The 57,671-nt window shown below is 40.9% G+C and carries 50 protein-coding genes and 8 tRNA genes (1 of these 58 only partly in view); 51 read left to right on the top strand and 7 right to left on the bottom strand.

What is annotated here, in order from left to right:
- The 12 genes from ACAY00_RS09950 to rpoS all read left to right on the top strand — a co-directional run.
- Positions 1 to 1,363 carry the 3' portion of a CTP synthase gene (locus ACAY00_RS09950; RefSeq protein ID WP_371372976.1) on the top strand. The gene continues 275 nt to the left of window position 1, outside the view, so only the last 1,363 of its 1,638 coding nucleotides appear in the window; its start codon lies off the left edge, out of view; it ends in the stop codon at positions 1,361 to 1,363.
- A 362-nt stretch (positions 1,364 to 1,725) separates the two neighbouring features.
- Positions 1,726 to 3,024 (top strand): phosphopyruvate hydratase, encoded by a 1,299-nt coding sequence (gene eno, locus ACAY00_RS09945; protein WP_371372974.1) that lies wholly within the window; start codon positions 1,726 to 1,728, stop codon positions 3,022 to 3,024.
- 182 nt (positions 3,025 to 3,206) lie between these two features.
- A complete protein-coding gene (locus tag ACAY00_RS09940) occupies positions 3,207 to 3,842 on the top strand; it encodes a hypothetical protein (protein ID WP_371372972.1) in 636 nt (211 codons plus the stop codon).
- A gap of 150 nt (positions 3,843 to 3,992) precedes the next feature.
- Complete coding sequence (gene ftsB, locus ACAY00_RS09935) at positions 3,993 to 4,271, top strand: cell division protein FtsB (protein ID WP_371372970.1); 279 nt, start codon at positions 3,993 to 3,995, stop codon at positions 4,269 to 4,271.
- A 68-nt stretch (positions 4,272 to 4,339) separates the two neighbouring features.
- Complete coding sequence (ispD, locus tag ACAY00_RS09930) at positions 4,340 to 4,978, top strand: 2-C-methyl-D-erythritol 4-phosphate cytidylyltransferase (protein ID WP_371379678.1); 639 nt, start codon at positions 4,340 to 4,342, stop codon at positions 4,976 to 4,978.
- 5 nt (positions 4,979 to 4,983) lie between these two features.
- The gene (ispF, locus tag ACAY00_RS09925; protein WP_371372968.1) at positions 4,984 to 5,460 is read left to right on the top strand and encodes a 2-C-methyl-D-erythritol 2,4-cyclodiphosphate synthase; all 477 of its coding nucleotides are present in this window, start codon (positions 4,984 to 4,986) and stop codon (positions 5,458 to 5,460) included.
- Between the two features lie 3 nt (positions 5,461 to 5,463).
- Positions 5,464 to 6,528, top strand: a complete 1,065-nt coding sequence (truD, locus tag ACAY00_RS09920; RefSeq protein WP_371372966.1) for a tRNA pseudouridine(13) synthase TruD — start codon at positions 5,464 to 5,466, stop codon at positions 6,526 to 6,528.
- A gap of 12 nt (positions 6,529 to 6,540) precedes the next feature.
- The gene (surE, locus tag ACAY00_RS09915) at positions 6,541 to 7,293 is read left to right on the top strand and encodes a 5'/3'-nucleotidase SurE (RefSeq protein WP_371372964.1); all 753 of its coding nucleotides are present in this window, start codon (positions 6,541 to 6,543) and stop codon (positions 7,291 to 7,293) included.
- On the top strand, positions 7,290 to 7,949 hold the full coding sequence (locus tag ACAY00_RS09910; RefSeq protein ID WP_371372962.1) for a protein-L-isoaspartate(D-aspartate) O-methyltransferase: 660 nt from the start codon (positions 7,290 to 7,292) through the stop codon (positions 7,947 to 7,949). Before surE ends, ACAY00_RS09910 begins: the two co-directional genes overlap by 4 nt.
- Positions 7,946 to 8,524 (top strand): YqaA family protein, encoded by a 579-nt coding sequence (locus ACAY00_RS09905; protein ID WP_371372960.1) that lies wholly within the window; start codon positions 7,946 to 7,948, stop codon positions 8,522 to 8,524. The genes ACAY00_RS09910 and ACAY00_RS09905 overlap by 4 nt, the downstream gene beginning before the upstream one ends.
- Positions 8,525 to 8,543: 19 nt before the next feature.
- On the top strand, positions 8,544 to 9,395 hold the full coding sequence (locus tag ACAY00_RS09900; protein WP_371372958.1) for a peptidoglycan DD-metalloendopeptidase family protein: 852 nt from the start codon (positions 8,544 to 8,546) through the stop codon (positions 9,393 to 9,395).
- 72 nt (positions 9,396 to 9,467) lie between these two features.
- Positions 9,468 to 10,367 carry an RNA polymerase sigma factor RpoS gene (gene rpoS, locus ACAY00_RS09895; RefSeq protein ID WP_371372956.1) on the top strand — a complete coding sequence of 300 codons (900 nt, stop codon included), beginning with the start codon at positions 9,468 to 9,470 and terminating at the stop codon, positions 10,365 to 10,367.
- 217 nt (positions 10,368 to 10,584) lie between these two features.
- Here the strand turns inward: rpoS and mutS are convergent, their stop codons facing one another.
- Positions 10,585 to 13,149 carry a DNA mismatch repair protein MutS gene (gene mutS / locus ACAY00_RS09890; protein WP_371372954.1) on the bottom strand — a complete coding sequence of 855 codons (2,565 nt, stop codon included), beginning with the start codon at positions 13,147 to 13,149 and terminating at the stop codon, positions 10,585 to 10,587.
- Positions 13,150 to 13,572: 423 nt separating this feature from the next.
- Here mutS and recA point away from each other — a divergent pair, with 423 nt between their 5' ends.
- Entirely contained in the window at positions 13,573 to 14,607 is a 1,035-nt protein-coding gene (gene recA, locus ACAY00_RS09885; protein ID WP_371372952.1) for a recombinase RecA, read from the top strand.
- Between the two features lie 96 nt (positions 14,608 to 14,703).
- Here the strand turns inward: recA and dbpA are convergent, their stop codons facing one another.
- Complete coding sequence (gene dbpA / locus ACAY00_RS09880) at positions 14,704 to 16,086, bottom strand: ATP-dependent RNA helicase DbpA (RefSeq protein ID WP_371372950.1); 1,383 nt, start codon at positions 16,084 to 16,086, stop codon at positions 14,704 to 14,706.
- A 74-nt stretch (positions 16,087 to 16,160) separates the two neighbouring features.
- Between dbpA and ACAY00_RS09875 the strand changes: the two genes are divergently transcribed.
- The gene (locus tag ACAY00_RS09875) at positions 16,161 to 16,634 is read left to right on the top strand and encodes an NYN domain-containing protein (protein WP_371372948.1); all 474 of its coding nucleotides are present in this window, start codon (positions 16,161 to 16,163) and stop codon (positions 16,632 to 16,634) included.
- Here ACAY00_RS09875 and ACAY00_RS09870 read toward each other — a convergent pair.
- The gene (locus ACAY00_RS09870; protein ID WP_371372946.1) at positions 16,626 to 17,879 is read right to left on the bottom strand and encodes an MFS transporter; all 1,254 of its coding nucleotides are present in this window, start codon (positions 17,877 to 17,879) and stop codon (positions 16,626 to 16,628) included. The two genes, ACAY00_RS09875 and ACAY00_RS09870, sit on opposite strands and share 9 nt — an antisense overlap.
- A gap of 257 nt (positions 17,880 to 18,136) precedes the next feature.
- Between ACAY00_RS09870 and metA the strand changes: the two genes are divergently transcribed.
- From metA to ACAY00_RS09775, 19 genes are all read left to right on the top strand, one after another.
- Positions 18,137 to 19,048 carry a homoserine O-succinyltransferase gene (gene metA / locus ACAY00_RS09865; protein WP_371372944.1) on the top strand — a complete coding sequence of 304 codons (912 nt, stop codon included), beginning with the start codon at positions 18,137 to 18,139 and terminating at the stop codon, positions 19,046 to 19,048.
- A gap of 23 nt (positions 19,049 to 19,071) precedes the next feature.
- Positions 19,072 to 22,758 (top strand): methionine synthase, encoded by a 3,687-nt coding sequence (metH, locus tag ACAY00_RS09860; RefSeq protein ID WP_371372942.1) that lies wholly within the window; start codon positions 19,072 to 19,074, stop codon positions 22,756 to 22,758.
- 208 nt (positions 22,759 to 22,966) lie between these two features.
- Entirely contained in the window at positions 22,967 to 23,431 is a 465-nt protein-coding gene (locus tag ACAY00_RS09855) for a regulatory protein RecX (protein ID WP_371372940.1), read from the top strand.
- Positions 23,432 to 23,499: 68 nt separating this feature from the next.
- A complete protein-coding gene (alaS, locus tag ACAY00_RS09850; protein WP_371379675.1) occupies positions 23,500 to 26,097 on the top strand; it encodes an alanine--tRNA ligase in 2,598 nt (865 codons plus the stop codon).
- 23 nt (positions 26,098 to 26,120) lie between these two features.
- Positions 26,121 to 27,329, top strand: coding sequence for an aspartate kinase (locus ACAY00_RS09845; RefSeq protein WP_371372938.1), 1,209 nt, complete (start codon positions 26,121 to 26,123; stop codon positions 27,327 to 27,329).
- A 190-nt stretch (positions 27,330 to 27,519) separates the two neighbouring features.
- Positions 27,520 to 27,714, top strand: a complete 195-nt coding sequence (gene csrA / locus ACAY00_RS09840) for a carbon storage regulator CsrA (protein WP_371372936.1) — start codon at positions 27,520 to 27,522, stop codon at positions 27,712 to 27,714.
- A gap of 128 nt (positions 27,715 to 27,842) precedes the next feature.
- A tRNA-Ser gene (locus tag ACAY00_RS09835) sits at positions 27,843 to 27,934 on the top strand.
- 44 nt (positions 27,935 to 27,978) lie between these two features.
- Positions 27,979 to 28,055 (top strand) — tRNA-Arg (locus tag ACAY00_RS09830).
- A gap of 58 nt (positions 28,056 to 28,113) precedes the next feature.
- Positions 28,114 to 28,190 (top strand) — tRNA-Arg (locus ACAY00_RS09825).
- A gap of 113 nt (positions 28,191 to 28,303) precedes the next feature.
- A tRNA-Arg gene (locus ACAY00_RS09820) sits at positions 28,304 to 28,380 on the top strand.
- 82 nt (positions 28,381 to 28,462) lie between these two features.
- A tRNA-Arg gene (locus ACAY00_RS09815) sits at positions 28,463 to 28,539 on the top strand.
- A gap of 349 nt (positions 28,540 to 28,888) precedes the next feature.
- Positions 28,889 to 28,965 (top strand) — tRNA-Arg (locus tag ACAY00_RS09810).
- 215 nt (positions 28,966 to 29,180) lie between these two features.
- Positions 29,181 to 29,257 (top strand) — tRNA-Arg (locus ACAY00_RS09805).
- Between the two features lie 312 nt (positions 29,258 to 29,569).
- Positions 29,570 to 29,661, top strand: a tRNA-Ser gene (locus ACAY00_RS09800).
- A gap of 420 nt (positions 29,662 to 30,081) precedes the next feature.
- Complete coding sequence (locus tag ACAY00_RS09795) at positions 30,082 to 30,342, top strand: OadG family protein (RefSeq protein ID WP_371372934.1); 261 nt, start codon at positions 30,082 to 30,084, stop codon at positions 30,340 to 30,342.
- Between the two features lie 3 nt (positions 30,343 to 30,345).
- Positions 30,346 to 32,118, top strand: coding sequence for a sodium-extruding oxaloacetate decarboxylase subunit alpha (gene oadA, locus ACAY00_RS09790; RefSeq protein WP_371372932.1), 1,773 nt, complete (start codon positions 30,346 to 30,348; stop codon positions 32,116 to 32,118).
- 11 nt (positions 32,119 to 32,129) lie between these two features.
- On the top strand, positions 32,130 to 33,260 hold the full coding sequence (locus ACAY00_RS09785; RefSeq protein WP_371372930.1) for a sodium ion-translocating decarboxylase subunit beta: 1,131 nt from the start codon (positions 32,130 to 32,132) through the stop codon (positions 33,258 to 33,260).
- Positions 33,261 to 33,468: 208 nt separating this feature from the next.
- A complete protein-coding gene (locus tag ACAY00_RS09780; protein ID WP_371372927.1) occupies positions 33,469 to 34,083 on the top strand; it encodes a class I SAM-dependent methyltransferase in 615 nt (204 codons plus the stop codon).
- Positions 34,084 to 34,363: 280 nt separating this feature from the next.
- Positions 34,364 to 35,092 carry a hypothetical protein gene (locus tag ACAY00_RS09775; RefSeq protein WP_371372925.1) on the top strand — a complete coding sequence of 243 codons (729 nt, stop codon included), beginning with the start codon at positions 34,364 to 34,366 and terminating at the stop codon, positions 35,090 to 35,092.
- Positions 35,093 to 35,191: 99 nt separating this feature from the next.
- Here the strand turns inward: ACAY00_RS09775 and suhB are convergent, their stop codons facing one another.
- Positions 35,192 to 35,995: an inositol-1-monophosphatase gene (suhB, locus tag ACAY00_RS09770; RefSeq protein WP_371372923.1), complete on the bottom strand. Its 804-nt coding sequence runs from the start codon at positions 35,993 to 35,995 to the stop codon at positions 35,192 to 35,194.
- A 378-nt stretch (positions 35,996 to 36,373) separates the two neighbouring features.
- Here suhB and trmJ point away from each other — a divergent pair, with 378 nt between their 5' ends.
- The 11 genes from trmJ to ACAY00_RS09715 all read left to right on the top strand — a co-directional run bounded on the left by trmJ (position 36,374) and on the right by ACAY00_RS09715 (position 46,360).
- Complete coding sequence (gene trmJ / locus ACAY00_RS09765) at positions 36,374 to 37,111, top strand: tRNA (cytosine(32)/uridine(32)-2'-O)-methyltransferase TrmJ (protein ID WP_371372921.1); 738 nt, start codon at positions 36,374 to 36,376, stop codon at positions 37,109 to 37,111.
- A 22-nt stretch (positions 37,112 to 37,133) separates the two neighbouring features.
- Entirely contained in the window at positions 37,134 to 37,937 is an 804-nt protein-coding gene (cysE, locus tag ACAY00_RS09760; RefSeq protein WP_371372919.1) for a serine O-acetyltransferase, read from the top strand.
- 189 nt (positions 37,938 to 38,126) lie between these two features.
- Complete coding sequence (iscR, locus tag ACAY00_RS09755; protein WP_371372917.1) at positions 38,127 to 38,633, top strand: Fe-S cluster assembly transcriptional regulator IscR; 507 nt, start codon at positions 38,127 to 38,129, stop codon at positions 38,631 to 38,633.
- Between the two features lie 26 nt (positions 38,634 to 38,659).
- Positions 38,660 to 39,874 (top strand): IscS subfamily cysteine desulfurase, encoded by a 1,215-nt coding sequence (locus tag ACAY00_RS09750; RefSeq protein ID WP_371372915.1) that lies wholly within the window; start codon positions 38,660 to 38,662, stop codon positions 39,872 to 39,874.
- A 75-nt stretch (positions 39,875 to 39,949) separates the two neighbouring features.
- Positions 39,950 to 40,333 (top strand): Fe-S cluster assembly scaffold IscU, encoded by a 384-nt coding sequence (iscU, locus tag ACAY00_RS09745; protein ID WP_371372913.1) that lies wholly within the window; start codon positions 39,950 to 39,952, stop codon positions 40,331 to 40,333.
- A 24-nt stretch (positions 40,334 to 40,357) separates the two neighbouring features.
- Positions 40,358 to 40,681 carry an iron-sulfur cluster assembly protein IscA gene (gene iscA, locus ACAY00_RS09740; protein ID WP_371372911.1) on the top strand — a complete coding sequence of 108 codons (324 nt, stop codon included), beginning with the start codon at positions 40,358 to 40,360 and terminating at the stop codon, positions 40,679 to 40,681.
- A gap of 46 nt (positions 40,682 to 40,727) precedes the next feature.
- Positions 40,728 to 41,255 (top strand): co-chaperone HscB, encoded by a 528-nt coding sequence (hscB, locus tag ACAY00_RS09735; RefSeq protein WP_371372909.1) that lies wholly within the window; start codon positions 40,728 to 40,730, stop codon positions 41,253 to 41,255.
- A gap of 32 nt (positions 41,256 to 41,287) precedes the next feature.
- Entirely contained in the window at positions 41,288 to 43,153 is a 1,866-nt protein-coding gene (hscA, locus tag ACAY00_RS09730; RefSeq protein WP_371372907.1) for a Fe-S protein assembly chaperone HscA, read from the top strand.
- 2 nt (positions 43,154 to 43,155) lie between these two features.
- Positions 43,156 to 43,494, top strand: coding sequence for an ISC system 2Fe-2S type ferredoxin (gene fdx / locus ACAY00_RS09725; RefSeq protein WP_371372905.1), 339 nt, complete (start codon positions 43,156 to 43,158; stop codon positions 43,492 to 43,494).
- A gap of 325 nt (positions 43,495 to 43,819) precedes the next feature.
- Positions 43,820 to 44,413 (top strand): LemA family protein, encoded by a 594-nt coding sequence (locus ACAY00_RS09720; protein WP_371372903.1) that lies wholly within the window; start codon positions 43,820 to 43,822, stop codon positions 44,411 to 44,413.
- Positions 44,414 to 44,437: 24 nt separating this feature from the next.
- Positions 44,438 to 46,360: a M48 family metallopeptidase gene (locus tag ACAY00_RS09715; protein WP_371372901.1), complete on the top strand. Its 1,923-nt coding sequence runs from the start codon at positions 44,438 to 44,440 to the stop codon at positions 46,358 to 46,360.
- Positions 46,361 to 46,409: 49 nt separating this feature from the next.
- Here ACAY00_RS09715 and ACAY00_RS09710 read toward each other — a convergent pair whose 3' ends face one another.
- From ACAY00_RS09710 to ACAY00_RS09700, 3 genes are read right to left on the bottom strand one after another with little or no spacing between them, the layout of a single operon-like run.
- A complete protein-coding gene (locus ACAY00_RS09710) occupies positions 46,410 to 47,438 on the bottom strand; it encodes a helix-turn-helix domain-containing protein (protein ID WP_371372899.1) in 1,029 nt (342 codons plus the stop codon).
- A 22-nt stretch (positions 47,439 to 47,460) separates the two neighbouring features.
- Complete coding sequence (locus ACAY00_RS09705; protein WP_371372897.1) at positions 47,461 to 48,480, bottom strand: NHL repeat-containing protein; 1,020 nt, start codon at positions 48,478 to 48,480, stop codon at positions 47,461 to 47,463.
- A gap of 33 nt (positions 48,481 to 48,513) precedes the next feature.
- A complete protein-coding gene (locus ACAY00_RS09700) occupies positions 48,514 to 50,127 on the bottom strand; it encodes an SLC13 family permease (RefSeq protein WP_371372895.1) in 1,614 nt (537 codons plus the stop codon).
- 316 nt (positions 50,128 to 50,443) lie between these two features.
- Between ACAY00_RS09700 and ACAY00_RS09695 the strand changes: the two genes are divergently transcribed.
- The 7 genes from ACAY00_RS09695 (at position 50,444) to ACAY00_RS09665 (ending at position 57,546) form a co-directional block, all read left to right on the top strand.
- The gene (locus ACAY00_RS09695; protein ID WP_371372893.1) at positions 50,444 to 51,079 is read left to right on the top strand and encodes a hypothetical protein; all 636 of its coding nucleotides are present in this window, start codon (positions 50,444 to 50,446) and stop codon (positions 51,077 to 51,079) included.
- A gap of 27 nt (positions 51,080 to 51,106) precedes the next feature.
- Positions 51,107 to 51,577 carry a CYTH domain-containing protein gene (locus ACAY00_RS09690; RefSeq protein WP_371372891.1) on the top strand — a complete coding sequence of 157 codons (471 nt, stop codon included), beginning with the start codon at positions 51,107 to 51,109 and terminating at the stop codon, positions 51,575 to 51,577.
- Between the two features lie 121 nt (positions 51,578 to 51,698).
- On the top strand, positions 51,699 to 51,806 hold the full coding sequence (locus ACAY00_RS09685) for a cytochrome c oxidase subunit 2A (RefSeq protein WP_371372889.1): 108 nt from the start codon (positions 51,699 to 51,701) through the stop codon (positions 51,804 to 51,806).
- Between the two features lie 278 nt (positions 51,807 to 52,084).
- Positions 52,085 to 53,446 (top strand): OprO/OprP family phosphate-selective porin, encoded by a 1,362-nt coding sequence (locus tag ACAY00_RS09680; protein ID WP_371372887.1) that lies wholly within the window; start codon positions 52,085 to 52,087, stop codon positions 53,444 to 53,446.
- Between the two features lie 346 nt (positions 53,447 to 53,792).
- The gene (locus ACAY00_RS09675; protein ID WP_371372885.1) at positions 53,793 to 54,461 is read left to right on the top strand and encodes a DUF47 domain-containing protein; all 669 of its coding nucleotides are present in this window, start codon (positions 53,793 to 53,795) and stop codon (positions 54,459 to 54,461) included.
- An 11-nt stretch (positions 54,462 to 54,472) separates the two neighbouring features.
- Entirely contained in the window at positions 54,473 to 55,516 is a 1,044-nt protein-coding gene (locus tag ACAY00_RS09670; RefSeq protein WP_371372883.1) for an inorganic phosphate transporter, read from the top strand.
- A 377-nt stretch (positions 55,517 to 55,893) separates the two neighbouring features.
- Entirely contained in the window at positions 55,894 to 57,546 is a 1,653-nt protein-coding gene (locus tag ACAY00_RS09665) for an AMP-binding protein (protein ID WP_371372881.1), read from the top strand.
- Positions 57,547 to 57,671 lie beyond the last annotated feature (125 nt).

Raw genomic sequence — 57,671 nt, 5'->3', positions numbered from 1 at the left:
TGGTCGTATTTATCAAGATATTCTTGCTCGCGAACGTAAAGGTGAGTTTTTAGGTGCCACTATTCAGGTTATTCCACATATTACCAATGACATTAAACGTCGTGTTATCGAAGGAGCCGAAGGCTACGATGTTGCGATGGTTGAAGTTGGTGGTACGGTGGGTGATATCGAATCACAGCCATTTTTAGAAGCAATTCGCCAGTTAGGTGTTGAGCTAGGTCGTGAACGCGCTATGTTTATGCACCTAACCCTAGTGCCTTACTTAGCCGCATCGGGTGAGATTAAAACCAAACCTACTCAGCACTCGGTAAAAGAATTACGCTCAATTGGTATTTTCCCAGATATTCTTGTCTGTCGAAGTGAAGTGCCTATTCCGGCAACTGAACGCGCAAAAATCGCCCTATTTTGTAATGTCGAAGAAAGAGCCGTGGTTGCAATGCGTGATGTCGACAGCATCTATAAAATTCCATCGATGCTTATGGCCCAAGGAACTGATGAAATTGTTTGTAAGCGTTTTGGTATTGATGCACCGGTTGCCGACCTTCACGAGTGGGAGCAAGTTTTATATCGCGAAGCCAATCCAAAAGGTGAAGTGACCATTGGTATGGTGGGTAAATATATTGAGCTTCCTGATGCTTATAAATCGGTAAACGAAGCCTTAAAGCACGCCGGTTTACAAAATCAATTAACCGTAAATATTAAATACATCGACTCGCAATCTGTTGAAGCAAAAGGCGAAGAAGAACTTGAAGGTGTTGACGCATTCTTAGTTCCTGGTGGGTTTGGTGAGCGTGGTGTAGAAGGTAAAATCTTTACCGCGAAATACGCTCGTGAAAACAACATCCCATACTTTGGTATTTGTTTAGGTATGCAAGTGGCGTTAATTGAGTTTGCTCGTAATGTCGCTAAGTTAGAAAACGCGCACTCAACCGAGTTCGACGAAAAAACGGAACACCCAGTTGTTGGTTTGATTGAAGAATGGTTAGATGAAGACGGTAAGGTTGAACTGCGTAGCAGTAATTCCGACTTAGGCGGAACCATGCGTCTAGGTTCACAACAGTGTCACTTGATTGCAGGCACTAAAGCGGCGGAAATTTATGGCGCGAAAAGTATTTTCGAACGTCATCGTCACCGTTATGAAGTAAACAATAACTACCGCCAACAATTAAGTGATGCAGGTTTGGTTTTCTCAGGCTTATCTGCGGATAAAAAACTGGTTGAAATTATCGAACTACCAAATCACCCATGGTTTGTAGCCGGACAATTTCATCCTGAATTTAATTCAACTCCTCGAGATGGTCATCCTTTGTTCGAAAGTTTCATTGCAGCGGCATTTGAACACCAAAAAGAGTCAAATCAGTAAACATTTATTGACTTGCCTCAGTGTTTTTGTGGTATTTTGTAGTAATATTATTTCAAAATGCCACATATGACCAAGATATGTCATATTGATTTAGTATTTTAATACCATAATTAGGTATTAGATTCAGGGAATAGTACTAGGTGTTAATACCAGTCTGTCCCCTAAATTCTTGGATTTAAACTATACTTTCACAGAATTTTGTTTAGATGTTGACGTACTAAAAACAAAAGGTATAGCTGATAAACATTGATAAGCGTTATCAGATCCGACAAAAAGTGGTAACAAAAATATTTAGAGGTGGCTGTTGGGTAAAGAATGGTCACTAAAGCAGATTTATATTTTATTTAAAAATTGAGGTTGAAATGTCTGAAATAGTTAAAATAATTGCTCGTGAAATCATGGATTCTCGTGGTAACCCTACGGTTGAAGCTGATGTACGTCTAGCATCTGGTGCGTTTGGTCGTGCAACGGCTCCTTCAGGTGCATCTACAGGTTCACGTGAAGCTCTAGAATTACGTGATGGCGATAAAGCTCGCTACTTAGGTAAAGGTGTTTTAAAAGCTGTAGCTGCGGTAAATGATCACATTGCTCCAGCATTAATGGGTAAAGACGCATTTAATCAAGCTGAAATTGATCAAATCATGATCGACCTTGACGGTACTGAAAACAAAGAAAAGTTCGGCGCAAATGCAATCTTAGCGGTTTCTTTAGCCGTGGCAAAAGCTGCAGCTGCTGAAAAAGGTGTTGAGTTATATGAGCACATCGCTGATTTAAACGGCACCCCAGGTGTTTACAGCTTACCAGTGCCAATGATGAATATCATTAACGGTGGTGAGCACGCGGATAACAACGTTGATATCCAAGAGTTCATGATCCAACCTGTAGGCGCTCCAAACTTTAAAGAAGCATTACGTATGGGTGCTGAAGTTTTCCACGCACTTAAGAAAGTATTATCAGCCAAAGGTATGAACACCGCTGTTGGTGATGAAGGTGGTTTTGCTCCTAACCTAGAATCAAACGCTGATGCATTAGCGGTTATTAAAGAAGCGGTTGCTGCAGCTGGCTATGAACTAGACAAAGACATCACATTAGCGATGGACTGTGCAGCTTCTGAGTTCTACGATGCAGACAAAAACATCTACGACCTTAAAGGTGAAGGTAAGCAATTTACTTCAAACGAGTTCTCGGACTTCTTAGGTGAATTATGTAAGCAATACCCAATCGTTTCTATCGAAGACGGTTTAGACGAGTCAGATTGGGATGGTTTCGCATACCAAACTAAACTTTTAGGTGATAAGGTTCAAATCGTTGGTGACGATTTATTCGTAACAAACACTAAGATCCTTAAGCGTGGTATCGACAATGGTATCGCTAACTCTATCCTAATTAAATTTAACCAAATTGGTTCTTTAACAGAAACGTTAAATGCAATCCGTATGGCTAAAGAAGCAGGCTACACAGCTGTAATCTCTCACCGTTCAGGTGAAACTGAAGATGCAACCATCGCTGACTTAGCGGTAGGTACTGCGGCTGGCCAAATTAAAACCGGTTCTTTATGTCGTTCAGACCGTGTTTCTAAGTACAACCAATTACTACGTATTGAAGAGTTCTTAGGTGACAAAGCCGTTTACAATGGCCGTAGCGAAATCAAAGGTCAGTAATTTTAATTATTGATATTTTATTTTGAAAATAAGAAGCCACTCGTTTGAGTGGCTTTTTTTTGCTAAGCTAAAAAAGGTGAGGGATTTTTCATCGATTTAAGCGTTTAATCTAAACAACAAACTTTAATAACTCACTCACAAAACCAATAGCAGATAATAAAAACCAACAGAGCAAGATTGGCATGGCCCACGACTTACTTTCAGATACATCGCTGCAGACGACTCAGTTTTTAGAGTTGTGTAATGCTATGTACGAACGCGAGCTTGGGGTTCTAGCTGAGAACGAATTTTCCTCAACAAAACACATTCAAAGTCGATTGCAAAGTTTACCTCATTATATCCGACGCACCGCTGGATCTATGTTGAAGGTGAATGGCCCATTAGCATTAGACTTACAAAATGCCAGTTGGTCTGTAAAACAAGCGCGTTCAATTCCAATAAAAGAGCAATCAGATGAGCAGGTTTTAGCATGGTATCAGAAAAACCCCGTGTCTCTGGGTTTGATTGTGCCGGTATTATTGCAAGAACAACAAAAGCAACGCATTATTCTTGATTGTGTTGACCGGGTGCTACTCGAGCAAGAAAAATTTCGTACCAATCAGTGCGGTTGGTTTTATTATCACTCAAGCCCTGCGCATGCAGAAAAACATATTCGTTTATTAAAACCAAACCTTAAAGTCTTAGCTGCCGCATGCAGTGGGCATCAATGGCTTGGTGAACAACGTACCAACCCTACGCCTTTATCACTGCGCGAATTATTACTGTCATGTCAAATTAATTGGCCCAATTTAAAAAAGCCATTACCAGCTAAAGCCTAAGGGTTTGGTTAAAATAATACGCATCGAATCCCGGTAATTGGCTATTTATCAGCTCAATCGAGCAAAATTAAGATATTTCTATTTACACTTTATAGGCGAGACTTATAATGTGTAGTATTAAAACTAAAAATATTGGTCGCCATTTTTCATATGCGTTTGTTTACCATAATCTTATTCATCTTTGCCTTACTGTTACAACACCGAATTTGGTTTGGCAAACACAACGTGTCTGATTACTTAACGCTCAAAGAAAATGTGGCCAGACAGCAAGTTCAGAATGAAAAGTTACAACAACGCAATAAATTAATATACGCAGATATCGACGACTTAAAAAATGGCATGCAGGCCATAGAAGAAAGAGCTCGAAATGAGCTTGGTATGATTAAAGAGGGTGAAACCTTTATCCGCGTTGTGCCTAAAGAGAATTAACATTGAAAACACACGCCGTTTCAAAACAACTGACCGTAGTGGTACCCGCTGCGGGAGTTGGTAAACGCATGGGCAGCGACTGCCCAAAACAATATTTAAAAATAGCTAATAAAACCATTTTAGAATATACCCTAGAACGTTTGCTGTCACACCCTGACGTGGCCAAGGTTGTAGTGTCGGTTTCATCTGAAGATCAATATTTCAACGAACTTAAAATAGCCGAACATCCTGATGTGGTTCGTGTCGATGGTGGCAAAGAGCGCAGTGATTCGGTATTAAACGGGCTTAAAACCTTAACCGATGAATATTGGGTTTTAGTTCATGACGCCGCCAGACCGTGTGTTACACACGCCGATATTTCCGCCCTTATTGAACGATGTTATAAAACCGATGAAGGTGCGATATTAGCAACCCCGGTACGCGATACAATGAAACGTACCGACAGTCATGGCAATATTGAGCGCACAGAGGATCGTAACAATTTATGGCATGCACAAACGCCACAAATGTTTAAATTGTCAGAGCTAACAAATGCTCTAATCAGCGCTGAGTCGGCAGGGGTAGCGATTACCGATGAAGCATCTGCTCTTGAGTATATGAAATTACCTTCGCAAGTGGTTAGCGCTCGTGAAGATAATATTAAAGTGACCCGGCCATCAGATTTAAATTTGGCCACTTTTATTTTACAGCAGCAACAGGAGCAATAGTTCGGATGCGAATTGGACATGGATTCGATGTACATAAGTTTGCCGGTGATGGGCCAATAACTCTAGCGGGTGTAAAAATTGAACATGAGCATGGTTTTCTGGCTCACTCTGATGGTGATGTTGCGATCCACGCCTTATGTGATGCGATATTAGGTGCTCTGTGTTTAGGCGATATTGGTAACCACTTTCCAGATACCGATGCTGAGTTTGAAAACATCGACAGTAGGATTTTACTGCGACATGTGGTTGGCTTAATGGAAGACAAGGGATATCAAATTGGAAATGTTGATATAACCATCGTCGCTCAAGCCCCTAAGATGGCGCCTCATTTGCTGTCGATGCGTCAGATCTTAGCGCAGGATCTTAACACTGCAGTGGATAATATTAATGTGAAAGCGACCACCACCGAAAAGCTGGGCTTTGAGGGCCGTAAAGAAGGGATTTCAGTGCATGCGGTTACCTTGTTACAAACCAAGGGGTAAAAAATGAGCGAAGACCAATTAATCTCACTACCACAGTTACCTTACTTACTTGGTACCCCGAAATCTTGCGGCGACTTAAGAACCCGTCCTGAAGATTTTAAAGTGTTTGAGCAACTGCCTTTTGCGTTAACAGGCGAAGGTGAACACTTATTTATTCATATTCGTAAAACCGGAACCAATACCCTATATGTAGCAAGACAATTAGCGCGCTATTTTAAAGTTAAAGAAGCGTTAGTGTCATACGCTGGGTTAAAAGACCGGCACGCGGTAACTGAACAATATTTTGGCGTTCACCTACCTGGTAAAGCCAACTATGATTTATCTGATTTGGCCATCGATGGAGTCGAGGTCTTAAGCTATCAACGTCATAATAAAAAATTAAAAAACGGTGCATTATCGGGTAATAACTTTGAGATCACCCTGCGTAATGTAACCGATATTGAAGATGTTCTAACTCGTTGGCAAAGTATTTTAATGTTTGGTGTTCCCAATTATTTTGGTGAACAACGATTTGGGATCAATGGCCAAAATCTAGAAGCTGCAACGACGATGATGCAAGGCAAAAAGGTTAAGGATAAAAAGAAGCGTGGCTTTTATTTATCAGCCGCTCGTTCATTAGTCTTTAACTCCATTGTTGCAAAGCGCATTGAACAGGGGCATTTTCTACAGCCCTTAGATGGTGATGTTTTTATGTTATCGGGCTCTCGCTCGGTCTTTCTAGAACCTAAAGTCAGCGCTGAAATAATTGAACGCCTAAAACAGCGAGACCTCAACATAACCGCAGCTATGTGGGGAAGTGGTGAATTAATGACCACAGAAAGAGCAAAAGAAATAGAACTTACCCAAGCCCAACAATACCCGGTTTTGACAGCGGGGCTTGGCAAGTTTGGGTTAAAACAAGAGCGACGAAGTATTCGATTAACCATCGACGATGCCGATATTACCGATGAAGGCAGCACCGTGAGTGTTAAATTTTTTCTCCCAGCTGGCAGTTTTGCCACCACGGTTTTACGCGAATTAATCGATTATCAGGATCTTTCGCAACAGTCGCAAATTACAGAATCTTAAGGTTCGAGTAGAATGAAAATTTTAGTTAGTAACGATGATGGGGTGAATGCACCAGGCATTAAAATTCTCAACGATGAATTATCAACCTTTGCCGATACTGTGGTCATTGGCCCAGATCGTAATTGCAGTGGTGCCAGTAACTCATTAACCTTAATGAACCCATTACGCGCAGAAACTTTGCCTAATGGCTATATCAGTGTCAATGGCACACCGACAGATTGTGTCCATTTAGGCATTAGCCAGTTATGTAATGGCCAACCAGATTTAGTGGTTGCAGGCATTAATCGTGGCGCCAATCTTGGTGATGATGTCCTGTATTCTGGTACCGTCGCCGCAGCGACCGAAGGTCGGCATATGGGCTTACCTGCGGTTGCGGTTTCGTTAGTTGGTAATGAAGAAAAGCATTATCAAACAGCCGCTATTGTGGTGGCAAAGTTTATCAAACGATTAAAACTACATCCTCTGCCTAGCGATCAAATTATTAATATTAATGTACCTGATCTGCCAATTGAGCAGCTTAAAGGGATAAAAGTAACGCGCTTGGGGAACCGACATAAAGCCGAAACCATGCAAAAAATGCGCGACCCTTGGCAGCGCGAAATATACTGGTATGGTACCTTAGGGAGTGAACTTGATTGTGGTGAAGGCACCGATTTTCATGCCATCGCCAATGGGTATGCGTCAATCACCCCGTTAACCGTCGATATGACGGCATACAAAAGTATGGACAGAATAAATCAATGGATAAGTGAATTGAGATTATGATTTTAGGAAAAAATATTAGCGGTAAATCTCAACGAAGTGGAGAACTTTTAGCGCAACAGTTAGTTGCCGCAGGGATCAAAAATCCACGAGTGTTGTCAGCCATAGCCAACACCCCACGACACGCTTTCGTGCCTGAAATACTGGCGCATAAAGCCTACGATAATACGGCGTTACCAATAGGGCAGGGGCAAACAATTTCGCAACCTTATATTGTCGCTAAAATGACTGAGTTGTTACTGAGCGATCATGCAGGCAATGACAATGTGTTGGAAATAGGAACGGGATCGGGATATCAAACTTCTATTTTGGCTCAATTATTTAACCGAGTTTATACCGTTGAAAGAATTAAGTCGTTGCAATGGCAAGCTAAACGTCGTCTTCAAAGCATTGATTTACATAATATCTCAATGAAACATGGTGATGGCTGGAAAGGGTGGGCAAATAAAGGCCCATACCAAGCAATTATTGTAACAGCAGCTGCCAGCGCTGTCCCTAAGGCTCTATTAGAGCAGTTAGTGGATGGCGGTAAATTAATCATTCCAGTTGGTGAGCAACACCAAACATTACAACTTATTACCCGTCAAGGTGATGACTTTAAATCTGAGAAAATCGAAGCAGTACGATTCGTGCCTTTGGTTCCAGGGGACTTATTATGAAAATTTTTTCTGCTTTATATGATTGGACCATGCGTTGGGCTGAACACAAGTTTGCGCCAGCAGCATTAGCATTTTTAACGTTTTGTGAATCGGTATTTTTTCCAATCCCGCCTGATGTATTGCTTGCCCCTATGGTATTAAGTGATCGTGCTCGCGCATGGCGATTAGCGACACTTACAACCGTTTCATCGGTGATTGGCGGTGTGGTTGGATATTTACTAGGTTATCTGATGTTTGAACCGCTGATCCAGCCAATTTTAATTGAATCAGGCTATATGCCAAAGTTTGAAATGGCAATGGATTGGTTTAACAAATATGGTGTTTGGGTTGTGTTCTTAGCCGGCTTTTCGCCAATCCCATACAAGGTGTTTACGCTAAGCGCTGGTTTTTTACAAATGATGTTTGTGCCATTTTTAATTGCTTCTGCTATCGGTCGTGGTATGCGCTTTTTCCTTGTCGCGGGTTTAATTCGCTGGGGCGGTGAAAAAATGGAAGCGAGAATAAGAGACAGTATTGATGTCATTGGTTGGGCTGTTGTTGTACTGGCGGTTATCTTGTACTTTATATTTAGGTAACTAAAAACACGTATAAACAATGTATTATAAAGCAGACAAGAAACAACTCTCCCTTCGAAATGGCCTTCTATTGGCTTTACTTTGTCTGCTTTTTAGTTGTAGTACTAATCATCGTCCAGCCCCTGTTGTTGTACTTGAAGGCAGTAACTCAAAACCAAGCTATAAAAAACCTAAAACAACTATGGGTATTCACTCATCAACGTACAAGGTGAAAAAAGGGGAAACCTTATACTCCATAGCTTGGCGTTCAGGTAAAGACGTTAAAACCTTAGCGCAACTGAATAATCTTTCACCGCCTTTTAATATTTACCCTGATCAAATTTTACGATTAACGGCAAAATCAGGTAAATCAAAGGTTCGAACAAATAACAACACCAAAACTGTGAAAAAAGTGTTAACAACCTCTGAGAAAGTTGTTGCAAATCAAACTTTGCAGGAGTATGGTGAATCAAGTGGTGAAAAATTCGACAATGTTGAAGTTCCATCACTGAAGCAGAAAGTGGATTCTTGGGGGTGGCCTGTCAAGGGCAAAATCATCAAAAAGTTTTCATCTTCTGCTATCGGTAATAAAGGTATTAACATTGCAGGTCGACATGGCCAACCAGTTAAGGCGGCTGCAGCAGGGTTAATCGTTTATGCCGGTAATGCGTTACGTGGCTACGGTAATCTAATAATAATAAAACATAATGATGACTACCTGAGTGCTTATGCCCACAATGATCAATTGTTGGTAAAAGAGCAACAGCAAGTCAAACGAGGCCAAGTAATCGCCAAAATGGGTAACACAGGTTCTGACAAAACCATGTTGCACTTTGAAATTAGATTTAGGGGTAAATCGGTAAATCCATTACGGTATTTGCCGAAAAAATAACAATAATAAGCAGTAAAAAAGAGGCGTTAAGTGAGTACAAAATAATATCCAGGTGAGTAATGGGAGACTTAAATGGGCAAAGTAAAAGATGCAACTGAAGCCGTAGCAGAAGCGGCAACTGTGGAAGAAACTTCATCTAATTTAGATGCAACTCAAATGTATTTAAGCGAAATAGGCTTTTCTCCGTTGTTAACAGCAGAAGAAGAAGTCTATTTCTCCCGCAAAGCCCTCCGCGGATGCGAAGCATCTCGAGGACGGATGATTGAAAGTAATTTGAGGTTGGTGGTTAAAATTGCCAGGCGCTACAACAACCGAGGCTTACCTCTGCTTGATCTTATCGAAGAAGGCAATCTAGGCTTGATCAGGGCTGTTGAGAAGTTTGACCCCGAACGCGGTTTTCGTTTTTCCACCTATGCAACCTGGTGGATTCGACAAACCATTGAGCGTGCCATTATGAACCAAACCCGCACCATCCGTCTTCCTATTCACGTGGTTAAAGAACTTAATGTGTATTTAAGAGCCGCTCGCGAATTGATTCAAAAATTGGATCATGAACCAACGGCTGAAGAAATTGCGCAAAAATTGGATGTACCGGTTGCTGATGTGAGCAAAATGCTCAAATTAAATGAGCGTATCACTTCAGTGGATACACCATTTGCTGGAGACTCAGAAAAAGCGTTGTTAGATGTTATTGCTGATGAAAAAAATAAAGGCCCAGAGTCTGATTTACAAAACACCGACATTAAGCAAAACATCGTTCACTGGCTCAATGAACTGAACTCAAAACAGCGAGAAGTTTTAGCACGACGCTTCGGTCTGCTTGGCTATGAGCCTGCTACTTTAGAAGATGTTGGTACCGAAATCGGTCTTACCCGTGAGCGGGTTAGGCAAATTCAGGTTGAAGCGCTTAAACGATTACGAGATATATTATCTTCGCATGATTTATCCATTGAAGCTTTATTTCAAAGTTAATTCAGCGCAATAAAGCCAACATTTTAAAGGGATCTCTCGATCCCTTTTTTGTCGCTGTAATTTTTTTAAGGGCGAGTGTTAAAGGTTTTTTATTCTGCCTTATTGATTTTGACAAAGGTCTCACTAGAGTCTGCCATTAAACCCTAATCAAAAATATTTAATCTTTACCTTTTCACATTTTTGCTGAGTGGGCAAAACCTAGTAAAATTGTATACGCCTAGATTAGTTTCTTTAATTCAAAAATTAAATCCAATGCTTGCTTTGCCGTTAAATCATTTTCATCAATTGCTTTTAACGAGCTCACAACGGCATGCTCTTCGTGTAAAAAGTCTAATTGCGTAGCAGGCTGTGAAGTATCGACTATGGTTGCAGCTTGATGTTTTTCGAGCTCAGATAAGCGTTGTTTTGCTCGCATAATAACCGGTTTGGGCACCCCCGCTAATTGTGCTACTTGCAAACCAAAGCTTTTACTTGCTGCCCCTTCTTGTACCGCATGCATAAAGACAATCGAATCATCATGTTCAATTGCATCAAGGTGAACGTTAGCTAAACCATCAAGCTGTTCAGCAAGCTCGGTAAGTTCAAAATAATGGCTGGCAAATAAGGTATATGCTTTGGTTTTACTGGCCAAAAACTCGGCACAAGCCCAAGCTAGAGATAAACCATCATACGTACTGGTGCCACGACCAATTTCATCGAGTAAAACCAGTGATTGCTCCGTCGCATTATGCAGTATATTAGCGGTCTCGGTCATCTCGACCATAAACGTTGAACGGCCACTGGCCAAATCATCAGAAGCACCGATGCGAGTAAAAATACGATCAACGATGCCAATTTTTGCCGAATCAGCAGGTACAAAACAGCCAACATGTGCCATTAATACGATTAACGCCGTTTGACGCATATAGGTTGATTTACCGCCCATGTTGGGACCTGTGATGATCAACATTCGGCGCTTGTCTGATAACTCAACTGGGTTGGCAATAAAGGCACCTTCCGTAACTTGCTCAACCACCGGATGTCGACCAGCATTGATTTGAATACCACTTTTAAGACTGAATTCTGGGCGCTGATAATTTAAACTCAATGCTCGTTCAGCAAAACAGTTAAGCACATCTAGGCTCGAAATAGCTTCAGAGCATGCTTGTAACTGTGTAATGTAAGGTGATAAGTGATCAAATAACTCATCATACAAACGTTTTTCTAAAGCCAAAAAGCGTCCTTGAGCAGACAGCACTTTTTCTTCATGTTGTTTTAATTCTTCGGTAATAAAACGCTCATTATTTTTTAGCGTTTGACGTCGGATATACTCTGTCGGCACTGTATCAGATGCGTTTCGACTGATTTCAATATAAAAGCCATGGACCTTGTTGTAACCAACTTTTAGGGTCGAAATACCCGTGCGTTCACGCTCTCGTTGTTCCAATTCATTTAAGAAATGAGTCGCGCCTTGGCTAAGATTTCTAAGTTCATCTAATTCTTCATGATAACCTGGTGCAATAACGCCGCCGTCACGAATAAGCACCGGAGGGTTGTCAATAATGGCTTTTGTTAATAAGGTGGCAAGATCGTCAATTGGGCGACAAAGCTTAGCCAATTGTACAATGTATTCTTGCTCGGTTTCATTCAGTAAATGATGCAATGCTGGCAGTTGTTGTAAAGCATTTCGTAAGCGCGCAAAGTCCCTTGGTCGAGCGCTGCGAAGAGCGATGCGCGCAATGATCCGTTCTATGTCACCAATGGCTTTAATAATTTGGTGTAACTCGTCGTTAATATCGTCATCGATAATGGCGCTGATCGCATTTTGACGATTGGTTAATGCTTTAACATCTCTTAAAGGAAAATGTAACCACCGCTTTAAGAGCCTCGAGCCCATCGCTGATGCCGTCTTATCTAATACCGAAGCTAACGTGTTCTCAATGCCACCCGTTAAATTTTGCGTTAACTCTAAATTTCTTCGGGTTGCGGCATCTAAGATAACGCCATTGGCATAATGCTCACATTTAATGCTTCGAATGTGAGGTAAGGCGGTACGTTGGGTATCTTGTACATATTGTATTAAGCAACCGGCTGCACAAATCCCCTGATATTGGTCGGTAATACCAAACCCCTTTAGCTCTTTGGTATTAAATTGTTTGGTTAATATTGAGTGGGCACTTGAATATTCAAACTCCCAATCAGGTCGACGTCGTGTGCCTTTATATGCTTGGGTTAGATGCTGGTATTCAAACGACTCTGGGTATAATAATTCGGCAGGGTTTAAGCGTTGTAATTCAGCTTGGACTTGCTCTTCGGTGTTAGGCTCACAAATGACAAAGCGACCACTGCTCATGTCTAAGTAAGCAATACCAAATTTATCTTTTTGATGGTACAACGCAACCAATAGATTATCTTGTTTATCTTCTAATAACGCTTCATCTGAAACGGTACCAGGGGTTACTATTCGAACGACTTTTCGCTCTACCGGCCCCTTGCTGGTTGCGGGATCGCCAATTTGTTCACATATTGCAACGGATTCGCCCATTTGTACTAGGCGAGCTAAGTAATTTTCAACGGCATGATAAGGAACGCCAGCCATTGGAATTGCGTTGCCACCCGATTTCCCCCGTGCGGTTAATGATATATCGAGTAAATCAGCGGCTTTTTTCGCATCATCATAGAATAACTCATAAAAATCTCCCATCCGATAAAACAGTAAGATGTGTTTAAATTCGGCCTTTATTTTTAGATATTGGCGCATCATCGGCGTATGGTTGGTCTGTGAATACGGATCCGTGCTCATGCTATTTTTTATGTCTCTATTGTCATTATTGGGACTGAAAATGGTTAAGGTATTCTTATTGTTGAATAATTACCGCTTTTTTTTAATGATTTTTAGCGAATAAAAATTGCCATTGCCCAAGGTTATTTTAATGGTAAAATGATAACATCATTGACCAGTAAATTGTTAGTATAACCTTTTCTAATTACGATAAAGCATGGCTGTTTTACAAAACTTTAAATACTGTTCAAAGTACTGGTTAAAACAATCAAATCAGACTATGGAAAACAAAATAAAAAATAAATATTGGTTATAAAACAATGGTTTAAATTGGTTTTTTTAACTTGATTTTATTATCCAGCAAAAAAACAGTTGATACTGTACGATTATACAGTATACTGGCCTTATTAACACGACATCAGATCAAATTTTTTGGAGTTTTTAATGGACGCAAATAAAGAAAAAGCGTTATCAGCAGCCTTAGGACAAATTGAGCGCCAATTTGGTAAAGGTTCAATTATGAAGTTAGGTGATAACCGCAGCATGGACGTTGAAACCATCTCTACCGGTTCTTTAGCTCTTGACGTAGCACTTGGAGCAGGTGGCTTACCTATGGGTCGTGTTGTTGAAATCTACGGTCCTGAGTCAAGTGGTAAAACAACCTTAACACTTGAAGTTATTGCAGAAGCACAACGCAACGGTAAGGTATGTGCGTTTGTTGATGCTGAGCATGCTCTAGACCCTATCTACGCCGAAAAGCTTGGTGTAGATATTAACGAATTATTGGTTTCTCAACCTGATACTGGGGAACAAGCACTTGAAATCGTAGATATGTTAAGTCGCTCGGGTGCGGTTGACGTGATTGTGGTTGACTCTGTTGCAGCACTTACCCCAAAAGCTGAAATTGAAGGTGACATGGGGGATAGCCACATGGGTCTACAAGCCCGTATGCTGTCTCAAGCAATGCGTAAATTGACCGCTAATTTAAAACAAACCAATACCATGCTTATTTTCATCAACCAAATTCGTATGAAAATTGGTGTGATGTTTGGTAACCCTGAGACAACCACGGGTGGTAATGCACTTAAATTCTACGCCTCAGTTCGCCTTGATATTCGTCGTATTGGCGCCGTTAAAGAAGGCGATGAAATTACGGGTAACGAAACTCGAGTGAAAGTGGTTAAAAATAAAATCGCACCACCATTTAAACAAGCCGAATTTCAAATTCTATATGGCACTGGCATTAACAGCTTAGGTGAATTAATTGACCTAGGTGTGAAGCATAAGATGGTTGAAAAAGCCGGTGCATGGTATAGCTGTAATGGTGAACGTATAGGCCAAGGTAAAGCGAATGCGACTAAATACCTTGCAGAACATCCTGACATGGTGAAAGACCTTGATGGTAAATTGCGTTCTTTGTTATTAACCACTGCCAAGGTTGAAGCTGAAGCAGAACAAGCACCTGTTGATGTAGAATAGTTTTTAAATCACATTAATAGATAAAAAAACAGACGCTATTGCGTCTGTTTTTGTTTACCCGATTAACGATAAATCGCCTAGAGATTAGTTACTGGGTTAAATTGCTCTAATGCGAAAGTTCTTACCTTTGAGTTTACCTTCACTGACTTTTCTTAATGCGGTTTTAACCACCTTGCTCTCAACCGCGACATAGGCTTTCATATCAAAAACGTGGATCTTACCAATTTGAGTGCCATTAATGCCGTTGTTGCCGGTTAATGCGCCAACGATATCGCCAGGGCGTACTTTTTGCTTTTTACCACCGTCAATCTGTAATGTTGTCATTTTAGGTTTAAGCGGTTGTTGACTTAAGATCGATTGCTCGGGGACTTGCTGAGGTTCGACTACCATATTCTGGTAGCTTTCTATGCGACCCAAGCGACCATAGTCTTGATCGGTAAAAATGGAACAGGCGATGCCGTTTGCGCCAGCGCGACCCGTGCGACCAATACGGTGCACATGAACTTCGGGATCTGGGGTTATATCAAAGTTAATGACGGCATCTAATTCGTCAATATCTAGACCTCTTGCCGCCACATCGGTTGCGACCAAAATCAACGAGCTGTTATTGGTAAACTTGACTAAAACTTCATTACGTTCACGCTGATCCAAATCGCCATGTAAGGCCAAAGAGCTAAAGCCGGCGGCTAAAAGTTTGTCATTGACCGCTTGCACAGCGCGTTTAGTATTACAAAACACGATGGTTGAGGTCGGGGCAAAAGACAATAGTAACCTATGCAGGGCATCTTGGCGGTGCGCTTCATCATTGACATGATAAAAGCTTTGCGCGATCGCGCTTTCTTGATGTATCGAAGTGACTTTTACATGCTGTGGATTTTTTAAAATGCTCGCACTGATTTTGTTTATTTGCTCTGGAAACGTAGCACTAAATAACAAGGTTTGGCGAGAGTCTGGACAATGATGAACAATAGCATCAAGGGCATCCATAAAACCCATTTCTAGCATTCGATCTGCTTCATCTAACACTAAAGTATTAAGATGTTGCAAATCTAATCGACCTTTACTTAAGTGATCTTCAATTCTTCCTGGGGTGCCAACAATAATATGGGCACCGTGTTCAAGCGAGCCAATTTGAGGGCCAACAGGTACGCCACCACAAAGGGTTAATACTTTTATGTTGTGAATACCTCGCGCTAAATTTCGGATCTCTTTAGCCACTTGATCAGCAAGTTCACGAGTTGGACATAAGACTAACGATTGAATACGAAATTTTTTAACGTCAAGGTGGTGCAATAAGCCCAAGCCAAAAGCTGCGGTCTTACCGGAACCCGTTTTCCCTTGGGCAATGAGATCTTTGCCTTCGAGGATCAGTGGCAAGCTCTTTGCCTGTATGTCTGTCATGGCGTCAAAGCCGAGGGTTTTTAGGTTATCTGCAAGAGCTTTTTTAAGGGCAAGTGAAGAAAAGTCGTGTGAAGGCAATGTAATGACCTGAATTAATAAGTATGATGAAGGCTTATTGTAGCAGTTAATAGAAATGGGATATAGACAAGTGTATGGCTTTAGTGGCAATTTTGGTCGATGTACAAAACATCTACTACACAACAAGAGATGCTTATGGGCGAGCGTTTAATTATCGTCGCTTCTGGCAATACATGATAAATCAACATGAAGTAGTGATTGCCAACGCGTATGCGATTGCCAGTGCAAATGATGGGCAGCATAAGTTTCAGCAAGCCTTAAAGCACATCGGCTTTGAGGTGAAATTAAAACCCTATATTCAACGTCAAGATGGCAGTGCCAAGGGCGATTGGGATGTTGGGATCACCATTGATGCGATTGAAGCGAGCGCCAAAGTAGATAAAGTCATTTTACTCTCAGGTGATGGCGATTTTGATTGTTTAATGCATCACTTACGCGATAACAAGGGGATCACCACCCAGGTCTTTTCGGTTGCAACGTTAACGGCAGCGTCGTTAATTGCATCGGTAGATGAATACCAGCCGATAGGGCCTGATTTATTACTCTAAAGCCACTTGCCCACGCGAAAGTGTTTCTAAAATGCTGTACAAATACATAACTAATAAGGTCAGTGCAGCAACAATGGAAAATAACCAAGTACCAGATAAAAGATCAAGAATAATGCCCCCACCAAGCGGGGCTAAAGCATAGCCAAATTCATAAAAAGAGGCCGCACCAAAATACGCACCGCGCAAATGATTCGGGGCAATTCTGTCGATATGAACATTCATCGTAGGAAACAATATGGCTTCTGCTAGGCTCATCACCACAATTGCACCGATAAATCCCCAAAACCAAGTAAGTGGGTTAAATGCCAACCAAAGCTGAGAAATAAATAATAATATTAGGCCGATTTGAATACGATTGGTCAGCGTCATCTTTGACATTAAACGCAGCAGTACAAATTGACTGCTGATAATCACCAGCGCATTGGTAAAAATCATTGATGAAATTAAGGTCAATAATTCAGGCACTTTGGCACGACTTAAATATTGCACCAAAGATGTGTCCATTTGTGCATAGATAAACATGCATAGGATGTTTGCTAGGATCAAGCATTGTAACAACCGATCTTGTAAAAGTACCGTCATGGTCGTCTTGATGGTGCTATTTTGCAAAGCGCTCTCGCATGGTTCACGGTGATTTGTGTTCTTCTTTGCTTCCAGTATGGGCTGGGTTTTAAATCCCCAATGCAAAAAAAACAGCAACAGAGCAAAGGCGACAGCGGTAATGTAAAAGCCCTCTTGCTTGGCGGTAATACCAAGCCACACACCAATAATAGGACCAATTGCGCAACCGGCATTAATAATAAAATATAAGGCCTGCATCGCTAATTCACGAGTTTGTGGTTGCTCAATAATATCGCCAATAAGAGCTGAAATTAGCGGCCGCCATAATGAGGTGGCTATTGAACAAAGAGTAATAACAATGGCATAGGATAATATGGTATCGGCCTTGGCCAGCAGACAAAACGATACTATGTACAAAATACCACTAAAATAAATTAACTTGCGACGACCAATTCTATCTGACAAGGCGCTTCCTAAGAAGCTAACTACAACCGAGACCAAAGCGGCGTTGGTTAAAATCAAGCCAACTTCGGTCGCTGACAGAGCAAATTTTTGGTATAGAATTACGGCTAAGAAAGGCCAAACCATGTAATAACTACCACGGGTAAAGAAAGACCCCAATAATACAACCCACATCAAGCGAGGAAATTGTTTGAGCCGATTTAGGCTAGCGTCGCTTTGCATTATTTTTCTCTTTCCTTAAGGTTTAATTGACACGTAGCTTCTGCGGGGAGCGTAGCCGAGTCCATTGCGGCCAATTTTTTGGCTTAGTCGAGATGATTATTTGAACTAGCATAACCAAAAGCTTTGATTCTGTAAATTGCGATATTGCTACCAAACATCGTAATGAATTAAAACATCTAGACGTCTATACGTTTAGATGTTGACATTTCAAGGTGATTAAGTAGTATTAAAATGGTCTCTAGTAATTGATGCGTATTATGCCAATAAAGATCCCTGACCAATTGCCCGCACTGGCTGTTCTTGCCAATGAAAACATCTTTGTGATGTCAGAGCATCGTGCTGTCAGTCAGGACATCCGTCCGTTACAGGTGGCCATCTTAAATTTAATGCCAAATAAAATCGAAGCTGAAATCCAAATATTACGGATGCTTTCTAACACCCCTTTACAAATCAATATTGACTTTGTTCGCTTACATTTAAATGAATCTAAACATACCCCAAAAGCGCACTTAGACACTTTTTATCGCTTATTTGATGACATAAAGCATAAGCGTTACGACGGTTTAATCATCACTGGCGCGCCTCTTGGCCATCTCGACTATGAAAAGGTGATTTATTGGGACAAAATCAAACAAGTTTTTGATTGGGCCAATGCTCAAGTAACTTCTACCATGTATTCTTGTTGGGCGGCCCACGCGGCGCTTTATCATTTTTATGGCATTACCCGTTGTTTACATAAGCAGAAACTCTCAGGTGTATATCAGCACACCACTCGGGTCGCGCTGGAACCATTAACACGCGGTTTTGACGAGCAGTTTAAAGTTCCACATTCTCGATATGGCTATGTGCCAGCAAAAGATTATCAGGATCATCCACAACTCAACGTTTTAGCTGACTCAGAACAAGCAGGGGTTTACTTAGTGGTGAGCAATGATCAGAAGCATGTCTTTGTAACAGGGCATCCAGAATACGATGCTAACACCTTACATGATGAGTATTTACGCGATCTGAAATCAGATATGAAGCCACTAAAACCGGTTAATTACTTCCCCGGTGACGATCCGATGTTAACCCCGAGTAATACTTGGCGCAGTCACGGTTGTTTACTGTTTAGTAACTGGCTAAATTATTATGTGTATCAGATCACCCCATACCAATTAGAAAAATAACCGATAAAACTTTGGACATAAACGTGAAATCAGCAAACAGTGTGTATTTAGAACAACAATTATCTCAGCGTATTTTGGTGCTTGATGGGGCTATGGGTACCATGATCCAACAACATAAGCTTGGTGAACAAGACTTTCGTGGCGAGCGTTTTGCAAACTGGGACTGTGATTTAAAAGGCAACAATGATTTATTGGTGTTAACGAAACCTGAGCTTATCGCCGATATCCATCGCCAATTTTTATTGGCTGGTGCCGATATTATTGAAACCAATAGTTTTAATGCGACCACCGTTGCGATGGCGGACTATCAAATGGAAGGCATTAGCAGGGAAATCAATTTTCACGCGGCCAAGCTTGCTCGTCAAGTTGCTGATGAAGTCACGTTATTAAACCCGAACAAACCACGCTTTGTTGCTGGGGTGTTAGGTCCAACAAACCGCACTTGTTCGATTTCACCCGATGTCAATAACCCCGCTTTTCGCAATATCAGCTTTGATCAATTAAAGCATGCCTATATTGAATCGACCCAAGCGTTGATTGAGGGTGGGGTCGACATTATTATGGTCGAAACAATCTTTGATACGTTAAATGCCAAGGCCGCCATTGTGGCTATTGAAGACGTTTTTGAGGCGCTATCAATCACTTTGCCAATTATGATTTCAGGTACCATCACCGATGCATCTGGGCGAACCCTTTCTGGTCAAACAACCGAAGCGTTTTACAATTCTTTACGCCATGCTAATCCCATTTCATTTGGCTTAAATTGTGCGCTCGGACCGGTTGAACTGCGTCAATATGTTGAAGAATTGGCCAATATCAGTGACTTTGCGGTATCGGCTCACCCTAATGCCGGTTTACCTAATGCGTTTGGTGAATACGATTTCACTGTTGAAAAAATGAACGAACACATTAAAGAGTGGGCTCAATCAGGGTTTTTAAATATTGTCGGTGGCTGTTGTGGCACAACTCCTGAGCATATCAAAGGCATTGCCGATATAGTCGCAAACATGGTACCTAGAAAAATAATCAAACAGCCTATCGCGTGTCGCTTGTCGGGGTTAGAGGCGCTTAATCTAAATGAGCAAAGCTTATTTGTTAACGTAGGTGAACGCACCAATGTCACCGGTTCCGCTATTTTTCGTCGTTTGATCACCGAAGAGAATTACGATCAGGCCATTTCTGTCGCATTACAACAAGTCGATAACGGGGCCCAAATCATTGATGTGAACATGGATGAGGGGATGTTGGACTCAAAAGCGGCGATGGTGCGTTTTTTAAACTTAATTGCAACCGAGCCCGACATCGCCAAAGTTCCCATCATGTTAGACTCCTCAAAGTGGGACATTTTATTGGCCGGGCTAAAATGTATCCAGGGCAAAGGTATTGTCAATTCAATCAGTTTAAAAGAAGGCGAAGAGGTATTTCGAGATCAAGCTCAAATCATTAAACGTTATGGCGCCGCAGTTATCGTTATGGCGTTTGATGAAGTCGGTCAAGCCGATACCAAAGCACGTAAAGTGGAAATATGTCAGCGTGCTTATCGGATTTTGGTTGATGAAATAGGCTTTCCAGCGGAAGATATTATTTTCGATCCTAATATTTTTGCTATTGCCACCGGTATTGAAGAGCATAATAACTATGCCATTGATTTTATTGAAGCGACTCAAGACATAAAAAGCACTCTGCCTTATGCCATGGTTTCGGGTGGGGTGTCGAACGTGTCGTTTTCTTTTCGTGGTAATAATGCCGTACGAGAGGCGATTCATGCGGTGTTTCTTTATCATGCCATAAAACAAGGCATGGATATGGGGATTGTCAATGCAGGGCAGCTCGCCATATATAAAGACATTCCTAGGGATTTATTAAAAGCGGTTGAAGATGTGGTACTTAATTCTGATCCCGATGCCACTGAGCGCTTATTGGCTATTGCCGATAAATATCGCGACACCGGTGCCGCTAAAGCTTCACAGGTTGACTTAAGCTGGCGACAGCAAGCCGTAAATAAACGTCTTGAATATGCTCTAATTAAGGGCCTTAACGAATTTATTGTTGAAGATACTGAATTAGCACGCCTAGCGGCAGATAAGCCGTTAGATGTTATCGAAGGTCCGTTAATGGATGGGATGAATATCGTCGGGGACTTATTTGGTGAAGGGCAGATGTTTTTACCGCAAGTAGTGAAATCTGCTCGAGTTATGAAGCAAGCGGTCGCTCACTTACAACCTTTCATTGAGGCAGAAAAAACGCAAGCCAAGACCAACGGTAAAGTGCTATTAGCGACGGTAAAAGGTGATGTTCATGACATCGGTAAAAACATTGTCGGAGTGGTACTGCAATGCAATAACTTTGAAGTGATTGATTTGGGCGTCATGGTTTCTTGTGAGAAAATATTGCAGCAAGCTAAAGAGCACAATGTTGACTTAATTGGTTTATCAGGCCTGATCACTCCATCGCTTGATGAAATGGTCCATGTTGCTAAAGAAATGCAACGCCAAGGTTTTGATATCCCATTACTTATTGGCGGGGCAACAACGTCCAAGGCACATACAGCGGTGAAAATTGAGCAAGCTTACCAACATCCTGTGATTTATGTAGCCAATGCTTCGCGCTCGGTGTCTGTGGTCAGTGCTTTGCTGTCAAAAGAATTAAAACCAGCGTTAGTGGCGCGTACCGAAAAAGAGTATGAAACCATCAGGCAACGTTATCAGCAAAGTGGCCCTCGCAGTACTCTCGTGTCATTAGAGCAAGCAAGAGCAAATGCGTTTAAACCGAACTTTAATCAATACACCCCAAAAAAACCCAACGCGCTTGGTATCACCGAACTTCAATCGCTCGATTTAGCAACCGTACGTCAATATATCGACTGGACCCCGTTCTTTATGACGTGGCAGCTGTCGGGTAAATATCCGCAAATTTTACAACATCAATTGGTTGGCGACGAAGCACGTAAATTATTCAATGACGCCAATAATATGCTCGATGATTTGATTCGTAATAAAACGATAGAAGCGAAGGCCGTTATTGGCTTATTTCCTGCTGTAAAAGAGGGTGACGATATCCACGTATTTGCCGATGAAGAGCAACATACACGATTACACACGATTCGAGGGTTGCGCCAACAAACGGCCAAAAAGCCAGGTCAATTTAACCGCTGTTTAAGTGATTATGTCGCCGATACAGCCACGCAAGTGCAAGACTATGTTGGTGCTTTTGCGGTCAGTGCGGGATTTGGCGTTGATAAACTGGTGCAGCAATTCGATGCTAACCACGATACCTATAATTCGATATTACTTAAAGCGGTAGCTGATAGACTCGCCGAAGCCAGTGCGGAGTATTTACACCAGCAAGTTCGAACCCAGTATTGGGGCTATGCCAGTGATGAAAATTTAGATAATGCAGCCTTAATACGAGAGCAATACCAAGGGATCCGTCCAGCACCAGGGTATCCAGCCTGTCCTGAACATAGCGAAAAACGTGGTTTGTGGCAGTTACTTGAGGTTGAACAGCGTATCGGCATGACATTAACATCAAGCTGTGCGATGTGGCCTGGTGCTGCGGTAAGTGGCTGGTACTTTGCGCATCCAGAGAGTAAATATTTTGCTGTTGCTAAAATCGATAAAGCGCAGGTGCAAAGTTATGCTGAGCGCAAAAATTGGTCTCTCTCAGAAGCTGAGCGTTGGTTGGCACCAAACCTAGATTATTCGGTATAATTGATCTTAAAATAACCCAAGGTACTAGGCGTCTTGGTTATTTTAATCGGGTGTTTTAATTACTTGTTGTCGCTGTTTTTTTTATTGTCACAAGGTTGTTTTTGCGACATAGCCTTTCACTCATGCATAAAAAAGCTTCTTTCTTTTGAAGAATTGCGCTCTAAGGGTGTAAATTTAACTCAATGTAGGTAGAATGGGGCGTTTTATAATGGTAAATTTTCAGGAACCTTCATTGCTCAATAAGGACATCAAAAAGGCAGCGTACTCGCTGTTGGCTCGACGTGAACACAGTCGTCAAGAGTTAATGCATAAGTTACTGCGCAAAGAGTTTACCCAAGAAGATATTACGCCTGTTCTCGAGGCTCTTGACGAGCAAAACATTCAAAGCGATTTTCGTTTTGGTGAATGCCAGCTTAGGCAACGAGTAACGAAAGGTTACGGCTGGCAGTACATACGAGCTGAATTAAAGCAAAAGGGCTTAAGCTCTGATCTTATATATCAGCTAGAGCAGCAACAAGATATCGACTGGTTTTTACAAGCCTTGAAAGCATATAATAAACGATTTGGCGATACCGTTATTGCAGACGATAAAGACCGAGCCAAACGGATACGATTTTTACAATATCGCGGTTTCTCAACAGAGCAGATTCTTGCGGCATTGGAGACAAATTAACAGATTAATTTACCAACTGGGCAAAAGCCGTTTGGTAAGAAAATTTTAGAGATTTTTGGATGACAAACATGGTTAAAACGAGTGCTGAAATTAGGCAAGCTTTTTTAAATTATTTCGCCAACGAACAACATCAAGTTGTTCCCAGTAGCTCACTAATTCCAGGTAACGATGCCACATTATTGTTTACCAACGCTGGTATGGTGCCATTTAAAGACGTCTTTTTAGGGGCCGAAAAACGCAGCTACACTCGAGCAACGTCTTCACAGCGCTGTCTTCGTGCTGGTGGTAAGCACAATGACTTAGAAAATGTAGGGTATACCGCGCGTCACCATACGTTTTTTGAAATGTTAGGTAACTTTAGCTTTGGCGACTACTTTAAAGAAGAAGCCATGGTATTTGCGTGGAAGTTTTTAACCGAAGTATTGCAATTACCGAAAGAAAAACTTTGGGTAACCGTGTTTGAAGAAGACTTAGAAGCGGAAAACATTTGGTTAGAAAAAATCGGTGTCGATCCAGCTCGGTTATCTCGTATTGGTGCTAAAGACAACTTTTGGTCAATGGGTGATACCGGCCCATGTGGTCCATGTACTGAAATTTTCTACGACCACGGTGAAGAAATTTGGGGTGGGCCTCCAGGTACCCCAGAAGAAGACGGTGATCGTTATATCGAAATTTGGAACCTTGTGTTTATGCAATACAACCGTCTTGCTGACGGGACCATGGAACCATTACCGAAACCGTCTGTTGATACAGGTATGGGACTTGAGCGTATTGCAGCAATCTTGCAAGGCGTGCATTCAAATTATGAAATCGATACTTTCCAAGGCATCATCAAAGCGGCAGCACAGTTACTTGACTGCCAAGATATTGAACACAAGTCGTTACGTGTTATTGCCGATCATATTCGAGCATGTTGTTTCTTAGTCGTTGATGGTGTTATGCCTTCAAACGAAGGTCGAGGTTATGTCTTACGTCGTATTATGCGTCGTGCTATTCGTCACGGTCACAAACTGGAAGCAAAGTCTCATTTCTTCTACAAGTTAGTACCAGCGCTTATCGAGCAAATGGGCGAACATTACCCTGAGCTTGCGCAAAAACAAGCGGTAATTGAAAAGGTTCTGCGCTTAGAAGAAGAACAATTTGGTCGCACCCTTGATCGTGGTATGGCGATGCTAAATGACGGCATTAAAAACCTAGACGGTAAAGTGATATCGGGTGCGGATGTCTTCAAGCTATACGATACCTATGGTTTCCCTGCGGATTTAACCGCTGATATCGCTCGTGAAAATGGCCTAACTATTGATCAGGAAGGATTTGATCGCGAAATGCAGGCGCAACGAGAACGAGCACAAAAAGCCAGTTCTTTTGGTACCGATTACAATACTCAATTAAAAAGTGAAAAACATACCAACTTTGATGGTTACACCCACCACAGTGCCAACGCAACCGTGGTAGAGTTGTTCAATAAAGATGGACACACAGCAACCATTAAAGCGGGTGAGAAGGGCGTAGTGGTATTAGATCACACCCCTTTTTATGCTGAATCGGGTGGTCAAGTTGGTGATACCGGGGTTATTCAGACCGCTTCTGGTGATTTTGAAGTAACCGATACGGTAAAACTGGGTAATGCATTTGCTCACCATGGGGTGGCCAAGGGTGATATTCAGTTAAATGCGCGTGTGCATGCTGAAATAGACGCTGAGCGTCGTGCAGCCATTATTAAAAACCATACGGCAACGCACTTATTACACCAAGCGCTTAGAACCGTTTTGGGTGAGCACGTTACCCAAAAAGGCTCGTTATGCGATGCTGAAAAACTGCGTTTTGACTTTTCACATTTTGAAGCCGTAACCCTTGAAGAATTGCGTCAAGTAGAGCAACTTGTAAACGAAAAAATTCGTGCTAACTACCAGCGCCAAACAGAGTTGCTTGATATCGAAGAAGCAAAAGAAAAAGGTGCCATGGCACTCTTTGGCGAGAAATATGACGACCAAGTCCGTGTTGTTACTTTAGGCGATTTTTCTATTGAGCTTTGTGGTGGTGTTCACGTTGATCGTACCGGTGATATCGGTTTGATTAAAATTGTCGGTGAAAGTGGCATTGCTGCTGGCACTCGTCGTATTGAAGCGGTGACTGGTGCTGTAGCCTTAGAGTATGTGCACAGTGTGGGTGATACCTTATTAAATATTGCCGGCATGGTGAAGAGCGATGTGCAAAATGCGGAAAATAAAGTTGAACAGTTGATTCAGAAAAACCGTCAACTGGAAAAAGAAATTGCTCAATTACAGCAAAAATTAGCGTCACAAGCTGGGGCTGATTTAATTAACCAAGCCATTGAAGTTAATGGTGTTAAAGCCTTAATTGCCGATGTTGCTGGTAGCGATCCGAAGGCATTGCGTGAAATGGTCGACGAGCTTAAGAATAAATTAGGATCGGGTATTGTTATGTTGGCATTAGCTAACGGCGAGAAAGTTAGCTTAATCGCGGGTGTAACCAAAGACTTAACAGCAAAAGTAAAAGCTGGTGATTTGGTTAAAATGGTTGCCGAGCAAGTTGGTGGTAAAGGTGGTGGTCGTCCAGATATGGCGCAAGCCGGCGGTAGCCAACCTGAAAACATTGCTTCTGCACTTGCCAGTGTTCAGCCTTGGTTAGAACAACAACTATAAGACTAAGAACACCTACATAACTTATGGCAATCATAGTGCAAAAGTTTGGGGGGACCTCTGTTGGCTCCCCTGAACGAATAGAAGCTGTCGCAGAACAGATAATAAAAACAAGAGCTCAAGGTCATCAGGTCGTTGTCATTCTCTCAGCAATGAGTGGTGAAACCAATCGCTTAACAGACTTAGCCACTCAAATTGATCCAACGCCATCAGGACGGGAACTTGACATGCTACTTTCTAGTGGTGAGCAAGTTTCCATTGCTTTATTGGCCATTGCGCTTATCAAGCGTGGTCATTCAGCCGTGTCATTATTGGCCCATCAAGTTGGTATTAATACCAATAACCGATTTAACAAGGCCCGTATCTTAAGCATCGACAACACCCGTATGCTGATAGAACTTCAACAAGGCCATGTAGTGATTGTGGCAGGCTTTCAAGGTCAAGATCATGAAGGGAATATTACCACTTTAGGGCGAGGTGGTTCAGATACTTCCGCGGTAGCTATTGCCACAGCTTTACAAGCAAAAGAATGTCAAATTTTCACCGACGTTGATGGGGTATATACCACAGATCCAAGAATTGATAAAAACGCAAAAAAACTTGCCAGACTAACGTTTGAAGAAATGTTAGAAATGGCCAGTTCGGGTGCTAAAGTTTTGCACAGTCGCTCGGTAGAGTACGCGGGTAAGTTTAAAATGCCTTTACGGGTACTTTCTAGCTTTGAACCAGGAGAAGGCACCCAGATTGATTTCTTACACGACCCTCAGGTAGATCATCCTGTTACGGCCATTACTGCGCAAAGGGATGAAGTGTTTGTCGAAATTACTTATCCTAAGTTCAATAGTGACTTTTATATTCAATTGTTTAAAGCGCTCGCAAAAGCTGATATTGAAGTGGATATGCTAAGCCAACATCAGATGGGGTCAAAGGCCTTTCTTTCTTTTACCATTGCCCGAGCGGATTTAACCTTGTGTGATCAATGTTTAACTCAGATAATGGATAATAATCTTGATATCGACGTTAATATTCATACTTCCCTTGCCAAAATATCTGCCATTGGCAATGGTATGAGATCTCACACCGGGGTATTGTCAACCTTTACCAGTACACTCAATGAGCATGGTGTAGAAATGTTGAACTTTGCTAATGCACAAATAAAGATTTCAGCGCTTGTGCATGACAAAGATGTCGAAAAGGCCGTTCAAGTTTTACATAATCGCTTTAAACTGGGTTAAAAAATAACGTTTTCTCAATTTGTTTGCTAAATTTTTTAATAGGTTAAGGATATCCGACAGCATTATTTAGGTTTTCTGAATAATGCATGTTTCTTAGACAAGAATTTGTTAAGATAATTTATTCAATCAGATTTGGATAATCTGTATTGAATTTTGATTTTGATTTCTAATTTACGAAGGGAGCATTAGGATGCTTATATTAACTAGAAGAGTTGGTGAAACTCTTATGGTCGGTGATGATGTAACAGTAACGGTTTTAGGGGTAAAAGGGAACCAAGTTCGTATTGGTGTTAATGCACCAAAAGAAGTATCAGTGCATCGTGAAGAAATTTACATGCGAATCCAATCTGAAAAGGGTGATAACGATAACGTTGGTAATCAATAAGACTATTGATTTAGGTTGAAAAATATTCATCTTGTTTGAAAATCAATCAAACAGTCAAAAAGATGCAAAAAGTTCTAAAAAACGTTTGACTTATTTTTCGAATCCCTTAATATTCACGCCATCGAAACGGTGAGGTGGCCGAGAGGCTGAAGGCGCTCCCCTGCTAAGGGAGTATAGGCGTTATACCCTATCGAGGGTTCGAATCCCTCCCTCACCGCCATTCGAATAACCTGAACTTGTGATAGGTTTTTCGATGGCTGATTTGGACGCGTAGCTCAGCTGGATAGAGTACCTGGCTACGAACCAGGCGGTCGCAGGTTCGACTCCTGCCGCGTCCGCCACTTTTCTCTAAGTGGTTAAATAACAGAGATAAGGCATCACCTGATAAAATGATATTGCGGACGCGTAGCTCAGCTGGATAGAGTACCTGGCTACGAACCAGGCGGTCGCAGGTTCGACTCCTGCCGCGTCCGCCACATAAAAGAAACCGACCATGTAGGTCGGTTTTTTGTTTATAAAAGTGTAAAAGCTAAAAAACAATTTATTAATTATGTGTTCATCACACATAACTCTATAATGATTGATTAAAGGACGCGTAGCTCAGCTGGATAGAGTACCTGGCTACGAACCAGGCGGTCGCAGGTTCGACTCCTGCCGCGTCCGCCACTTCTCTTAATAAAAGAAGTGCCACTTTTCTCTAAGTGGTTAAATAACAGAGATAAGGCATCACCTGATAAAATGATATTGCGGACGCGTAGCTCAGCTGGATAGAGTACCTGGCTACGAACCAGGCGGTCGCAGGTTCGACTCCTGCCGCGTCCGCCACTTCTCTTAATAAAGAAGTGCCACTTTTCTCTGAGTGGTTAAATAACAGGGTAGGTTTGTTCTGGTTCAACCAGGCTACCTGGCGCTAACATAACAGCCCAGGCTGCCCCAGTTTGACTCGACCAACTCCGCCACTTCTATTAACAAAGAAGTGCCACTTTTCTCTAAGTGGTTAAATAACAGAGTAGGTTTGTTCTGGTTCAACCAGGCTACCTGGCGCTAACATAACAGCCCAGGCTGCCACAGTTTGACTCGACCAACTCCGCCACTTCTCTTAATAAAAGAAGTGCCACTTTTCTCTAAGTGGTAAATAACAGAGATAAGGCTTCACCTGATAAAATGATATTGCGGACGCGTAGCTCAGCTGGATAGAGTACCTGGCTACGAACCAGGCGGTCGCAGGTTCGACTCCTGCCGCGTCCGCCACTTCTCTTAATACAGAAGTGCCACTTTTCTCTGAGTGGTTAAATAACAGGGTAGGTTTGTTCTGGTTCAACCAGGCTACCTGGCGCTAACATAACAGCCCAGGCTGCCACAGTTTGACTCGACCAACTCCGCCACTTCTCTTAATAAAGAAGTGCCACTTTTTTCTAAGTGGTTAAATAACAGAGATAAGGCATCACCTGATAAAATGATATTGCGGACGCGTAGCTCAGCTGGATAGAGTACCTGGCTACGAACCAGGCGGTCGCAGGTTCGACTCCTGCCGCGTCCGCCACTTCTCTTAACAAAGAAGTGCCACTTTTCTCTGAGTGGTTAAATAACAGGGTAGGTTTGTTCTGGTTCAACCAGGCTACCTGGCGCTAACATAACAGCCCAGGCTACCACAGTTTGACTCGACCAACTCCGCCACTTCTCTTAACAAAGAAGTGCCACTTTTCTCTGAGTGGTTAAATAACCGAGAATTACTACAATAAGTGGATTGTATATTGCGTCAGCAAAATACTTGGTTTAACATAAAAGCCTAAACGATACCTATAAGTATCGAATCCGCCACTTTTATCCAAGAGATAAAAACAATAATACAAAAGGTGAGGTGGCCGAGAGGCTGAAGGCGCTCCCCTGCTAAGGGAGTATAGGCGTTATAACCTATCGAGGGTTCGAATCCCTCCCTCACCGCCATTCTTTAAGCGACACCTTACCCTCATCCAAATTTATTATTAACGTAAACAGAAGTTGAAATAATTCAGCCCTATAGTTTGCTCAATATCTATATCTTGCTTTTATTCTCCTAGAACAATACCTGTTTTTAAGTGAAATAAATTTCATTACCACAGATTTATTACGTTTCTTTTGCTATACCAAACTACGATCGTCAACCACCTGCAATCAATATCTTGCCTCAAGACTTTTATATTCTCGCTGAGTGAGCAAAAACGTAGTGGAATTGGTATTAGATGAGTTGTTCGGTTTGTCGTTATTATTTCATTAAACAGTACAAAAACTGTGTTTTCATCCAATTTGTTGCATAAATGTTTTATTTATGTTGATAATATAAATTCGAGTGATTATTCTATTTCTTTTAAATCATCGAGTGTAAATATGGGATATTTATCAACTGTTTTTGTTGAGGCGTTAATGTTATTAGCGGTAGGTATGGGATTTGTCTTCGCATTCTTATCATTATTGATTATTGCTATAAATTTATTGGCAAAATTTTCTGCTCATTTCCCCGATGAAATCCCCCACTCTAAAAATATTTCTAACGAGGCCACAGTACCAGATGTTGTTTCGTCAAAGGTTGTTGCGGCTATCAGTGTTGCCATAGCTCAATACCGAAAAGAACAAAAGCCCAAGGAGTAAGACATGTCAAAGCCACTAGGAATAACCGAAGTTGTATTAAGGGATGGACACCAATCTTTATTGGCTACAAGGTTTCGTTTAGAGGATATGTTGCCAATCGCTAAAACACTCGATGAAATTGGTTTTTGGTCGATTGAATCTTGGGGAGGAGCGACCTTTGATTCGTGTATTCGTTACTTAGGTGAAGATCCTTGGGAGCGGATCAGAGCATTAAAAGCCGCAATGCCAAAGACAAAGCAACAAATGTTATTTCGCGGGCAAAATATTTTAGGTTATCGTCATTATGCCGATGATGTGGTGGAGAAGTTTGTTGAGCGAGCTCATGTCAATGGGATTGATGTCTTTCGTGTTTTTGATGCCATGAATGATCCTCGTAACCTAGAAACAGCGATTAAAGCCGTCGTTAAAATAGGTGCGCATGCTCAAGGGACTTTGTCTTATACGCAAAGCCCTGTGCATACCCTAGATGGTTGGCTAACCATGGCCAGACAACTTGAAGACATGGGCGCGCATTCGTTATGCATTAAAGATATGTCGGGTTTATTGAATCCTTACGATGGCGAAGAGTTAATTATCAAATTAAAAGAAACGGTAGCCTTGCCAATATCTTTACATTGCCACGCGACAACTGGGCTGAGTATGGCGACCCATATGAAAGCAATTGATGCTGGTGTTGATGTGATTGACACGTCTATATCATCTATGAGCATGACCTACGGCCATTCACCAACAGAATCGATTGTATCAACGGTGCAAGGAAGAGAGAGAGATACCGGTTTAGATATGCAAAAGTTGGCTGAGGTGGCAGCCTATTTTCGTGATGTTAGAGCTAAATATGGTCAATTTGAAGGCAGCCTTAAAGGGGTCGATGCTCGAATATTATTGGCTCAGGTTCCTGGTGGTATGCTAACCAATATGGAAAATCAATTAAAAGAGCAGGGCGCTGCCGATAAACTTGATCAAGTGTTAGAAGAAATTCCAAAGGTTAGAAAAGAACTAGGCTACATTCCATTAGTAACCCCAACATCACAGATTGTAGGTACCCAGTCGGTATTAAATGTCTTAACAGGGGAGCGATATAAGTCAATAACCAAAGAAACTGCGGGGGTGTTAAAAGGGGAATATGGTGCAACCCCCGCGCCAGTAGATCAGCAACTACAAGCGCGTGTGCTTGGCGATAAAGCGCCAATAACATGTCGTCCGGCCGATTTATTAGAACCTGAGGTTGATAAACTAAGCAAAGAGCTTTTGGCCCTAGCCAAAGAAAAAAACATTACATTGGCAGATGCGCCAATAGACGATGTTTTAACCTATGCTCTATTTCCACAAATAGGTTTGAAATTTTTACAAAATCGTCATAACTCTGATGCGTTTGAGCCAAAACCAACAAACCTTGCGCCCAAAATAGAAGCAAAACCCACATTAGACGATCCTAAGCGTTACGCGGTGCAAGTAGATGGAACAGTTTACGATGTCGTTGTCGCAGAGGGGGGCTCGATAGATTCTATCTCTTTAGCACCAACGCAAGAATCTGCAAAGTTAGGGGCAAACCCCAAACAAAGCGCAGGGGAAGACATTAAATCGCCACTTGCTGGTAATATCTTTAAGATTTTGGTGCAACAAGGTCAACAGGTTAATGAAGGTGACGTTGTTGTTGTGATGGAAGCGATGAAGATGGAAACAGAGATTCGCGCGACGGCATCAGGTGTTATTGCCACGATTAAAGTAAAAGAAGGTGATGCCGTTGCCGTTGGCGACGTGATATTAAGTCTGTAGGGGACAAGTAAATGGAATCATTACAGACTCTGTGGCAGTCCACAGGCTTAGCTAATTTTGAATTAGAACAAATCATTATGATGCTAGTTGGCTTAGGCTTATTATATTTGGCCATTGCCAAGAAATTTGAGCCATTGTTGCTTTTACCAATTGGCTTTGGTGCGATTTTAACGAATATACCTTTAGCCGGTTTTTCTGAATTAGGCGGCATCCTTCATTATATCTACTATGTTGGCATTGATACTGGCATTTTCCCTCTGCTTATATTTATGGGGGTCGGAGCGATGACTGACTTTGGTGCTTTAATCGCCAATCCAAGGATGTTGTTACTTGGAGCAGCAGCGCAATTTGGTATTTTTGCCACCCTTTTTGGCGCCATTGCATTAAATTTTATACCGGGCTTTGATTTTACCTTACAAGACGCTTCTGCAATTGCCATTATTGGTGGAGCTGATGGGCCTACCGCCATATTTCTGGCTTCAAAGTTAGCACCTGACTTACTTGGCGCTATTGCCGTCGCCGCGTATTCTTATATGGCGTTGGTTCCGATTATTCAGCCCCCCATCATGAAAGCTTTAACCACAGAAAGCGAACGTCGAATTGAAATGAAGCAACTGCGTCATGTCAATAAAGTCGAAAAAATTCTATTTCCACTGGCGGTATTGATGTTAACCATTTTCTTTTTACCGGCTGCGACTCCGCTTGTTGGGATGTTTTGTTTAGGTAATTTAATGCGTGAGTGTGGTGTGGTCGACAGACTAAGTGCAACAGCACAAAATGAGTTGATTAATATCGTCACCATATTTTTAGGTTTAGGTGTTGGCTCTAAGTTAAGTGCGGATGAATTTTTAAACGTTGAAACCCTTGGTATTTTAGGGCTTGGGGCTGTCGCTTTTTCAATTGGAACGGCTGCAGGGGTATTAATGGCAAAAGTTTTATCGCGTTTATCAACGGAACCAATCAACCCATTGATTGGCGCCGCTGGTGTATCGGCTGTACCTATGGCTGCGCGAGTGGTCAACAAAGTTGGACTGCAAGCCAATGCCCATAACTTTTTATTAATGCATGCGATGGGGCCTAATGTTGCGGGAGTCTTAGGCTCAGCAGTAGCCGCCGGTGTATTACTTGCTTTGGTCGGTTAAAAGGTATCTAAAAATCTGTATCGATTTAGTTATGACAAATATATGAATTATTACTAAGCGATTATATTTTTAATATGGATAATCCAATGGCACAATATTATTAGCTACGCCTTTACTTATCATTTGAACGCTCGCTCTTTTATATTGGCTATTGGGCCTATTATAAACAGGGTGCAACCTCACATACAGTAATCATCGGCAATAGGAAATGTCTACAAAAGCAATTTCAAGTTATTATGACTCTACTGAATTTAGCGCTACCAGAGAAGATTTAATTTTTGCACTTGAAAACGTCACAGTGCATGCGAGTAAAATTGCCATAGATTGTGGTTGTGGTGCAGGTTCTGATATTGCCTATTTACGGAGCAAGGGCTTCACAGTTTACGCTTTTGATATCGAGAAGGAATCTATATCTAGGTGCAGTAAGCGTTTTAAGGGTGATGATCGGGTTATCTTATCGACCAATAGTTTTAGTACATTCAGCTATCCTAAAGCCTCATTAGTTGTCGCTGATGCGAGCCTGTTCTTCTGTCCAAAACAAGACTTTAGCTTAGTTTGGCATAAAATCACAAAGGCTTTGGTTACGGGGGGAATTTTCAGCGGGTCATTTTTGGGGCCTAAAGATACTATGGCTGGTCCAGACTACGACAAAGAAGCATATTGGTCGGACACGCTAGTCATGAACGAACCGTCAATAAAACAAATGTTTAAAAACTATGAGATATTGAAGTGGTGTGAACACGACCTGTCAGGTAAGTCTTCAGATGGTACTACACATCATTGGCACATATTTTCCGTAGTCGCGAGGAAAATATCGAATTAAAGGCTGCATCTTAATTGTCTGGTTTTAGTGCCTTTTCCCCATATTCTCCATAGAATCCTACTGCGCGCTTTTACTGTCCCTAATCGCCCTTTCCCTGCAAGAGTTAATAAGATACATTGTTATATCAAATACTAAAACCGAGCACTGTTGTGGGTTAAAAACGCGATTTGCTCACCATCAACATATTCTGGAGCCAACGCCCTAGGATCTGTTATTACCAAGTATTGTTCATTGTGTTAACACCACGTCGATATCATTAAATAATTAAAAGAGATAATTCATGCGTACCTTTACCATTGTGTCCCTGCTGATCTGCTGTTTGTTCGCCAATGTAGCAGTAGCAAATAAAGATAAGGGCAAGATAGATTATGTTTTTGTTGGTGATGTTCCCAAAACTACAATGGAAGAGATAAAAAAAACTGTTGAGCAATATAAGAGTCGGATCACGAAAAATTTCAAAGTAAGTAATATGCCCGCTGTAACGGTGAAAATCTGGCAAGATCGAAATGAATTTGAGCGTGAATATGGCGATGGTGCGAAATATGTGCAAGGCTATGTTGTTCAAAGTACTTGGGAAGCTAGGTTTTTCAATGGACGACCTGAATTAGGCTTGGGCGTTGTACATGAATATACTCATTTAGTCACACTGGCACTAAATCCGAGCTTCAATAACAACCCTCGTTGGTTATGGGAGGCAACGGCTATTTATGAGTCAGGTCGGCCACCCATTCCAAATATATCTAGTCTAAAATGTTTTTCAAAAAACTCTTTTCCAAACTTAGAAAGCTTAGAACAACATCCTTTCAATATTTACAAGGTAGGCTACTTTTTGGCTGATTTCATCGTGTCAAAATGGGGGCGAGACAGTTTAGTGAAATTGGTAGAGTCCAATGGTGACATTGAAAAAACTCTGAAAACATCAGTCAATGATTTTGAAAAAATGTGGCTGCTATTTTTACAAGACAAGCATCAACTTAGTTTTGCTGAATCATCAGATATTGACTGCTAGCTTTTGTTCCTGGCGAGATAAAAAACAGGCATAAAAAAACACCTTTTAGTATGACAACATAGCCAAAAGGTGTTTAATGATTTGTTTTATGTTAACGGCTTATTTCTTTAACGTGCTCGTTAAATGTGGGCGAATTTCCATTAATAAAGGTTTTAATAAACGAGGGCAGGCCGCAACAATGTTGCCGCTTTGGGCGTGGTTGTGGCCACCAACAAAGTCAGTCACTAAACCACCCGCTTCGATAACCAATAATTCACCCGCAGCTGTATCCCATGGTTTTAGACCAAGTTCCCAGAAACCATCTACTCGGCCAGCCGCAACATAGGCTAAATCAAGAGCTGCTGCACCGGCACGACGAATGTCAGCTGATTTGCCAAATAATGCACCAAACATATTTAAATAAGCTTCGGTGTGGTGTTTAGCTTTGTGTGGGAAACCTGTCGCTAAAATCGTGCCAGCTAATTCTTTATTATTACTTACACGAATACGAACATTGTTTAATTGAGCGCCTTTGCCACGACTTGCGGTATATAGTTCACCACGGATTGGGTCGTAAACAACGGCTTGGTCTAACTTACCTTTATATTTTAAGGCAATTGAGACAGCAAAATGAGGAATGCCTTTTACAAAGTTTGCGGTACCATCGAGTGGATCGATGATCCATTGGAAGTCAGCATTTTCACCAGCTAATTCACCACATTCTTCACTCACGATAGAGTGATCAGGGTAAGATTTACGAATAGTATCAATAATGATTTGCTCAGCTTGACGATCGATATTAGTAACAAAATCATTGCTACCTTTAGCTTCAAGCTCAACTTTATCTAAATTTTCAAACGCACGAGAAATAACGTTGCCAGCACTACGCGCAGCACGTATTGCGATGTTTAGCATCGGATGCATAGGTTTACCCCAAATTTACTTTGTAAAAAGAACAATAATAGTTTCGACCCATTCGCCGAAATTAAGCGGCGCGAAGTATAACAAAGAACTTTTAGCTAAGCGACAGTTATTACAGCCACAATAACAAATGATTACGTTTATAATAACTTTAGCGCTTGCAATGGGGTAAAACATGCCATCAATAACCATTGAAAAGGCTATTAGTAGCTTCATGTCCTTGTGGTGATGGTATTATTTATAGTTGAGGATGTTTTTTTATTAAAGCTTTCATCCCCCATAGATAACAAGTTTTTACTGTTGCGTTTGTTTTTTATTCTTAGACGTCTGTGTAAAGGCTGTGATAAAATCACGACATCATTAGTTTGACAAAAAAAATATATGTTAGATAACGTACGAATTGTATTAGTTAATACCTCAGATTGTCGAAATATCGGTTCAGCCGCTCGCGCCATGAAAACAATGGGCCTTAAAAACCTGGTTTTGGTCGATCCTATTGAAATGCCAAATGGACAAGCGCAAGCATTAGCTGCCGGTGCAACCGATGTTCTTGCCAATGCTAAAGTGGTTTCAACCATGAAAGAGGCGATTGAAGACTGTGGCTTAGTTGTTGGTACCAGTGCCCGTTCACGCACTTTACCTTGGCCAATGCTTGAACCAAGAGAATGTGGTGCGCAAATGGTTAAAGAGGGTAAAGACTACCCTGTTGCTTTAGTGTTTGGGCGTGAAAGCAGTGGTTTAACCAATGATGAATTACAACTTTGTCATTACCATGTTGCAATCCCGGCAAATCCTGAATATAGCTCCTTGAATTTAGCTATGGCTGTGCAAACATTAAGTTATGAGGTAAGAATGAATTTTCTTGCCGATCAACAAGCTGAATTTGATGCGAATAAAACAGAACAGAGTGATGAAAAATACCCTCTAGTGGCAGAGACAGAACGCTTTTATCAACACTTTGAAAGTGCGATGTTAAAAACAGGGTTTATTCAACCTCAACATCCAGGTTTAATTATGACCAAGGTTAAGCGCCTATTTAATCGTGCCAGACCTGATGGAAAAGAACTTAAGATGTTACGTGGTATTTTGGCGTCAATTGATAAAATCGCCAGTAAGTAATCACTAACGTCAAGGAAATACCATGTTTAACCGAATTAAAGAAGACATTCGAAGTGTTTTTGCTCGTGACCCAGCAGCTCGTACGACATTTGAAGTACTGACCAATTACCCTGGCTTGCATGCAATTTGGGGACATTGTATTTCCAATTGGTTTTGGCGTCATAACTTAAAGTGGATTGCTCGAACAATCTCAACGTTATTTCGTTGGTTCACCGGGGTTGAAATTCACCCAGGAGCGACCATTGGTAAACGATTTTTTATCGATCATGGCATGGGCATCGTTATTGGCGAAACCGCTCAAATTGGTGATGATTGTACTGTCTATCATGGCGTTACTTTGGGGGGAACCAGTTGGAAAGCTGGCAAACGTCACCCAACCTTAGGGAACAATGTTGTCATTGGTGCCGGCGCCAAAGTTCTCGGTCCATTAAATGTTGGCAATAATGCTCGTATTGGCTCTAATGCTGTCGTGGTCAAAGACGTACCTGAAGGGGCTACTGTCGTGGGCATCCCGGGTCGTGTGGTTAACGCCAATATAGAGCAGCAACAAAACCGTGATAAACTGGCCAGTCAGTTTGGCTTTGATGCTTATGCGGTTTCAACTGATAACCCTGATCCCGTTGCCAAGGCAATTGGGCGGATGTTAGACCATATGAACTTAATGGATGAAAAATTAAAAGAAGTTACCCACGCTGTTAATACGGTTGGGGGGAACGTCTGCGATAAAGACCTACCATCTGTGCACGTTAGTGAATTTAACGAGTACGAACAAGAAGCTGCTGAAAAGCGAAAAACCGCCTCAGAAGCTTTTGATCCTAAAATTTAACTTGCCCTATCTATAATACCTGAGTAAAATACTCAGGTATTAAGTTGACTATTTTACTGGGTTAAGTAAAATGCGCGCTTTAAACACCATCGTAACCGTAAGTATTAATTAACACTGTTCTGAAAATGCATCGACAATCAGAACATATTTACGATGATGTCATGAAATATTAATAGGTAAGGTGAATCAATGAAATTAACTTCCAAAGGTCGCTATGCAGTAACAGCAATGCTTGATGTTGCTATTCATGCTGAACACGGCCCTGTACCTTTGGCGGATATATCCGAACGTCAGGGGATTTCGTTGTCGTATCTAGAGCAATTATTTTCACGCTTGCGTAAGAGTGGCTTGGTTGCCAGTGTACGAGGACCAGGTGGTGGCTATCGACTTGGCCGTTGCTCTGCCCAAATCGCCGTTGCCGATGTCGTAAATGCCGTAAATGAAAGCGTTGACGCGACTAAGTGTCAAGGTGTTGGTAATTGCCAAGGGGGGCATAAATGCCTTACCCACAATTTATGGCGTGATTTAAGTAATCGAATCGCCGACTTTTTAAGTAACATTACTTTGGCAGAGCTGGTCAGCCAAGGCGATGTTCAAGAAGTGTCGAAACGTCAGGATGATCAATATGCTATGCATAATCAAAAGAAGCCTGTCGACACTCTTATTTCAACCCGATCAATTATTAACGAGTGGTAAGCCACCGTTTTGGAGTATAACGTTCAATGAAGTTACCAATTTATCTTGATTATTCTGCAACCACACCTGTTGATAAACGTGTTGCTGAAAAAATGATGCAATATATGACCACTGATGGTTTCTTTGGCAACCCAGCTTCGCGTTCTCACAAGTTTGGTTGGCAAGCAGAAGAAGCGGTTGATATTGCCCGTAACCAAATTGCAGATTTAATCAATGCGGATCCACGCGAAATCGTTTTTACTTCTGGTGCTACTGAGTCAAATAACTTGGCTATTAAAGGTGCTGCCCACTTTTACAACAAACGTGGTAAGCACATCATCACTTGTAAAACCGAGCACAAAGCCGTACTAGATACATGTCGTGAACTTGAGCGTCAAGGTTATGAAGTAACCTACCTTGAACCAGAAAGCAACGGTTTAATTGACTTAAATAAATTGGTTGACGCCATTCGTGAAGACACAATTTTGATTAGCATCATGCACGTTAACAATGAAATTGGTGTGATTCAAGACATCGCTGAAATTGGTGAAATCTGTCGTTCGCGCAAAATTATTTTCCATGTTGATGCCGCGCAATCAGCCGGTAAAATCGCCATTGATATGCAACAGTTAAAAGTCGATCTATTGTCTATCTCCGCTCATAAAATGTATGGCCCTAAAGGTATTGGTGCATTGTATGTTCGTCGTAAGCCACGCATTCGCTTAGAGTCTCAAATGCATGGCGGTGGTCACGAGCGTGGTATGCGAAGCGGTACTTTACCAACACATCAAATCGTTGGTTTTGGTGAAGCATGTCATATTGCTAAAGAAGAGATGGCACAAGATTTAGCGCATGTTACTGCGATGCGAGATCGTTTGTGGGATGGAATCAAAGACATGGAGCAAGTGTTTGTTAATGGTGATCTGGATAAGCGTTATCCGGGTAACTTAAACGTGAGCTTTAACTTTGTTGAAGGTGAATCACTTATCATGTCATTGAAAGACTTAGCGGTATCATCAGGCTCAGCGTGTACATCAGCAAGTCTTGAACCGTCGTACGTTTTACGTGCCCTAGGTTTGAATGACGAAATGGCTCATAGCTCTATCCGCTTTAGTTTTGGTCGTTTTACCACCACTGAAGAAGTGGATTATGCAATTAATTTAATCCGTAATGCAATTGGGCATTTACGCGATATGTCGCCTCTTTGGGAAATGTATCAAGAAGGCATCGATTTAGACAGTGTTGAGTGGGTTGGCCACTAATTGAGTTCAAATGGGCCAAAAAGCCTAGTCTTTTTGGCACTATTTATCAATTTTATAGGAATTTAGAGGTTATTTATGGCTTACAGTGAAAAAGTTATCGACCATTACGAAAACCCTCGTAATGTTGGTTCATTTGATAAAAACGATCCACAAGTTGCAACGGGTATGGTCGGCGCGCCTGCGTGTGGCGATGTTATGAAGTTACAGTTGAAAATTGATGACAAAGGCATTATCGAAGATGCTAAATTTAAAACCTATGGTTGTGGTTCAGCCATTGCGTCAAGCTCATTAGTGACTGAGTGGGTCAAAGGTAAATCAATTGATGAAGCGGCTGAAATCAAAAACACAGCCATTGCCGAAGAATTGGCTCTACCACCGGTTAAGATTCATTGTTCGATTTTGGCTGAAGACGCAATCAAAGCCGCGATTGAAGACTACAAAGCAAAACATCAAGATTAATCGACATTCAGGAGCAGTTATTAAATGTCAATTACGATGACGCCAGCCGCAGCAGAACGCGTACGTACGTTTTTAACCAACCGAGGTAAGGGCATCGGTTTACGCCTTGGGGTTAAAACAACCGGTTGTTCTGGCTTGGCTTACGTACTGGAATTTGTAGATGACCTTAACGATGACGATCAGGTATTTGATATTGATAATGTTAAAATCATAGTCGATGGCAAATCATTGGTGCATTTAGATGGTACCCAATTAGATTTTGTTAAAGAAGGTCTGAACGAAGGTTTTAAGTTTACCAATCCGAATGCAAAAGGTGAGTGTGGTTGTGGCGAGAGCTTTAACGTATAATCACACCCTAATTTTAAAATTAAACCTTGTTTAAACGGATAGCCTCTTGAATTACTTTGAACTATTTGGCTTAGAAGCCAAATTTTCACTCGATTTAAATGAATTGTCAGCGACATTTCAAACATTGCAGAAAACGGTCCATCCGGACCGTTTTGCGCATTCGTCTTCGCAACAACAATTAATGGCGGTACAAAAATCGTCAGAAATCAATGATGCTTATCAAACGTTAAAGCAGCCTATTTTACGTGGTGAATACCTACTCAGACTGCGTGGTGTTGAGCTTCCATCTGAACAAGCATCTTTTCAGGATGTAAGTTTTTTGATGGCACAAATGGAACTGCGTGAGATGCTGGCCGAAATTGAAACGGCCAGTGATCCCGATGCCGCTATTTTCTCAGCCCAGCAAACTTTAGATCTACAAGCTCAGCAATTGTGGCAACAAACGGAGCAATTGCTAGCCGCTAATAACGCCCAAGCCAATGAACAGGCCGGTGAGTTATTGCGAAAATTAAAGTTTTATCAAAAGCTGCAGCTTGAATTAGAGCGCATCGAAGATGCAATGTATGACGACTAAACAACCTAAGTTACATTAGATAAGAAGTACCCATGGCTTTATTACAAATAGCAGAACCCGGTTTAAGCACCGTCCCTCACCAACATAGGTTAGCGGCAGGTATCGACTTAGGCACAACCAATTCCTTGGTGGCAACCGTTAAAAGCGGTTTACCTGAAACCTTAGCTGACCTTAATGGTCAAGATATCGTGCCGTCCGTTGTCCACTACCAACAAGAGCATACGCTAGTAGGTCTTGAAGCCGAAGAGTTTGCCGTAACAGATCCTGAAAATACCATCGTATCGGTTAAGCGCCTCATTGGACGTTCGAAAACGGATATCGTTAATAAGTATCCAGCTTTACCATATCAGTTCGCAGGCGAAGAGAATCATCCAAGCCTAATTACTCGTGCAGGTGAAATAAACCCAGTACAAGTATCGGCTGAAATTTTATCTAAATTGGTTAATCGAGCTAAAGAATCACTAGGTGGCGACCTTGAAGGTGTGGTAATAACCGTACCGGCTTATTTTGACGATGCTCAGCGTCAAAGTACCAAGGATGCTGCCACTTTAGCTGGGGTAAATGTACTGCGTTTACTTAATGAGCCAACCGCGGCCGCTGTAGCCTATGGTTTAGACAGCAAGAAAGAAGGGGTTATTGCCGTATATGATCTTGGCGGTGGTACGTTCGATATTTCCATTTTGCGATTAACCAAAGGGGTTTTTGAGGTATTAGCCACTGGTGGTGATTCTGCTTTAGGTGGTGATGACTTTGACATCGCGTTAGTGGACTACCTACTGGAGCAAGCCAAAGTGCAAAGGCCTCTCTCTACCAATATGGAACGAGAAGTACTTAAGCAAGCACGCTATGCTAAAGAACAGCTTACTAATGTTGACCAGGTTGAGGTGAATTTTTCGTTGTCCAATGGTGATGATTTCACTTGTGCAATTACTCGAGATACCCTTAATCAGTTAATTCAGCCAATGGTGACCAAAACTTTACGTTCATGTCGACGTTCGTTAAAAGATGCTGGCTTAACGGCTATGGATATTAGTGAGGTCGTGATGGTTGGTGGTTCTACTCGTGTACCATTGGTGCGAAGTGAAGTAGGGCAATTTTTTAATCGCGAGCCGTTAACCTCAATTGACCCGGACAAAGTTGTTGCTATTGGCGCTGCAATTCAAGCCGATATTTTGGCAGGTAATAAACCTGACAGTGAAATGCTATTGCTTGATGTGATCCCATTATCTTTGGGGCTTGAAACCATGGGCGGATTGGTGGAAAAGGTAATACCTAGAAATACCACCATTCCTGTCGCAAAAGCGCAAGAATTTACTACGTTTAAAGATGGTCAAACCGCGATGGCTATCCATGTGTTACAAGGTGAGCGTGAACTGGTCGAGCATTGCCGTTCACTCGCCAGATTTGAGTTACGAGGTATCCCACCACTGACAGCAGGCGCAGCGCATATTCGGGTAACATTTAAAGTGGATGCCGATGGCTTGTTGAGTGTTACAGCGATGGAAAAATCTACTGGGATTGAAACCTCTATAGAGGTTAAGCCGTCGTTTGGTTTGGAAGAAGATGACATAATTAACATGTTGTCTGAGTCGATGAACCACGCCAAAGAAGATATGGATGCGCGCATGCTTAAAGAGCAACAAGTTGAAGCTGCACGGGTATATGAAGGTGTTGCTGCAGCTTTGGCGCAAGATGGCGCCAAGCTTTTGAGCGTAGAAGAAAAAGACGCCATTGAATTGGCTTTAGCAGAGTTGCAACGTATTGGAGCTGGTGATGATGTCTCAGCCATTGAACAAGCCATTGCAAATGTAGATAAAATTACAGCCAAATTTGCTGAACGTCGAATGGATGCCTCCATTCGAACAGCGCTGGCCGGACATTCGGTAGATGAGGTTTAATCATGCCTAAAATTATTGTACTTCCAAATGAAGAGTTATGCCCAGAGGGCGCGGTACTTGACGCACAAACAGGTGAAAGCATTCTAAATGTGGTGCTGAAAAATGACATTCACGTCGAGCATGCTTGTGAAAAGGTATGTGCGTGTACAACGTGCCATATGATTATTCGTGAAGGGTTTGACTCACTTGAAGAAAGTGATGAACTTGAAGATGACATGCTTGATAAAGCATGGGGACTTGAACCTGAGTCTCGCCTTGGCTGTCAGGCCATCGTTGCCGATGAAGACTTAGTAGTTGAAATTCCAAAATATACTGTAAACATGGTGTCAGAAAACCACTAGTTTAGCTCCGTTTATATTGATTGAATGAAAAGGGTATTAACAACTTGTTATTACCCTTTTTTATTATCGATTTTTATTAATACCCAGGTTCAAATACCAAAAGTTTTAATTACTGGCATAACAGCAAACCTCAGGCTTAAATTCCTTCAATCTATTCACTCATTCAACCCTACAACTCCCGCTTAAACTTATCGTTGAAATTTCTATTGCTTGTTTTTTATAATAAACACATGGGCTTATGAATTTTTTCGCATTCATTGCTTGCACACTTTTTGTTCTGTAGGCAAACTAACATTATATTAACAAACAACCTGTAGGGGTTCTTATGAGTAGCTCAATCATCATTTTAATTGTCGTCGTTGTTGCTGTACTTTATGTTATTGGTATTTTTAATAAATTAGTGGCTTTAAAAAACCGTTATAAGAATGCTTTTGCCCAAATCGAAGTGCAATTAAAGCGTCGTTATGACTTAATTCCAAATTTAGTTGAAACAGCTAAAGCCTATATGAGCCATGAACGAGAAACATTAGAAGCGGTTATCGCTGCTCGTAACAACGCAACAAAAGGGCTTGCATCTGCCGCCGCACAGCCAGGCAACCCGCAAGCGATGCAATCATTACAAGGTGCTGAACAAGCTTTGATGGGGGCAATGAGTAAATTTAATATGGTGATGGAAGATTACCCCGACTTAAAAGCCAATGAAAATATGATGCAGCTTAATGAAGAGCTGATCAGCACTGAAAATAAGGTCAGTTTTGCTCGCCAAGCATTTAATGATCAAGTCATGAGTTACAACACCTATAAACAAAGCTTTCCACAAACTATTTTTGCCAATTTATTGGGGCATGCCACCGATGCAAGTCTATTGGAGTTTGCGGATTCTGCGCAAATTCAACAAGCGCCGAAAGTGTCGTTTTAACCTTTGAGATAATAGCTTACGGCCATGGATTTTTTTCAAGCGCAAGATGATGCAAAGCGCAAAACAGGCTTATTGATCCTGTTATTTATTGCTGCCACCTTCGGCCTTATTGTTGTAGCCTATGCCATTGTTATGGCGCTACAAGCTTATTTAACCATCCAACCCAATCAGTTTTATACCCTAGCATTGATCGGTCAACAGTTTGATTGGCAGCAAGCCATAATGGTTGCGTGTGTCGTAAGTTTGATCATTTTTAGTGGTAGTGCATACAAAACGTTAAGCTTAGGCTCTGGTGGTAAAAAGGTCGCAGAATTACTTGGCGGCCAGCGTATTAGTTACGATACCCGAGACAGCAAAGAAAAGCAGCTACTCAATATCGTTGATGAGATGGCTATAGCCTCGGGCTCACCAGTACCTGCCGTTTACCTATTACACAATGAGCTTGGTATTAATGCATTTGCCGCAGGTTATAGAGCATCTGATGCTGTTATTGGGGTCACTCAAGGCTGTCTAGAGCAGTTAACTCGCGATGAATTACAAGGGGTTATCGCGCACGAGTTTAGTCATATCCTACATGGTGATACTCGCTTAAATATGCGCCTAATTGGCATCTTGCATGGGATTTTACTGATTGGCTACATTGGCTATTACATCTTACGTTCGGTACGTGGTAACAATAAAAATACCGCGGCTTTATTTGCTTTAGGGCTTGGCTTAATCGCCGTTGGTTTTAGTGGCAATTTTTTTGGCGGTTTAATTAAAGCGGCGGTTAGTCGGCAACGAGAATACTTAGCCGATGCATCAGCTGTGCAATATACGCGAAGCAAAGACGGCATCGCAGGGGCGCTAACAAAAATTAAAAACAATCCCTATGGCTCGACCCTAGATAGTCCCTTAGCGCCACAAATGAGCCACGCCTATTTTAGTCAAGGCGTAAGCTCGTTTGTCGACTCTTTATTTTCAACCCATCCGCCATTACAAAAACGCATTAAACGCATTGCGCCTTATTTTGAACTGCAAAATAAAATCCATAATCAAAAAGCCAAACCACAAGCAGCAAAGAGTGAGAGTACGAGCTCGCAACAGAAGAGTATGACAAAGGAAGCTATTGCTAAAGGGGTCGCAGGTGTTGTGGTCGCTGAACAAGTCTTAGACAGTATTGGTAATATAAGCCAACAACACCTTGATTATGCGCATCAGCTTCTCATAGACGTTCCTAGTAATATCCTTGATTCCGTTCGTACCGTAACTGGGGCACAAGCGTTTATTTATTGCTTACTACTTGATAGCGATAAATTCATCCAAGAAGAGCAATTAAAAGAGTTACACGGTCTCTGTGAGCAGGAAGTATTTGACACCGTATTAAGCATTTATCGCGCTGTATTGCGTTTACATCCTCGTTTTCGCCTACCACTTATTGATATCAGCCTGCCGTTATTACAAGCACTGAATAAAACCCAGTACCAACATCTGCTTAACACCATGCAAATGTTAATTGATTGCGATCATCATTTTGCTTTATTTGAATGGGTGCTAAAGCGCATGGTGGTTCGCCATCTAGGGGCATCTTTTGAAAAAGCCAATCGTGTTGATAAGAGCTTATCAATTGAGCAATGTCAGCATCAGGCAGAGGTACTCTTTAGTACGTTACTTTATTATCTCGTCGACGATAATCTAGAGCGACACCAAGTATTATTAGAAGTTAGAACAATCACTTCTATGCCTAAATTACGTTTTCTTAGCGTTGAACAATGTCAATTTAGTGAACTCGATAATGCGTTAATGACGTTAGTACAGTTACAAGTAAAATCTAAGCCAGATATCTTAAGAGGTTGTTTGCTCATTGCCACTTGCGACAAACGATTTAGTCATCAAGAAATGGAATTAATTCGGGCCATCGCCGATACGCTTGACTGCCCGATGCCACCAACTTTATCCGCTAGCTGAACGCAATCACTTTGGGAGTCACCTAAGTAAATCTAATTAGCTCATAGACTTAACTTTTTGGGGCTAAATGTACGCTATTTTTAAACGTCAGCATTGGGGGTTTGCCATAACAAAAACGCTCATGATGAGGGATCTCTTCGTTATATTTTTCTACCCAGTACTGTAATACGCCTTGTAATTCATCTAAACAATTAAAACCTTGTGTTCTGATCACAATATCGTAAAAGTTGCTTTTTTGCATGGTATGGAAACGCGCACAGATCCCGTTCACCTCTGGTCCATTGTACGCTCGCATTGTAATATGATCGATATGATATTTTTTCAGCTGGGCTTGGTATTTTCCGCCCTGTTCGGGCTTGCCATAAAATTCCCCACCTTTGTCAGTAAGTATTTGTTTTAATTTTAAATCATGTTTTTGATACCAAGGCAATACATAATTTTCTAAGAAGTCGATGGCTTCGATTGGGCTCTTATCTTGGTATAGACGTACTAAAGCCACTTTGCAGTAGGCATCAATAAAGGTATGTTGATATACATCGCCTACCCCCTGAATATTGCCAATATAAACGGTATCTTGAACGCCTAGGTGACTGGGAAATTTGACGTCTAATTCCAGTTGGTTTTGGGTCATCTGATGTAAACGCTCAATACTGAGTTTCTGCTCATCGGATAGAGGGAAATTTTCTTGTTCGACTAGAGCATGTAATGCTCTTAATCGTTTATTTTTTGACTCTAAGTCATGACGTTTCCAGATCGCTCTAACACCACTTGCAGATATATCCACATGACGACTTTGCAACAAACGAGCTACTTTTTCTTGCCCATAATTAGGGTAATCTAACGCCACTTCAACCACTTGTTTTTCAACTTCGCTGGAAGCTCTGTTTTTAGGAATAGGTTTACGCCTGTCAATATCTTTAAGCGCCATTTCACCGCCTGTGGCGTATAGCTTTTTAAACCGATAATAACTATCACGACTATAACCCATAAGCTCACATGCTTTAGATACGTTCAATTCTTCCGCCAGTTGAAGTAGAGCTAATTTACTTTGGATAGATTTATCTTTTGATTTTTGCATATTAATTTAAGTAGCTAGTGGTTTAATCGATTGATGATACATCAAATGCTAATATTCTATTGTTACCTTGGTCCACAACATAAAGTATTTTATGATCGGAGCTAAAAGCAATCCCGTCAGGACTAATAAGTTGTAACGAAGAGGTAAAACTGGATATTATACTACCATCTTTAAGTCGGGCAATTTTACCTAAATCTTCAATTATAAAATACAATGTATTGTCATTATCAAATGCTAATCCTTCAATATCACCGGCAGGGCGTCGATTAAATCGCTTATTAATCCCAGTGGTAAAGATAATATCGTCGATGCTGGCTTCTTGCGTTTTGGTTAATAAAATCTTATTTTGTGGCAAGGTTTCGATATAATGACCTCTTAAATCATAGACTTGTATGCGGTGATTATTTTCATCAGCAATATAAATTTTATTATTTCGAATCGCCATAGATTCTGGCTCAGACAAATCTTGTTGACCACTGCCTTTTTGTCCAATGGTATAAAGATACTCGCCCAGAGGGGAAAAAACTTGAATATCACTACGCTGTTTATCAGATACATAAATGAGATCATATTGATCTACCGTTAGCCCTTGAGGTTGTAAAAACTGCCCATTTTTATCACCTTTTACACCAAAGCTTCGGATAAATTTACCATCTAAATTAAACACTTGAATACGCGCTGCGTCCATATCAACAGCCAATAATTCATTTCTCGAATTAATCGCTAAGCCAATCACTTCGCCTCTAAATTGCCCGTCATTGTCACCTGCAGAGCCGATAACCTGAAGAAGATTTCCTTGGTTGTTAAATACTTTTATGTCATGAAAGTCCGAAACATAGATTTTATTATCACTGATTGCGATGGAGTCTATGTTAACTAAAGCGGGATCAGATGATTCGATAACTGTTATAGGGGTGAGTTGCATTTCTTTTGCGCCGTCACAACCTGAAATCAACAAGGCAAAAGAAATTCTCAACATCCATTTGAATAACGGTGGAAGTGAGTTACTTAGATTTACTTTATTAAAATTAAGATCTTTCATGTTATCAGGCCTTAAGTGTCCTATCGATAAGGGTTAAAAAATACCAAACACACCGTTAGGGGTGTAACCTAAATATCGTAACCAAGTTTCCCCCCAAAGAATAATCATCAACCAACCAATAACCAACATGCTAAGGCCAAACTTAAACGTATCTGACCAAGAATAGTGGTTCGTCACATACAATAAGGCTGCTGGTTTACTATTAAATGGCAATGCATAAACATGCTCTATTAACAAGGCGACCGGTAATGCTAAGCTTAAAATGGGGTAACCAAATTTTTGAGCAACCCCAATTGAAATAGGCACAAAAACCAAGGTGCGCATGGTTTTTGATTGAAACACTAATGCACTAAAAATCATGCCACCGGTTAAAATTAAGTATAAAGCCCAAAACGGAGTGGTTTGTGAAAACCCTAAAAAATTAAATAAAGCATCCACAGTTATCGCAGGAAGGTCAGTTGATTTAAAGCCCGCACCTAAGGTGTATGCACCCGCAGAGAAAAGAAGTAGATGCCATGGGATGTCAACATCATTCCACTTAACGATGCCGATACCTGGCATCAGTGCAGCAACAGCCCCCATAAAGGCAACGGCTGTTTTACTAATACCATGATAAGTATCTAAAACCCAACCCGTTAGAACTAAAACAAAGATGATGATGGCTTTAATTTCTTCAAACTTGATTGGGCCCATGCCATCAAGTTCTTGTTTTAATCTGTGCAATCCGCCTTGAATTTGTGGTATGGACTCTTTTTTTGGAATTTTAAAAATGAGTTTTGTGCCCACAAACCAACCAATAAACATATTAATAAATGCTAATAAAAATGCCGCTTCCATCCAGGTGTAAAAGGAGAAATCATTCATTTCAGCAATCGCCCCCGCAATTAAAGCTCCTGCGAGTAAGTTTGCTCCTGACCCCGTAATAAACATGCCTGCGCCAATGTTTATTTGAAACAAATTTTGTAAAACCAGGTTTCGACCAAAGTTGTTCTTATTATCACCACCTGTCGCGCCAAAAACAGCCGCGACCACCATAAAAATTGGCAACAATATCGTTGCTTTAGCTGTTGTCGCTGAAATAAACATTGACAAGATTATGTTAATAAACATAAAGCTAAAAAATACACTGGCGGCATTATGTCCAAATCGGACCACAAACCATAGCGCAAAACGCTTTGCAACAGCGGTTTTAACCAGCATGCTCGCTAATATAAACGATAAGATATTTAGCCACATAACTGGGTGCCCCATTTGGGCATAAGCATCTCGTTCACTGGTTACACCTGTCAGTACTATCGATATAATCACTAACAAAGAGGTCAAATAATTTGGAATTGCTTCGGTTATCCACAAGATTATCGCAGCAACGAAAATGGCAAGCATCGCTATGTTAATTCGAGAAAATTCAGCGGCCCCTAATGTATTTAATTGTGAGAGTGCTTTGTTGCCAAGAAGGCTAGGATCAATATTTGTCAAATAAGGCACATCAATAATAAAGACAATTAAGATGAAGGCAGTGAAGGCCAAAGGCAGGCCAACTTTTTCTAATAACTTTTCAAATCCACTTTTATCTCTGGTGGGTAATTTTTCAATACGATAGTGTCGCATATCGAGCGGATCGAATTCGGATTCTTTACTTAGGCTCATACTTGCACCTTATTTGTCATATCTTTTTAATACAGGATATCTCATAAGACCTTACTTGATCTTACACTTTGAGAACAAGATCTAGGTCAAACTTTATGTGTTATTTATCGTATATTCCTTTTAAATTAGTTCTTTATGTTTTTGTTCTTGTTGTTAATGAATGCCTTTGTCGTGTATGTTTTAGTTGAAACTAATTGGTTTGATTGTTGATTTATATCAATTTAAGGCGATAGCTCTGATGTTTTAATGTTGTCAGTTTAAGTTAAAACTATTTTGTTTAAAAAATTAATGTAAGTTTAAAAATAGGATGAAGAATATGACGACATTAAAAGTTGGTGAAATATCAAAGCCAAGATTTGAATTTAGAACCTTTGGTCAAAATTTTGATGTGGCAGGTAAACGAATGGCACGTTTATCGGTGCCTATCCCTGAGAAAGTTTGGGAGCGTGAAAGCAGTGAAGTTTATATTCTATCTCGCACCAATGACATTAATAACACCAAGATTCGTGATGGTAAAATGGACATTAAAACCTTTGTCCAAGATGTCGATGGATTAGAGCAATGGAACCCGCTAATGAAAGGTGAATTTCCGATGTCAGCTGCGCAGTTAGAAAAAGAAGTTTTTCCTGCTTTTAAAGTTGAAATGCCTAAATTATCGCAAGAAACCTACACCCTTGAGGACTTCTTATCAATTGTTAATGCCCACCCCGACTTACAAGCGGTTAATGTCCATAAACAACGTTTTGGCTACATGGTTAATGACACGCTCTGTGAAACAGCCAATGTTTTGGTCAATGGAGCAAAAATAGTATCGATTAATTCTGAATCTACTGAAATTGATGACATTAAAAAAACCATCGCCGATTGTGGTCTTGAAGGGATAGAAAATATTAACTATTTACAAGCCATTAAACGTGTTATCGGTATGATCAATAAACCATTGGCGAACTAAATTCGCATTAACTAAGGAGTACAAAAAGTGGCTGTTGAAATAGAAAGGAAGTTCCTGGTTAAGAATGACTCATTCAAGACTCTTGCCCATAAACAAACTCGAATTATTCAAGGTTATTTAAGTTCTGTCCCTGAACGTACGGTTCGCGTAAGAACGAAGGGTGATAAAGGATTTTTAACCATTAAAGGTATTGGAAGTGAGTCTGGTGCCAGTCGCTATGAATGGGAGCGCGAAATTTCAGTGGATGATGCAAAGGCATTGTTGGCGATATGTGAACCTGGTGTCATAGATAAAACCCGGTATTTGGTAAACGTAGAAGATCACACTTATGAGGTTGACGAATTTTATTTGGACAACTTAGGTCTTACGGTGGCTGAGGTTGAACTGACGGCAGAAGATGAGGCGTTTGCAAAACCTGAGTGGCTAGGAGATGAAGTAACAGGGGATGTGAAATATTACAACTCCATGCTTATGAGTAATCCCTATACCAAATGGTAACGCCAAAGAGTGAAGGTTCTACCCCCTTCACTCTTTTTTTATAAATACATTAAGGCTGAAAAAATCAGTCATGGTGCTTAATACAGGGTAAGGGGTAACGCAACTCTCAACAAAAAGGATTATGGATATGACAAAGTCTCAAATTTCAGGCCTTGTGCTGGTTTTTTTAGCATTGGCTATTTTAGCTTTTTGGTTTGGTGTCTTTAATTTGTTTATGAATTACTCGTAGTTAAGTTGCTAACTGTAAGATGAATTTAAACCATTTATTTGTGCTTTAACGTTGCGAACTTGATTTTAATCAACAATGTGTATGTTTATCATCCATTAAAAGTAAAAAAAATAAACAGTTTATGTAATCATTGCAAGTGTAGAGTTTGAGTTTGTCTTACAGTTTTCAGGTGGGTTTTAAAGACATAATGAAAATTGAAGAAAATGACAGTGATTTAACAACGATAAAAATAAAATATTAAAAAAACAACTAATTACTTACAACATTGGAGAAGCACCATGTGGAATAAAAAACAGCTACTAATAACCAGTGCTATTTTGTCCTCAGCAATTTCTTTACCTGCAACAGCAAGTGATGTAAGCGCTGAATTTGATAAAGGGTACTTTAAATTTGCTAGCGCAGACGGAAACTTTAAGTGGAAGTTTGATGGGCGTATCATGCTTGATGCCAAAAACATTTCTGAGCATGAAGGTGAAAACCTGATCAGTACTAATGCTGATTTTCGTCGCGCCCGCTTGGCAATTAAAACTCAGTTCTATAAAGATTGGGCTGGCGAATTTGATATTGACTTTAAAAACAATAAAACCAAAGTCAAAGACATGTGGGTGTCATATGATCCATTTGAAAATGCCACCATTAAAATAGGTAATCACAAGCCATTTTTTAGTATTGCTGAAGTGACTACTTCCCGCTGGTATCCTCTTATGGAAACTTCGTCTATCTCTGATTTTTCTGCACCTGGTCGCCGAGTAGGTGTGAGTTTTGATTACTGGGATCCTCGCTACTTTGTTGGCGTAAGCATTTTTGGTGAAGAAACCAAAATGAATGATGAAAAAGATGACTTGGTTGACGATGAAATTGCCGATGCAATTGCTGGGGCCGCCGAAGATGGTGATGACTGGGATGATGTTATCGCGGATATTGAAGATAATATTGCAGACTGGGAAAAAGCATCAGTTGCTTCAGAGCGAACTGGTTATTCAGCACGAGCGTTATATCGCCCTATTATCAATGAAGATGCATCTCGCTTTTTCCATGTAGGTGCAAGCGTTTTAAAAACAACACCTTTTGCAGTCGATCTAGATTATGTGAAGATGAAAGGTGAAGTTCATGATATCGCATTTTTATATCAGAAATTAAAACCTTGGAAAGGTCTGCATGTTGATGATATTCAAACGACATCGTTAGAAATTGCAGCACGCTATGATAAGTTTTATTTCCAAAGTGAATATATAAACAATGACTTTTCATTTAAAGGCGAAAATTCAGGCGTTGATTATAAAGTAGATGGTTATTATGCTGAACTTTCATACTTCTTATTGGGCGACGGTCGTCCATATAACTTAAGTGATGGTGAGTTTGGCCCGGTGATCCCAAGCGCTCAAAATGGCGATCTTGAGTTTATTGTGCGCTACGATACGATGGATGCTAACAACAGCGATACTTACCTTGATAACAAAGGTAAAACCAAAGATCTTATGAGTGGTAAATTAACCAACTGGACATTTGGTGTTAACTGGTACGTCAATACCAATATTATCATTCGTTTAAATCATTCTATTGTTGAAACGGATGAAAACGCTGATATTGCCGATGCTGATGTAAATATTACCGCTGGGCGTTTAGAATTCTTATTCTGATGTAATACAGTACAGCCAAGTGGGCTAGCCACTTGAATCTGAGTATTGATTGTTAAAGGGCATAAAAATTATGCCCTTTATTTTTTTAGCTACATCCTCTCTCTTATCCATTTTATGCTGACCTTTAGATGGGTAATAGCAATCCATCATTAATCGTTCTTTCTATTGAAAACATGGCATCATCTGCTCAGTTATCAATATGTTTAATCAGCCATATTTTTAAACCATTGATATTGATCAATAGTGCTAGATAAACTCCGATAATGATACTTACATCCCTATGTTATTAAAGCTTTTATAGGTATACTAGTTTTGAGTTTGTATGACAGTTTTAGTTGGGGTATGTATGTTTAACTTTAAAAAGACTTTTTCCTTATTATCTAATAGCCGAAAAACGGATGATAAAATTCATCACTATCTTGATCGCGTAACCAAGAGCCAACTTATCTTTAATTCCTTATGGGATAACTTCTTTCAAACCGGTCCTCGTTCTAAACAATCGATAACAACCTTATATGAGTTGACGCGTAATGAAAGCGAAGCGGATTATTTACGCCGAGAAATTGAAACATTGCTGTTTGAAAAAACATTAATTCCTGATGCTAGGGCGGACGTGATGGAGCTGTTAGAGCTTCTAGATGAAATTGTCAATTTGCATGAAGCGATAGGCATTCATATTAAAATTGAGAAACCTGTTTTTGGCGATGATACCCAAGAGGCGATGCAAGAGTTACTAAAGCAAGTGACCAATAGCGTAGATAACATGGTGTTGTGTACTCGTAGTTTTTTTTCCGATTTAGAGCGGGTGAGGGAATACACCAAAAAGACACAATATTTTGAAAGTGAAGCCGATAAGGCTTGTACTGCATTAAAAATGAAAATATTTGATTCAGATTTGAGCCTAGAGCAAAAAATTCAAACAAGATATTTTATTGACCGCATAGATGATATCGCCAACCTAGCAGAAGATACGGTAGACAAAATTTTCATTTATACCCTTAAACGCAGTATTTAATAGGAAGATACATGGAACTTATAACCATAATATTTCTCTCCAGCGGGTTGCTTCTTGGTTGGTCTCTAGGTGCTAATGATGCGGCCAATGTTTTTGGTACGGCTGTTGGTACAAAAATGGTTCGCTTTACAACAGCAGCTTGGATATGCGCCATTATGGTGACTCTTGGTGCTGTGGTCAGCGGCGCAGGTGCGTCACATACACTTGGTAAGCTTGGCAGCATCACTGCATTAGGAGGGGCGTTTACCGTAGCTCTATCGGCGGCTGTTACTGTTTATTGGATGACTAAAGCTTCGCTACCTGTTTCTACTAGTCAAGCCATTGTCGGAGCGATTATAGGGTGGAATTTATTTTCTAATACCCCAACCGATCCCTCTGTGTTAAGTAAAATTGTTGGTACCTGGTTTTTGTGTCCAATTTTATCGGCTTTCGTTGCTGTAGGTTTGTATCGTTTAGTGAATTACGTTTTACATCATGCCAAATTAGGGTTGTTTCAGTTGGATAATTATACCCGTATTGGTTTGCTATTAGCGGGAGCTTTTGGCTCTTATAGTCTTGGCGCCAATAATATTGCCAACGTCATGGGGGTTTTTGTTCCCCAATCTCCATTTGAGTCTTTTTATATATTTGGGATTGAATTTTCAAGTACAGCGCAACTTTTTTTAATTGGGGGCATAGCTATAGGTGTGGGTGTTTTTACTTACTCAAGACGCGTGATGATGACTGTAGGCGACGGCTTAATGACGCTAACGCCTGTATTGGCATGGGTTGTGGTGATGGCACATTCTATTGTGTTATTTCTTTTTGCATCATCGGGACTAAAAGAAGTACTTGATGCTGCCGGTCTCCCTTCTTTGCCTCTGGTGCCGGTATCAAGTTCACAAGCAGTTATTGGTGCCGTTATTGGTTTAGGCTTATACAAGAAAACGCCTGTAAAATGGGGCGTGGCCATGCGTATTGTCGGTGGCTGGTTTTCGACCCCAATCATCTCAATGATAGTCTGTGGTATTTTACTATTCTTTGTTAAAAACCTCTTTCAACAACAGGTGGTTTAATCACTGACAAGCGGTAACATTTTGTAAAAAAAGATTGCATGCTTGATTTAAGCTATTTAGGATAAGCGGATTGTCTGGGCGTTAAGACCAGATTATCAATTTTCGTATAGCTGATAGCTGTTTAAGTTATCAGCTATTTTGTTTTTATTAATCAAATATTAAATTTTACATGCAGTTTTATGCAAGAAAGGCTAGTATGGAAGATTAATTTAACTCTGACTCCTACCTTAATATCAATAGCGTATTTAGCTTCCAGTAAATATTAAAGTCAGTGACTCAGCACCCGTTAAAATGATTAATCGAATTAACACCCATAATCTATAAAGCCGATACGGCACTAAGTTAATTCTCGATTCCGCAAGAAAACAGAGGTCTTCATGGAAAAACTATGGTTAGAAAAGAGTTATCCGTCAGATATCCCGCATGAAATTAATGCTGACAAATACACATCTTTAGCCGAAATCTTTCAAACGTATACAACGAAGCACAGCTCAAAAGTCGCTTACATTAATATGGGGCAAGAGCTTACGTATCGTGAACTTCATACTCAAGCAATGGTTTTTGCCTCGTATCTGCAAAATGAGCTTGGATTACAAAAAGGCGATAAGTTCGCCATTATGATCCCTAATTGTTTGCAGTATCCGATTGCTTTATTTGGTGCTCTTATTGCCGGTCTAACCGTGGTGAATGTTAACCCGTTATATACTGCCAGAGAATTAGAACATCAATTAAAAGATTCTGAAGCAAAAGCCATTATTATTGTTGAAAATTTTGCTTCTACCTTAGAAAAAGTGATTTATCGGACCCCAATTAAACATACTATTTTAACTCAATTGGGCGATTGTTTAGGTCCTGTTAAAGGTACCATGGTGAATTTAGCGGTTAAATACGTTAAAAAAATGGTGCCACCATTTAAAATGCCAAAGGCGAAAAGCTTCAAGCGTGCAATGGCATTAGGGGCGAGAAGTCCGTTTAAACATGTTGATATTACAGGTGACGATTTAGCCTTTTTACAATATACCGGTGGTACCACTGGGGTTGCGAAGGGAGCGATGTTATCGCACCGTAATATGGTGGCCAACATCAACCAAGCCAAAGCCATGTTAACGCCAATTTTTATCGAGGGTGAAGAGTTAATTGTAACAGCACTGCCTCTGTATCATATCTTTGCTTTAACCGCTAACTGCTTAATGTTCTTAACCTTAGGGGCAAAAAACTTACTGATCACCAACCCTCGTGATATGAAAGGCTTTGTGAATGAGCTAAGTAAGTACCCATTTACCGCTATGAGTGGGGTAAATACCCTATTTAATGGTTTGTTAAATACCCCAGAGTTTTCTCGTTTAGACTTTAGCACCCTAAAACTGGCGCTAGGTGGTGGTATGTCGGTGCATAAATCTGTTGCCGATAAATGGCTACAAGTGACTAAAACGTGTTTGTTAGAAGGCTATGGTTTAACCGAAACATCACCTATTGTCACGGTCTGCCCGTATTACCAAGACTCATACAATGGCTCAATTGGTATGCCAGTACCATCAACCGAAATCAAACTAATTAAGGACGATGGTACTGAGTGTGAGGTTGGTGAAAAAGGTGAATTGTGGGTGAAAGGTCCGCAAGTTATGCAAGGCTATTATAAGCGCGAAGAAGCAACGGCCGAAGTTATCAAAGATGGTTGGCTTGCCACGGGTGATATTGCCACCATGGATGAATTTGGCTTGTTTAGAATTGTTGATCGTAAAAAAGATATGATCAATGTATCTGGGTTTAATGTGTTTCCGAATGAAATCGAAGAGGTTATTACCCAAATGAATGATGTCGTTGAAGCCGCTGCCATTGGGGTGCCACATCCTGTGTCGGGTGAAACCATTAAAGTCTTTGTGGTGGTCAATAACGGTGTTCGTGAAAAAGATATTATTGCGCATTGTAAGCAGCATTTAACCAACTACAAGGTACCAAAACTGATTGAGTTTAGGGATGAGCTGCCTAAATCAAATGTGGGCAAAATTTTGCGCAAAGATTTACGCTAAAGTAAAACTTTCTGTGCAGGAAAAGCCACTTTAAACGTGTTTTAAAGTGGCTTTTTTATGACCTATTAAAGCTTATCGCTGTTTTCTGAAAGATATACACAAATAGCCGTATACATCTTTAATCC

This window comes from Thalassotalea sp. 273M-4 (assembly GCF_041410465.1).
Lineage (GTDB): Bacteria > Pseudomonadota > Gammaproteobacteria > Enterobacterales > Alteromonadaceae > Thalassotalea_A > Thalassotalea_A aquiviva.
Note: the sequence above shows the minus strand (reverse complement) of the source record. Positions and strands in the feature narration are given on the sequence as shown.

Bases quoted from the DNA above. Each gene is read 5' to 3' on its own strand.
- eno (WP_371372974.1), top strand. From the start codon at position 1,726: ATGTCTGAAATAGTTAAAATAATTGCTCGTGAAATCATGGATTCTCGT.
- ACAY00_RS09940 (WP_371372972.1), top strand. From the start codon at position 3,207: ATGGCCCACGACTTACTTTCAGATACATCGCTGCAGACGACTCAGTTT.
- ftsB (WP_371372970.1), top strand. From the start codon at position 3,993: ATGCGTTTGTTTACCATAATCTTATTCATCTTTGCCTTACTGTTACAA.
- ispD (WP_371379678.1), top strand. From the start codon at position 4,340: ATGGGCAGCGACTGCCCAAAACAATATTTAAAAATAGCTAATAAAACC.
- ispF (WP_371372968.1), top strand. From the start codon at position 4,984: ATGCGAATTGGACATGGATTCGATGTACATAAGTTTGCCGGTGATGGG.
- truD (WP_371372966.1), top strand. From the start codon at position 5,464: ATGAGCGAAGACCAATTAATCTCACTACCACAGTTACCTTACTTACTT.
- surE (WP_371372964.1), top strand. From the start codon at position 6,541: ATGAAAATTTTAGTTAGTAACGATGATGGGGTGAATGCACCAGGCATT.
- ACAY00_RS09910 (WP_371372962.1), top strand. From the start codon at position 7,290: ATGATTTTAGGAAAAAATATTAGCGGTAAATCTCAACGAAGTGGAGAA.
- ACAY00_RS09905 (WP_371372960.1), top strand. From the start codon at position 7,946: ATGAAAATTTTTTCTGCTTTATATGATTGGACCATGCGTTGGGCTGAA.
- ACAY00_RS09900 (WP_371372958.1), top strand. From the start codon at position 8,544: ATGTATTATAAAGCAGACAAGAAACAACTCTCCCTTCGAAATGGCCTT.
- rpoS (WP_371372956.1), top strand. From the start codon at position 9,468: ATGGGCAAAGTAAAAGATGCAACTGAAGCCGTAGCAGAAGCGGCAACT.
- mutS (WP_371372954.1), bottom strand. From the start codon at position 13,149: ATGAGCACGGATCCGTATTCACAGACCAACCATACGCCGATGATGCGC.
- recA (WP_371372952.1), top strand. From the start codon at position 13,573: ATGGACGCAAATAAAGAAAAAGCGTTATCAGCAGCCTTAGGACAAATT.
- ACAY00_RS09875 (WP_371372948.1), top strand. From the start codon at position 16,161: ATGGCTTTAGTGGCAATTTTGGTCGATGTACAAAACATCTACTACACA.
- ACAY00_RS09870 (WP_371372946.1), bottom strand. From the start codon at position 17,879: ATGCAAAGCGACGCTAGCCTAAATCGGCTCAAACAATTTCCTCGCTTG.
- metA (WP_371372944.1), top strand. From the start codon at position 18,137: ATGCCAATAAAGATCCCTGACCAATTGCCCGCACTGGCTGTTCTTGCC.
- ACAY00_RS09855 (WP_371372940.1), top strand. From the start codon at position 22,967: ATGGTAAATTTTCAGGAACCTTCATTGCTCAATAAGGACATCAAAAAG.
- alaS (WP_371379675.1), top strand. From the start codon at position 23,500: ATGGTTAAAACGAGTGCTGAAATTAGGCAAGCTTTTTTAAATTATTTC.
- ACAY00_RS09845 (WP_371372938.1), top strand. From the start codon at position 26,121: ATGGCAATCATAGTGCAAAAGTTTGGGGGGACCTCTGTTGGCTCCCCT.
- csrA (WP_371372936.1), top strand. From the start codon at position 27,520: ATGCTTATATTAACTAGAAGAGTTGGTGAAACTCTTATGGTCGGTGAT.
- ACAY00_RS09795 (WP_371372934.1), top strand. From the start codon at position 30,082: ATGGGATATTTATCAACTGTTTTTGTTGAGGCGTTAATGTTATTAGCG.
- oadA (WP_371372932.1), top strand. From the start codon at position 30,346: ATGTCAAAGCCACTAGGAATAACCGAAGTTGTATTAAGGGATGGACAC.
- ACAY00_RS09785 (WP_371372930.1), top strand. From the start codon at position 32,130: ATGGAATCATTACAGACTCTGTGGCAGTCCACAGGCTTAGCTAATTTT.
- ACAY00_RS09780 (WP_371372927.1), top strand. From the start codon at position 33,469: ATGTCTACAAAAGCAATTTCAAGTTATTATGACTCTACTGAATTTAGC.
- ACAY00_RS09775 (WP_371372925.1), top strand. From the start codon at position 34,364: ATGCGTACCTTTACCATTGTGTCCCTGCTGATCTGCTGTTTGTTCGCC.
- suhB (WP_371372923.1), bottom strand. From the start codon at position 35,995: ATGCATCCGATGCTAAACATCGCAATACGTGCTGCGCGTAGTGCTGGC.
- trmJ (WP_371372921.1), top strand. From the start codon at position 36,374: ATGTTAGATAACGTACGAATTGTATTAGTTAATACCTCAGATTGTCGA.
- cysE (WP_371372919.1), top strand. From the start codon at position 37,134: ATGTTTAACCGAATTAAAGAAGACATTCGAAGTGTTTTTGCTCGTGAC.
- iscR (WP_371372917.1), top strand. From the start codon at position 38,127: ATGAAATTAACTTCCAAAGGTCGCTATGCAGTAACAGCAATGCTTGAT.
- ACAY00_RS09750 (WP_371372915.1), top strand. From the start codon at position 38,660: ATGAAGTTACCAATTTATCTTGATTATTCTGCAACCACACCTGTTGAT.
- iscU (WP_371372913.1), top strand. From the start codon at position 39,950: ATGGCTTACAGTGAAAAAGTTATCGACCATTACGAAAACCCTCGTAAT.
- iscA (WP_371372911.1), top strand. From the start codon at position 40,358: ATGTCAATTACGATGACGCCAGCCGCAGCAGAACGCGTACGTACGTTT.
- hscA (WP_371372907.1), top strand. From the start codon at position 41,288: ATGGCTTTATTACAAATAGCAGAACCCGGTTTAAGCACCGTCCCTCAC.
- fdx (WP_371372905.1), top strand. From the start codon at position 43,156: ATGCCTAAAATTATTGTACTTCCAAATGAAGAGTTATGCCCAGAGGGC.
- ACAY00_RS09720 (WP_371372903.1), top strand. From the start codon at position 43,820: ATGAGTAGCTCAATCATCATTTTAATTGTCGTCGTTGTTGCTGTACTT.
- ACAY00_RS09715 (WP_371372901.1), top strand. From the start codon at position 44,438: ATGGATTTTTTTCAAGCGCAAGATGATGCAAAGCGCAAAACAGGCTTA.
- ACAY00_RS09710 (WP_371372899.1), bottom strand. From the start codon at position 47,438: ATGCAAAAATCAAAAGATAAATCTATCCAAAGTAAATTAGCTCTACTT.
- ACAY00_RS09705 (WP_371372897.1), bottom strand. From the start codon at position 48,480: ATGAAAGATCTTAATTTTAATAAAGTAAATCTAAGTAACTCACTTCCA.
- ACAY00_RS09700 (WP_371372895.1), bottom strand. From the start codon at position 50,127: ATGAGCCTAAGTAAAGAATCCGAATTCGATCCGCTCGATATGCGACAC.
- ACAY00_RS09695 (WP_371372893.1), top strand. From the start codon at position 50,444: ATGACGACATTAAAAGTTGGTGAAATATCAAAGCCAAGATTTGAATTT.
- ACAY00_RS09685 (WP_371372889.1), top strand. From the start codon at position 51,699: ATGGATATGACAAAGTCTCAAATTTCAGGCCTTGTGCTGGTTTTTTTA.
- ACAY00_RS09680 (WP_371372887.1), top strand. From the start codon at position 52,085: ATGTGGAATAAAAAACAGCTACTAATAACCAGTGCTATTTTGTCCTCA.
- ACAY00_RS09675 (WP_371372885.1), top strand. From the start codon at position 53,793: ATGTTTAACTTTAAAAAGACTTTTTCCTTATTATCTAATAGCCGAAAA.
- ACAY00_RS09670 (WP_371372883.1), top strand. From the start codon at position 54,473: ATGGAACTTATAACCATAATATTTCTCTCCAGCGGGTTGCTTCTTGGT.
- ACAY00_RS09665 (WP_371372881.1), top strand. From the start codon at position 55,894: ATGGAAAAACTATGGTTAGAAAAGAGTTATCCGTCAGATATCCCGCAT.